We start from the raw sequence: 56,814 nt of genomic DNA, 5'->3' as shown, positions 1-56,814 counted from the left end.
CGACGTCGACGCCCTTACCGATCAGAGCCGCCACGATCTTCGGCACCAACGCGACCCGACGCTCACCGTCACTCGACTCCCGAGGGACGCCGACCGACGGACGCACTTGTGCGCTCTTCGATGTTTCCATTTGTTCCATTACCTTCTGCGGTTGGTGGTTCGCCTGCTGCGATGAGCGGCGGCCAACGTGGGGTGAGCGGAAGATGACCCGCTTTTGGGTGAATGGTGACTGATACTAGCCAGACTTCTCCGCGGAAAGTGAACACGAATAACCACTTTCTTCATCTGAATCGAGTCCGAACAGTATCTTTGGCGATATGCGACTCATTATAATGTGACCCCGATCACAGCTCGGGGTCGACTCATTCCACGATGTGAACAACAATCGAGGCATGAGGTCTCGATCGTGAAGCGTCGAAAGATCGCCGTAGAACGGGTCTACGAAAAGCCTGAAACTGATAACGCAGTGCGCCTGTTGGTGGATCGACTCTGGCCGCGCGGAGTACGACGCGACGAGTTGCCGTTCGACGACTGGGCGAAGGAACTGGCGCCGTCCACCGAACTACGAAAGTGGTACGGCCACGACACGACTCGCTTCGACGCGTTTGCCGCGCAGTATCGCGCAGAACTCGACGCCGTTCCAGTTCGCGAGTACATCGAGCGCGTCACACCCACAGCGGACACTCGCCCCATCGTGCTGCTGACTGCGAGCAAGGACCTCGCTCACAGCCACGCGTCGGTGCTGGCCGATTATCTCCGCGCAATCGTGTAACGATTCCTCAACTATTCACATACTGGGATCGCAACTTGTGCTTGACGAGTTTTCCCGTGGCAGTTCGAGGTAATTCGTCGGCGAAGTCGATAGACCGCGGTGCCTTGAAATGTGAAACGCGATCGCGCACGTACTTCAGCAATTCTTCGGCGACATCCGGCGAAGGTTCGATTCCGTCTACTAACTGAACGACGGCCTTGACCTGTTCACCCATCTCTTCGTCGGGGACTCCGATTACCGCGACGTCGAAAACCTTCGGATGCAGAGTCAGAACATTCTCCGACTCCTGCGGGTAGATATTGACGCCACCCGAGATAATGGTGAAGGCGGCGCGATCGGTGAGATAGAGGAACCGCTCGTGGTCGATGTACCCGATGTCGCCGCTCGTGGTCCAGGTCGGATGATCGGGGTGCTGCGCGGACGCAGTTTTCTCCGGGTCGTTGTGATAGCGGAACGGCAGCGTCTCACGTTCCCAGAAGACTGTGCCGATCTCACCGACGGGAAGGTCCGCGCCGGAATCGTCACAGATATGGACAGTCCCCATTACTCCGTCACGACCGACCGAACCCGGGTGCGACAGCGACTGCTCACTGTTGATGAATGTTGCGCCCGCGCCTTCCGTCGACGCGTAGTACTCGTTGATCACCGGACCCCACCAGTCGATCATCGACGCCTTGACCTCCGGCGGGCACGGTGCCGCGGCATGAATTGCTACCTTCATACTCGACACGTCGTATCCGAGTCGTGTCTCCTCGGGAAGTTTGAGCATCCGCACGAACATTGTCGGCACCCACTGACTGTGCGTGACGCCGTACTCGCTGATCAGCGACAGCGCCGTCTCGGCATCGAAGCTGTCCATCAAGATCACCGTGCCGCCCACCGAGTTGATGACTCCGCAAAACCGCAGCGGCGCAGCATGATAGATCGGCGCCGGGCACAAATAGACTGTGCTGGAATCGAATCCGTACATCGGCGCGAACACGGCGGTGAACGGGTCCATCGTGGCGTCGACTTCGCCTTCCGGGAGATCTCCCTTGATCCCTTTGGGGCGACCGGTTGTTCCCGAGGAGTACAGCATGTCCGTGCCGCGAGGTTGCGAATCCAGCGGCGCGGTCGATTGCGCCGCAAGGGCTGCGTCGTAATCCCCGAATCCCGCGAGCTCACCCCCGTACGCCAATTTGTGGAGAACTCCGGGAGTCAGCGCCGGATCCGTCGGTACAGCGTGTGCCACCGAAGCGGAGGCAATCAGCACTTTCGCCTCACAGTCATCGACGATGTACGCCGACTCCGGCGCCGTCAGATGGCAGTTCACTGCGGTGATGTAGAGACCGGATCGCAGTGCGGCCCAATACACTTCGAAAGCACGCAAGTCGTTGTTCGATATGAGCGCAACGTGATCGCCAGGGCTCAACCCCAGCCCACGTAGATGCCGGGCGAGTGCGATCGACCGCTCGTCGAGTTCCTGGTACGTGATCGACTCGCCGGTCGACGGCCGGATGATCGCGGGCTTGTTCGGCGTGGAAGCAACAAAATTTCCAGGAAACACGTGCACTCCTCAATCAGCTTCTCGTCCGTCCACCCCGGTTTATCACAAGGCGGCGCGGTCCGATTCGATTTCGACGGAACGGCTTCATTGCCTCGGCGACCGAACTTTCTCGCCCTACAGTGGAAGGACAGTGCCCCTGCGAACCAACGGAGACAAGTCACATGAGCGACTGGCCCCAGCAATCCGTCACCGATTTGTTGATCGAGCAATGGCAGGTCATCGACGCGCTTCTCTCCACCCTCGACGGCGACGGCTGGTTCTCCCCCACCAACCTGCCCGGGTGGACCGTGCACGACGTCACCGCGCACCTGATCGGCACCGAATCACTGCTTTCGGGAATCGAGCCGCCTACCACCGACGTCAATGTTCACGGGCTCCCCCACGTTCACAACGAGATCGGCGCTTTCAACGAGCAGTGGGTCGAGGGACTTCGACGGGTCCCGTCGCCGCAACTACTCGAGCGGTACCGCGAGATCACGTCTGCACGCACCGCCGCCCTTCAGAACTTGAGCGAATCCGATTGGAATGCAGAGTCTTCCACTCCCGTCGGTCCGGCACCGTACGGCCGCTTCATGCGCATCCGATTGTTCGACTGCTGGCTGCACGAGCTCGACATCCGTGACGCCGTCGGTGCTCCCGGCGACGAAGGTGGTCCACGCGCCGAGATGGCGTTCAAGGAAATTTCGAGTTCCCTCGGATTTGTTGTCGGCAAGCGCGGCAAGGCGCCGGACGGCTCTCGCATCACCTTTGATCTGAGCGGCCCGCTGGCCCGCGAACTGCACATCGCCGTCGACGGTCGTGCGGCTCTGGTTCCCACCCTGGAGGGGCCGCCCACCGTGACCGCCCGGATGAGCTCCCCACTCTTCACGCGCCTTGCGTGCGGACGGGTCCACGCGGCTGATCATCTTGACGAGATCACGATCGAGGGCGACCACGCGCTCGGTAAGCGGATCCTCGACAACCTTGCGTTCACGATCTGAGCCGCGCCGTCCGATGAAGCTGTTCCTGGCGTCGTACCGGTTCGGCGACCACCACACCCGGTTCGCGGAACTGGTCGGCCCTGGCGCTCGGATCGCCGTCATCGCCGCGGCCGCCGACGCGTGGCCTGCCGCCTCCCGAGCCTCCGCAGTCACCAGTGAACTGGCTCCACTGCGCCGAGCGGGATATGACGCCGAGGAACTCGACGTCCGCGACTACACGCACTCGCCCGGCCCACTGGAGCAGGCACTGCGGACGTTCGACGGCGTCTGGGTCCGCGGCGGCAACACGTTTGTCCTGCGCGCGCAGCTAGCGCGGACAGGAGCAGACGACGTCCTCGAACGCCTTGTGCGCGATGAGGAACTTGTCTATGCGGGATACAGCGCCGGCGCCGCAGTGGCCACCCCGACCCTGATCGGGTTGGACGTCACCGATGATCCGTCGGATGTACTGCCTACGTGCGGAATCGAGCCGGTGTGGACCGGCCTGGGACTCGTCGATTTCGCGATTGTTCCGCATGGCGGCGGTTCGGTTCTCGAGGATCCTGCGGCCACGGCACAGTCAATCGCAATACTGACGGCGGAGAAGATACCGTTTCGGGTTCTGAGCGATCAGCAGGTTGTTGTTGTCGACGGCGGCGGCGAACCGTCCGTCATCTGACCACCTCGGTCGTCAGATGCCCTTCAACCGTGCTCGGCAACAGGTGCCGGGTGAACGCTGTGCGACTGGCGATCGAGTCGCGCCCAGGCGATTTCCCAACGCTTGACGGACACTTCGTCCGCATCTTCGAGTAGCGCGTCGAGAAGCAGTCGCGGGTTCTTGTGCCACGCGAGTTCTGCTGCGCGCACCTCGGCTGCGGAAAAGAGTCCGGACGCGGCAAGGTCCCGGATCCAATCGTCGATTTCGCCGCGGTGAATGCGGGCAATCGTCTCGTATCCGATGTGCTCATCGAGGAAGTCGTACGAAAATATTGCAGCCAGGTAACTGTTCGACTCACGCTGTCCGAAAATCATGTGCGTTCCTTCCTCGAAGTGTCCGACGACGATGTGACGACTATTCGTTGCCTAGGTACACCCGAGAAGGTTTTCCGGTGAACCTGTAACGCTTCGTTTATCCCCGACGATGCACACGCTAACCCCCCAAGGCTTCGTTTGGGTTGCGCTCAGGAAAACGATGCCGCGTCGGTGCCTATTCGAGACCTAGTGCCATCGCAGCGAAGACATTGGTCCGCATCTCGGGCAACTCGGCCTGACCAGCGATTTGCCCGATTATTCAGGCCTCCCAGAAGCAACAAATCCCCTGGCGAAAAAATCTTTTTCAACTATCCCAACAGGTGGGATAGTTACGGTAGCAAATCATGTGTATCGCTGTTTTCGAACACATCTTCACACGGAGAATGCCTAGTACACAGTAGGTTTTGGACCCTCCATCGCCGTACACGATCAGCTTTGAACAGCCGTCCAATTCCCCGAGCAGCAATCACCGGGAGACGGCACCTCATGATCCTGAAGCCACCTATCGCCCCGGTACCGTCGAGGGAACATCCCCTCACCGATACGGAGCCCACCCACAATGGCCGACACAGTCGTACACAACGTCGACGAGAACCGCTTCGAGATCTACTCGGATGACGAACTGGCAGGTTTTGCGGAGTATTCCGAATCAAACGGAGTGCGTGACTTCCACCACACCGTCACCTACCCGCAGTTCCGTGGCCGCGGACTCGCTGCCGTCGTCGTGCGCGAAGCGCTTGTACAGACGCAGTCCGACGGTAAGAAGATTGTCCCGTCCTGCTCGTACGTCGAAAAGTTCGTCGCGCAGAATCCGGAGTTTCAGGTCCTGGTGTAACTCGCTTGTTGCCTCGGGGATAACTAACCCCGAGGCCTAGTGAGCCGTCAAAAATCAGTCGCGGACTTCACGCGTGTCGGGCAGTGTTGGTGGAAACACCAGTTCGTTGCCCGTCGCCCGGAAGGAACGTCCGTGACGCTCACACCCCGACTGCGACGCGCGGGCACGTCCAACCAGATCCACTACCTTCCGTTGGTTCTGATCAACCTCGCAACGCTGTTCTCCGCAATCGGAAACGGCATCGCCATTGTGGTCATCCCCTGGCTCGTTCTCGAGCGCACCGGGCGCGCCACCGACGCAGCAATTGTTGCCGGCGCAGCTGCCGTGCCGCTACTGATCGCGAGTTTGTTTTCCGGCACCCTCGTTGATCGATTCGGCCGTCGACGCACCTCGATGGTGTCCGACGCGTTGTCCGCCGTGTCAGCCTCGGCAATTCCGATTTTCGCGGTCACCTCAGGTCTGAGCATTCCGGTGATCGCCGCTCTGGCTGCACTCGGTGCAACATTCGATCCGGCCGGTATGGCGGCGCGGGAATCGATGCTCCCTGCGGCTACGCGGGCAGCGGGATGGAAACTCGATCGAACCAACAGCCTGTACGAGGCAAACTACAACGTCGCGTATTTGATCGGCCCCGGGGTCGGCGGCGTCCTGATCGCCACGATCGGCGCGGTCAACACCCTCTGGGTGACTGCGGCGGGATTTATGCTTTCGATAGTCGTCGTTGCCTTCATCCGCCTGGCCGATGCCGGAACACCCGACCCCGAACGGCGTCCGGCATCCATCTGGCACGGCACTCTCGAGGGCCTGAAGTTCGTGTGGAACAACAAACTCCTGCGGACTCTGGCGCTGGTCGACATGGCCGTCGTCGCCCTGTACATGCCGGTGGAAAGTGTTGTTTTTCCTGTGTATTTCACCGAACTCGATCAACCCGCCCAGCTCGGGTCGGTGTTGATGGCGTTGGCAATCGGAGGAATTGTGGGCGCCTTGGCTTACGCCCCGCTCGCTCCGCTGATGTCCCGGCGACTGATCATGATCTGTGCAGTCGGCGTGCTCGGCGTTGCCATGCTGGCGATGGCCCTACTACCACCCTTGTGGGTGATTCTGGTTCTGGCGGGCCTGCAAGGTCTCGTGTACGGCCCGGTGGGCCCGATAGCCAACTACGCGATGCAGACCCGTAGCCCCGAGCACATGCGTGGCCGCGTGGTCGGCGTGATGACGTCGACGGCTTACGCCGCCGGTCCACTCGGATACCTTGTTGTCGGTCCGCTTCTCGATCAGCTCGGTATCGCATCCACCTTTGTGGCACTGTCGATTCCGATTGTGGTCATCGCGATCGTGTGCGCGGCGCTTCCGGTACTGCGCGAACTCGATCACCCCTGACGCTATTTGAACCCCATCACCTCGTTGCCCCAGGCGATACGCAGTACCTCGTCGGCGTCGTGAACCAACGAGTCCGGTGAATCGATCAGCAGAGTCGATCGAGCCTCTTCGTCGTACGGCGGCCAGTGTTTGGACCCGTCGAGCGCCGCCGGCACAGCATGTCGGGCAAACGCTAGCCACCGCCGTTGCATCCGACCCGCCACCTCCATCGCAGCCTTGCGTCCACCCAACCAGAAGGTCGGGTCAACGTTCAGTGTTCCGAAATTACCGAAGACATAGGGCAATTCGGTTGCGTGGCCAGCTCCGATACGCGCCGCCTTGAGCATGGGGGTGGCATGGTCGAATCGATAAAGCCAGGTCGGTGAGTGCCGCGCATGCGCGTCGGCAATCCACAGCGTCGGCATCCGAAACGCGGCGTCACGCGAGAGCGCCAGCGCACCACTGGGTTTGGCATGATCAGGATAAGCCGACATGATCTCGGCCAGCCTCGTCGGCGAGATATCTGGGTGGTCATCGGCCAATGCCTGCAGCATCGCCTCCACCGACTGCGCACTCACCGGCATCAATGGTGATTTCATGAACTTGAAAATCGACGCCTCGTCCTTGTTCGAGCCGATGATCAGTGGAATCCTGTGGGCATACCCCTTCTGGAAAGCTGCAACCGGATAGTGCGGCACCAGTTCTCGATCCACCACCGGCGCCATGGCGAGGGTTCCCGGAATCCGGGTCGGGATTTCGTTGACCAGTTCGTCACCGGCCTTGATGATCAGCTCGAGCTCGGTACCGATCAATTCGCCGGCGTCGTCCGGAGCAATCGAAATGAGCTCGAGGAAGCGGCTTGCCACCGAGCGAGCGCGGTCGCGTCCGTATACCGATGTGGCCGGTGGACTTTGAGCGATCGCGCGATGAAAGAGACCCTCCGCCGCGGGGCACGTCATCAGCGTCGTGATGGACCCGGCACCCGACGACTCCCCGAAGACCGTCACCTCGTCCGGGTCACCGCCAAACGCAGCAATGCTGTCACGTACCCACTCGAGCGCCGCAATCTGGTCACGCAAGCCACAATTCGACTCGAACACGACGTCGGGCGTCGAAAACGAAGACAAGTCCAGGAACCCCATCGCGCCGACGCGATAGTTGAACGACACCAGGACGACGTCACCGGTCTCCGCGAGGTGTCGACCATCGTAAATGGATTGGGCAGCCGAACCCAGGCAATAGGCGCCGCCGTGAATCCACACCATGACCGGTCGCGGTGTGCCGTCCGGTCGTGGGGCCCACACATTGACGGACAGACAATCCTCATCGACCACAAAGGCCCGGTCTATCGGGACGGCCGGGCTTTGCCCCTGCGGTGCGATGGGACCGAAGGTGCGGCAATTTCGCACGCCGTCCCATGGTTCCCGCGGCAACGGTGCCCGGAACCTGCGCTCGCCGGTCGGGGCGGCAGCGTATGGAATACCCTTCCAGCTGAAAACTGAACCATCGGCATATCCCCGGACCTTGCCGGCTGGCGTGCGGACGACAAGAGTGCTCTCGCCTGTCTCTTCCGGTCGAATTTCGGTGTCCATGCCTGAATCTCCTCACGACCTCGACTTTGAGAGAATCTTTTCCAAACCTACCAATTTCCGGCAGGTGGGGACGAGCAACGGAAAGCGGCGGTGTTAAGGTCGCCTTGTTCTGACACGGGGTGCTCCGCATGGGCGGGGCTGAGATCAAACCCGGGAACCTGATCAGGTAATGCTGACGAAGGGATGTCATGGCTACCACACAGCCTGCATACAGTTCTGCCGTAAACACGTCTGCCGAAAACACGGCGGTGTCCGGAAGCTCGGTGCTCACCGAACCGAGCTCCGACCGCTTCACCGACCGACTCTGGGCCGAGACACAAGCACTGCGTGAGTCGATCGACTCACTCGAATTCCTGCGCCGCCTGGGCGACGGCACCTTGCCGCTCGACGCGTTCCGCACCTACATCGAACAGGACAAGCTCTATCTCGAGGGGTACTCCCAAGCGCTGTCGCTCGTTGCCGCTCATGCACCGAATCCGCAGGCAGCGGGATTCTGGTCCAACTCTGCGTCCACCGCGGCAACGGTTGAGTCGGCTCTGCACGACGGCCTTCTCACCGGCGGGATCCTGCCGGCCGAGACCAGCCGGCTCGAGCATTCGCAAGCGTGCTTGGGATACGTGTCCTACCTGATCGCGACGGCTGCTACGGCGCCGTACGCCGTCTCGGCGGCTGCTGTACTACCCTGCTTCTGGATTTACGCCGAAGTCGGCCGTGACCTGGCCGCATCAGCGCGGGAAGTCCTGGACGCAGATCCGACGCATCCCTACGCACAGTGGGTCAGCACCTACGACGCTCCGGAATTCCACGAGTCAGTCGCGAAGGCTCGGGTGCTCGTCGACGCCGCAGCCGACGCCGCTACCGAAGCAGATCGAGAAGCGATGAGCGAGGCGTTCCGGATCGCAAGTCGATTCGAGCTGATGTTCTGGGATTCGGCATTGCACCCGCAGCCCTGGCCCGCGTCATGATCTCAGTACGTCGGATTCTCGCCACGACTGCAGCTCTCGCGGCAACCCTGACCGTGATCAGCGGATGCTCCAGTGGCACAGAATCTTCGGATTCCATCCGGTTTGCACTCGACTGGACTCCCAACACCAACCACACCGGACTCTACGTCGCGATGCAGGAGGGCTACTTCGACGACGCCGGACTGGACGTGTCGATCCTGCCCTACAACAACACCTCCCCCGACACTCTGGTGGATGCCGGCAACGCAGAGTTCGGGATCAGCACCCAGAGTCAGGCGACGTTCGCCCACGCTGCGGGTGCGGACACCGTCTCCGTCATCGCGCCACTTCAGCACCGCGCCACGGGAATCGGCGTCAAGGCCGACCGATCGGACATCACTCGTCCGCGTGATCTCGACGGCAAGGTCTACGCCGGCTTCGGCGATCCCGGCGAGGTCGAAACCCTGCAGCAGGTGATTCGTAACGACGGGGGCACCGGTGACTTCACCACCGTCACGCTGGGGACGTCGGCCTACGAAGCCGTGTACTCGGGCCAAGCTGATTTCACGGTGTCGTACTTTGCCTGGGAAGGCCTCGAGGCGGAGCGCAACGGAACCCCGATGCGGTACTTCCAGTACACCGACTACGGATTTCCCGACGCGTATTCCATTGTGATCAACGGCAATCAGAAGTGGCTGAAAGATCACCCCGAGGAAGCCGCCAAGTTCGTCAAGGCCGTGCAACGCGGATACCAGACGGCCGCCGAAGATCCCGACCGCGCCGCCCAGGATCTCATCGACGCCAACCCGGGCGCTTTCACCGACGAAGACCTCGTTCGGGACAGTCAGCGCATGCTTGCCGCCGACTTCATGAAGGACGCAAACGGTGTTGTCGGAACTCAGAATCTCGAAACATGGTCCGGTTACTCGGGTTTCCTCTTCGACAACGGCTTGCTGGCCGGCCCGGACGGCAAGACGCTGACCCAGCAACCGAATTGGTCGGAATACTTCACCAATGAGTACCTCGCCGCGCCCTGAAGTGGTAACTCGCTGGGGATCCGTCACCCGGCGAGCGCTGCCTGCGCTCGCCGTGGTGATCCTGCTCGTAGTGGCCTGGCAGATCTACGTCGACGTCAGCGACATTCGTCCACAAGTTCTGCCGTCACCCGGGCGAGTACTGACGCAGGGCTGGGACAACCGCGAGGTAATCGCCGGTCATGCGTTGTCGACGCTTCAGGTGACACTGATCGGGTTCACCGTCTCACTGGCACTCGCGTGGATTCTTGCTGTGGTCGTGGACTTTTCACCGTGGCTGTCGCGCGCGTTGGTGCCACTTTTTGTCGTCTCGCAGACGTTGCCGATCATTGCGATCGCCCCACTCATGATCATCTGGTTCGGATTCGGGCTGTTGCCCAAAGTTCTGGTGATCGCATTGGCAACGTTCTTCCCGATGACCATCGGTTTGATCGAAGGGTTTGCCGCAGCCGATCGTGAAGCCGGTGCACTCCTGCGCAGCATGGGCGCATCCCGCTGGCAGGAGTTCCGGTACGTCAGGCTCCCGTCGGCCATTCCACGGTTCTTCACCGCTCTCCGTATCGGCATCACCTACGCCGTCGTGGGCGCGGTGTTCTCCGAATACGTCGGCGCGACCTCCGGTTTGGGCATCTACATGAGCACCCAGAAGAACTCCTTCCGCACCGACCTCGTGCTTGCCGCAGTTCTCGTGACCGCCCTGATCAGCGTCACCCTGTACCTCCTGACCTTTGCCATGGAACGCGTCGTTGCGCCGTGGGCGCTGCGCGAAAGGACACCGCGATGAGCACCGACCGCATTGTCGACGTGGCCTCGCTCAGCAAGGAGTTCGGCGCACGCGCGGACACACGACGGGTTCTCGATGACGTGTCGTTCCACGCTGCGCCAGGCGAATTCGTCTCGCTGATCGGCCCGAGCGGGTGCGGCAAGAGCACCATCTTCAACGTCCTCGCCGGACTCGAATCCCCGACGACGGGAAGCGTCACCGTTGGTCTGCCGAACTCGGGACGCGACATCCCGACCGCCTACATGCCCCAGAAAGATCTCCTGTTTCCCTGGCGTTCGGTACTCGACAACACTGCGTTGGGACTCGAAGTACAAGGCGTGCCCCGGAAAATCGCACGCAACAAGGCCCGTGAGTTGTTTGACGCCTTCGGACTGTCGGGTTTCGAGAATGCCACTCCGTCGCAGCTTTCGGGCGGCATGCGCCAACGGGCGGCATTGCTGCGCACTGTAGTTCAGGGCAAGCCCGTGCTGCTGCTCGACGAACCGTTCGGCGCCCTCGACTCGTTGACCCGCACCGAAATGCAGTCCTGGCTCCAGGATGTGTGGCAGCAGTATCGGTGGACAGTTCTGATGATCACCCACGACATTCGTGAGGCCATCTACCTGTCCGATCGCGTTGTAGTTCTCTCGGCGAGACCCGCCACGGTCAAACGCGTCGTCGACGTGCCGCTTCCTCGCCCTCGCGAGCTGGACATGATCACCTCGCCGGAATTTGCCGCGGTGGAGCGCGAACTGCTCCAGGTGCTGCACAGCGAGACTCTGGCCGCTTTGTCCGACTAGTCCCCACCTGCCGATTACTGAAAATAAGCTGAGAGTCACGCGCAGTTCACCGACAGTTCAGAAGGCGCTGATCAACCAAGGCCCAGGTCGACGCTCCGCAAAGTCCCATTGCGACCAAATCTACTCACTACCAGAGTGATAACGCTTAACGAAATTTAAGTATGTGTGTCGGGCGTTCCACAAAACTCTCCAGTAACGTAGTGTGGACCGCCTACGCAGCCACTCACCGCGAGGTAACTGGCGAGTGATGTTTGCGTGACAAGACCCCATCGCAACAGATTTGGAAAGGGACAGTGTGAGCACACTGCAGTCAGGCCAGAGTCTCGCAATCGGCCAGGAACTCAAGTCCGACAACGGTTCCTACGCCCTCACCCTGCAGGCCGACGGCAACCTGGTTCTCTCCGAGGACGGCCGCGCAGTTTGGGCAGCCGGCACCAACGGATCGGGCGCCAATCGTGCGGACCTGCAGGCCGACGGCAACTTCGTCCTCTACAAGGACGGGGACGCAGTCTGGGCATCGCAGACCTCCGGCAACGAGGGCGTCTCGCTTTCGGTTCAAGACGATCGCAATGTCGTTCTGTACGCGGGCGAGCGCGCCCTGTGGTCCACTGACACCGCCGTCGCAGCTCCCGCGCCGGAACCCACCCCGGAGCCGGCCCCGGCAGCACCAGAGCCCGAACCGGCTCCCGCTGCTCCGGCAGCTCAGACCTACACGGTCGCGGGCGGCGACACCCTCTGGGCGATCGCCGAGCGCTTCTACGGGGACGGCAACCAGTACCAGCGCATCGCCGATGCCAACGGTATCGCCAACCCGGATCTCATCAACGCGGGCCAGGTTCTGACCATCCCGGCGTAGCCTCTTTTTGCCGCGAAACCCCAGGCGTCCATGCCTGGGGTTTTGTGCATTAGACGGCTTTTGTGTTCTATAACACACTTATTCGCGTCCCACCCAATAGCTTTCGATGTGCCACTACTGTTCGATTTCGCCTACAGTGCTTTGCGTACTGCTCCCGGAGAACAGGTTGTGCATGAGAGACAGAACTGTCATGGTCGGCGCGCTCACAGTTGCCGGCATTTCTGTCGCTTCGGGCTTCCTCTTCGGCGGAGCGGCCGGAGCATTCGGCGGCGGCGGACCGATCGTCACCCCACCCGCCTTGGTTTCCACGATCACCGTTGATTCACTCGCGGATATCGAGCCTGCCTCGTTCTACACCTCGATCGTCGTACCTACCGTCGTGATTCCGCCGACGCCGACGTGGAAGGTTGCACCCGAGCTCACGGCCCCGCGCAACGTACCGCTGACCTCGGTGGAGGCATCGACGACAACGTCCACCACCACCGAATCAAGCTCGAGTTCCACCACTCCCGTGTCATCGACGCCCGCTTCGTCCACACCTGCGTCGGCAACACCGTCGAGTACTCGCCCGTCCGGAACGGCGACGTCAACGGCAGTCCCGACCAGCACGGGAATCCCGGTCGTCACCATCGATTCCGAACGCCCGTCCAGCGGAGACTGACCGGTTTGGCGTCAGCGACCACGTGACCGCCGTTACATCCTCTGCCTGCAAACAGCTGCTTTGTCGGCACCTCGCGTTACCGTATAGGTCTCAGCGTTGCGTTAGGAGGTGACTGATGGCCGTGCACGGATTCGACCTCGATATCAGTGTCGACCGAGCGTGGGCGGAATTTCAGGCACGCCTGGCCGACCACATTTCGATCATGGTGGACGGCGACGTCCTTGCTGTCGAGGCTGCGACCTCCGATATCGACACCGCGGAAGGCGGCGCTCCCTGTGTCCAGTTCCTGATCTGGGACACCGACATGGTGCGATGCGAGGTTCCCTCCAACAATTTCCTGCACCCGCGGTTTGCCCTCGACGATTCCGGTCTCGAGACGCTCGTCGCGCTCGGCTGGGCTCCCCCGTCGGACGGTCCCGATACCGACAACAGCTCCCCCGCTTTCTGCGTGGACAAGCGGCAGAACTGGTCGGACCAACTGGCATCGATGACCGTTGCGGCATTTCGCACCGTTTTCGGCGTCCACCACCCGGCCTTTCTGTCCAGTGATCTCACCGGCAACCAGCTGACACCGGACTTCGATCCGTCCATCACCACCGTCGACGAGTTACCGCTCCTCGATCCATCTGCGGCGTACATGCCCAACGACGTCGACCATCTCAAAGAACTTGTCACCCTTGCCCTCGTCCCCATGCTCGGCAGCCTCCCCGAACGCGACAGCGACGGAGACATCCCCATTCGTGTCGGCTCCACCGTCATGTTCGTCGGACCGCTCTCGGATTCGCTTGACGTTCAACTGTTCTCACCGCTCGTGCAGGACATCAGCGATCGCACACGCGCCAGTGAGGTCATCGCTGACCTCAACCGCAAATGGTCCCGGATCAAGTTCGTTCTGATCGACGACAGGTTGTCCGTCTTCCTCGAAGTCGCAGGCTCACCGTTTGTGCCCAAACATCTCACCGATACATGCGCCTCGTTGACGTCGTTCCTACGTACCGTCGACGACGAATTCGCGTCACGGTTGGGCGGCGATCTCTTCTTCGCGAACAAAGGCGGCGAGGCGGGCACATCGCAACCCGAGCTCACCATGGAGGATTTGCCGCCGGAACTCGAGACACTGCTTCATCTCGACCTCGACGTGGCCGATGACCTCGAGGCCGTCGCCGACGTGTGTGGCCGCGATCGCGACCTGATCCTGCAGTTGCTCCACATCAGCAACGAGTGGCAGATCCAGTTGCGGAGCCAGGCCGTCGACGCACACAGCCGTGACGACGCCGACGAAGCTGCCGGATTCAACGATCAGGTCGGGACGTGGGAGCGCATGGTCGATCGACTGCGCGGAGCACTTCGTCTGGTCGTGCTGCCCGATGCCAAGACTGACCCGCCGGCAAAACCGCAGCCGGAGCAGATGGGGTTGTTTGCCGATCCCACTCAGGAAACGCTGTTCGACGACCCGTCCTGACCTAGGAAAATTCAGCGTCGACGAAGCCGCCACAACGAGGTGGTTTCACGCGCACGCGCGGCATGCAGAGCGTCCGTTCGGTCACTTACCTTGGCGTGTGTCGGTTTGACGTCGATGCGATCTATTACGGTCAATCCGCCGGCCGCGATCATCGCGTGCAGTTCCGAGCGCGTGCGCAAGCCCAGGTGCTCTGCGATATCGGAAAGAATCAACCAGGCCTCGCCGTCCTCGGCGAGATGGGCGCCAACTCCCGTCAAGAAGCCATTCAGCATAGCTCCGGCCGGGTCGTAGATCGCGTACTCGATCGGCGAGGTTGCATTGGCGGGAATCCACGGCGGGTTGCAAACCACCAGTGGCGCAACACCTTCGGGGAACAGATCGGCCTCGATTACCGTCACCTGATCGCTGTAACCCAACCTGTCGAGGTTGGACCGCGCGCACTGCAGGGCCCGAGGATCTTGATCCGTCGCCGTCACTTGTGCGACACCGCGCTGAGCGAGAACGGCGGCCAGCACCCCGGTGCCGGTACCGATGTCGAAAGCGCTGTCGGTCGACGGCAATGGCGCTGCGGCCACCAGATCGATGTACTCGCCGCGCACGGGTGAGAACACTCCGAACGCCGGATGGATCCGAGCGTTCAACGCGGGAATCAACACTCCTTTGCGATTCCACTCGTGTGCGCCGATTGCACCCAACAAATCACGCAGCGAACGAACCGAAGGCTGATCCGTGACGCCGAATGCCTCGGTGAATGCCGTGTGCGCGTCGGGAGCTCGACGCAATGGAATCGAGAGATCCGCATCGAGAGGAATCAGGAGCATCCCGAGAATCTGTGCGCGTCGACCCTGCGTTTGGCGGTGAAGATGGAAGGCCTGGGCCGGATCATCCGAGTCTCGGCGCGGTTTGCGGTCCATCCGCGCTGCCACGGCCCTGGACAGCTGACGCGCATTCTGGAAGTCACCGCGCCACAGAAGGGCTGTTCCCTCGCACGCCAATCGGTAGGCTTCGTCAGCCTTCATCGTGTCGTCCGCGACCAGTATTCGTTTAGGGGCCGGTGCCCCACTCGTGGAACCCCAGAGCGCGCGGCGCTCGGTATCGTTCTCGGTCCACACAACGTACTGTTCGGTCATCAAAGGCCCTTCCGGCGTCGGACATGGAGCGGATAGGGCGTTCGACGCACTGCGGCCGGTCCCGGCTCGCGTGTTCCAGTTCTGCACATCTGCTTGTCTGGTTCCACACTAGCCGGGACCGGCCGGATTACTGACCTTGCGCGGGGCGCCTCAGCTCGCCGTGCGCGAACGAACCGCCTGTGCAATACGAGCCTCTGCGACGGCGTCCGCTGCCTCACCCGCGAGGATTGCTTCTGCCTTCGACTTCGCAAGAATCTCGGTGACGGTGTCGAAAATCTTCTCCACCTGAGCCTTGACCTGCTCAGCCGTATGCTCTTTCAGCTCACCCGCAACCTGGATGAGACCACCACCGTTTGCGACATAGTCGGGTACCCACGTGATGCCGCGCTCGCTCAGAACGGACTCGACCTCGGGTTCGGTCAGCTGATTGTTGGCTGCGCCGCAAATCACCGCGGCACTGATTGCCGCTGCCGAGTCGTGCGAGAGTGTTGCCCCCATTGCGCAAGGTGCATAAACATCGAGGTCGGCGTCGATGACACCGTCCACGATCTGCACCTGCGGGAAATCCGCCTTCACACGGTCGAGTGCTGCCGCGTTGACATCGGTTGCCAGCACGGTCGCGCCGTCGGCCAGGAGCAGCTTGATGAGTTCGTACCCGACCTTGCCGGTGCCCTCGACTCCCACCGTCTTCCCGGTCAGATCGCGCGAGCCCCAGTGCGCCTGGGCCGCAGCCAACAGCGACTGGAAAACGCCGAGAGCCGTCATCGGCGCACTGTCACCCGAGCCGCCCGCTTTCGCATTGCGCCCCACCACGAAGTCGGTTCCCAGCCCGATCACGTCGAGATCGTCCGAGTTGGTTCCCACGTCTCCGGCCGTGATGTAGCGGCCGCCAAGTGTCTGAACGAATTTTGCGTAGGCTCCGAGCAATTCGGCGGACTTTGCCGTTGCCGGGTCCCCGATGATGACGGCCTTTCCGCCGCCCAGATCAACACCTGCGATTGCGGCCTTGTAGGTCATTCCGCGAGAGAGCCGCAAAACGTCTGTGACAGCGGAAGATTCGTCTGCATACGGGTAGAAGCGGGTTCCGCCGAGCGCCGGCCCGAGCGTCGTGGAGTGGATTGCAACAATCGCCTTGAGTCCGCTCGCCGGATCCTGGAAGAAGCTCACCTGCTCGTGCGGGTAATCGCGAAGATAGTCTGCGCGATCGAATACGCCGGCAGTGTCGTCGGAGATGTGGGTGGAGTTCACAGGCTCGGCGGTGAGAGTCATTGTGAGATAGACCTTTCCAAAGGACTTGTACGACACAGGCGTGAGATCGAGACGAACCGTCAATGGGTACAGTGATCTACGCAAACTGTCCCGCTGAGCAATTCGTAGAACCAATGCTCTTCCTGAGCTACGATTTGGTCAATGCAAATCTATTGAACTAAGCAATACGATCATCCAGTGACCTCGATCACTGAAGAAAGGTTCACAAAATGCTCAGCATCGACAAGCTCGACGTCCAGCTACTCGGATTGCTCAGCAAGGATTCGCGCATGAGTGTCGCCGAACTCGCCAACTCGTTGGGGGTCGCCCGCAACACTGTTCAGGCCCGAATGAAGCGGATGGAATCGGGCGGAATTCTGACCGGCTTCCGCCCCAATCTCGATCTCCCCGAAGTCGGTATTCCCATTCAGGCATTTGTGGGACTCGAATTGGAGCAGGGAAAGATCAGTGCCATCGCGAGGAGCCTGGCCGAGTTGCCCGAGGTGATCGAAATTCACGCCACCACGGGACGCGAGGATCTACTGGTGCGCGTGGCCACCTCCACCCACGCGGCGCTGCAGAAGCTGGCCGAGCAGATCGTCAGCCTTCCGGGTGTCACGCATTCCACCACCACGATCGCGTTGACCAATCCACTTCCCTATCGAATCCAGCCACTGCTCGAGCACCTCACCAACGATGCAGGCTGGGGGCGCTCCACAGCGTTCCCACGGCAGCAGGATTGAGACGCGCATTCGCGACGACGCTTCCTGGTGCAGTAGTTTTGTCGTTATGAGTGACATCCAGGGACAGCGCATCGCGTTCATTCAGGCGACGTGGCATCGCAACATCGTGGACCGTGCACGTGACGGATTCACAGACGAAATCGTCGGCTTGGGGTACGCCCGCGACTCAGTCGATTTCTTCGAGGTGCCGGGCGCTTTCGAGATCCCGCTGCACGCTCGCCGTTTGGCGCAGACGGGCCGTTACCAGGCAATTGTTGCTGCTGGTCTCGTCGTCGACGGCGGCATCTACCGCCACGATTTTGTGGCGACAGCCGTCATCGACGGTTTGATGCGAGTGCAGCTTGATACCGATGTGCCGGTCTTCTCCGTCGTTCTGACGCCGCACAACTTCCATGAGCATGCTGAGCATGTCGACTACTTCAGCACCCATTTCGTGAAGAAGGGTGCCGAAGCCGCTCGCGCTGTCGACGCCACAGTCACCTCGCTGAAGGCTCTGCCGACCGCCTAGTCATTCCACAGTCTCGCTGAGTCGGATGCCCTCCGGCTCAGCGAGATTTTTTGTGCCTATCCAGGGATCTCGAACTTCGCGTGGATGGCTGCGTTCTCCCCGTCCACGGATTCATAGCGGTCGATGCAGGCTTGAAAGTAGGCTCGCATCTCCTTCACCACGGCGATATGGCTGTCGAGTGACTTCTCCAACGAGTCCTCGCCGGCGCGCGCTTTAAGCGAGAATTTTGCGGCCAGATCGAGACCTGACTGTAGGGTGCCCATGCCCTTGACGTCGCTGAGCCGCTCGCAGAGCACGACCATCAGCCCCAGTTCATCTATCCACGCGTTACAGGCTGCAACCATTGGTTTAGCCACGTCTGGATCGACGAACAGTTTGCCGGTGTCCTGATTCGACATTTGACCTACCTCTCGGAGATTTATCGGGGCAAGGACGAAGCAAGTTGCAATGCAAAACTTTCGACAAGCTCACAGGTTGAGCCTTCGTGTGGTGTCCCCGCTTTTGCTTCGATGTTGAGCCACACCGAACCTCGAGATTCCGCAAACGCCAGATAGCATCCGTCGATCGTTTCGTCAGATTCCCGCCGAAACCAAAGCCCGACTCGATCACCAATTATCGACTCATCGAATTTTATGTAATCCGGCCTGTTCCGTACATCATCAAGCGTGTAATTTGTCGACATGATCGTGAAGAAGTACCACGACGATTTCCACATACACATCTTCCATCCGGGTTGCTCGACACCGTCAATATCGATGAGCTCCGTCGACGGGTCGAGACCCACTTCCTCGATCACCGAGTCCGGAATGTCCGTACAGGCGTTGAACAAACCCTCCTGACCAGATGCACGCTCAGGCTCGCCTACAACGGTTGAACCACAACTCACTGTAAGCAACCCAATGATCAGCGCCGCCACCATAACTCGAAGCAGCGCCATTCTAAGATCCCGATACTTCATGCCGTGCCAGCCGGCCCGCACTATCCACGTCTACGGATTCATAACGGTCGACGCAGGCTTGAAAGTAGGCTCGCATCTCCTTCACCACAGCGATGTGGCTGAGAAGCGACTTCTCCAACGAGTCCTCGCCACCAACTGCTTTCTTTGAGAACTTTTCTGCCAGTGCACGTCCCGATTCCAGGCTTCCCATCCCAGAGGCATCGGTCAAATCACTCAATCTCAATTTCATGTCTTTGAATTCGCCCAGCAACGTCTTGCATGCTGCAGCCAATTGTCGAGCGACGTTCGGATCAACTGCCAACTGCGGATCTCCCACGTTCTCCGCCCACTCTGACCAAGTCATTGCGCCCCCTTTGGCCTAGCCCTCGAACTGCTGGATTGTTCACTCGATTTCCGACTTGAGATCAAAGCGGTAAGTAGGTCACGAGATCCTTTGCTAGGGCCATCGCCATGTCGCAACTCGGCATATCTTGTGGCTCTAATCCAGTGCTTTGAACGCGAATCCAAACTGATCCCTGATCCGCCGGGAACACGACGTAGCAGCCTTCCCCCACCGCGTCGGTTTCCTTCCGGTACCTGATCGCCGTCCTTCCGTCGATTTCTACGTCAACGATGTCGACGTAGTCAGGATTCTTGCGAATGTCGCCAGTCGTGTAGCGAGTCGACAGAATGCTTAATCCATACCAAGATCCGTCCCACGCACAAATCTTCCACCCAGGCTGTTCGACGCCAAAAATATCGACGCTTTCAGTCGCCGGATCAAGACCCACTCCCCCAATCACCGAGTCCGGAATGTCCGTACACGGATCAAATAGTCCCTCTTGACCGGATAGCGGCTCAGCCTCCCCCTCCACGGCTGAGCCGCATCCAGCCAAAGCCCATACCAACATCCCTGCCATGAGAAGCCGACCCCCCATCGACATTCTCATCGGCCCCCTTCGGTATGAACTCACACTGTTTGATGCGCCAGAAGCCGGATCGGTTCCCGTTACCGACTAATTCCCAGTTCACATCGACCTGTTCGCTTCCAGCGCATCTGTAGCGATTGACGCTGCTCGCGACGGTCGCATACTGGAGGGGTTGACTACAACGCCGGGAGGGCACCGAGTGAGCACGCCGAAAGCACCTGCCAAACCAGCAATCCTTAGCGTCGACGACGACCCCGGTGTTTCCCGGGCCGTCGTCCGTGACCTTCGTAAACGCTACGGCGAGAAATATCGGATCATCCGCGCCGAATCGGGCGATCAGGCGCTCGAAACTCTGCGCGAAATGAAGCTTCGTGGAGACGCTGTCGCCGTTATCGTCGCCGACTACCGCATGCCCGGTTTGAGCGGAATCGAATTTCTCGAACAGGCAATGGATCTCTACCCCATAGCTCGACGCGTCCTTCTGACTGCGTATGCAGATACTGATGCCGCGATCGACGCCATCAACGTCGTCGACCTCGATCACTACCTGCTCAAACCTTGGGATCCTCCGGAAGAAAAGCTCTACCCGGTCATCGACGCCCTCCTTGACGCCTGGGCCGGCTCCAGCCACCACCCCACGGAGGAGACCAAAGTCGTCGGCCATCGTTGGTCTGGTCGATCCTCGGATGTTCGAGAGTTCCTGGCGCGCAATCAACTTGCCTACCGCTGGTACATGTCGGATGAACCTGAGGGACAACGACTCCTTGCGGCCGCGGGAGCCGACGAATTGAACCTTCCCGTCGTCATTGCTCCCAATGGTGACGTACTGGTCGAGCCGACGGATACCGAACTCGCGGACAAGCTCGGCCTCAGCACAACCCTATCGGAGGACTTCTACGATTTGGTTGTCGTCGGCGGTGGGCCCGCAGGGTTGGGTGCGGCGCTCTATGGAGCCTCCGAAGGCTTGCGGACAGTCCTCATCGAACGACGCGCCACCGGTGGGCAGGCGGGTCAAAGTTCTCGTATCGAAAACTATCTCGGCTTCCCCGACGGCGTTTCCGGATCACAGTTGGCCGATCGCGCACGAAGGCAGGCATCAAAGTTCGGCGCCGAGGTCATCACAGCCCGCGATGTGACGGGTCTCGAGATCAACGGGTCTGCTCGCACAGTTCGTTTCGACGACGGCACGTCCGTCGACGCGCACTCGGTTATCTTGGCTACCGGTGTTTCGTACCGCCAGCTTTCGGCTCCCGGTCTCGACACCTTCACCGGCCGAGGCGTGTACTACGGGTCTGCCGTCACCGAAGCCGCCCGCTGTAGCGAGCAGGACGTCTACATCGTGGGCGGGGCGAACTCCGCAGGCCAAGCAGCTGTTTATCTTTCACGCGGAGCGCGATCCGTAACAATACTCATCCGTGGCGCTTCACTCGAAGCGTCCATGTCCTACTACCTGATTCAGCAGATCGAGAAGAACCCGAAGATTTCGGTCCGCGCGTGCACCGAAGTAATCGCGGCTGACGGCGACGATCATCTCGAGCGAATCACGCTGTTGAACAGAGCAACCGGCACCGAAGAGACCGTCGACGCGCAGTGGCTGTTCATCTTCATCGGCGCAGCACCGCTGACGGATTGGCTCAAGGATGTCGTCGTGCGGGACAGCCACGGGTTTGTCCTGGCCGGCCCTGACCTTGCTTCCGATGGCATCACACCGCAAGGGTGGCCCCTCGATCGAGCACCCCACCACCTCGAAACCAGCGTTCCCGGAGTCTTTGTCGCCGGCGACGTGCATGCCGAATCAGCCAAGCGGGTCGCGTCGGCTGTCGGCGAAGGAGCGATGGCCGTGATGTTCGTCCACCGCTATCTCGCTCAACAATAGGGAGATTTGATGCCTGTTCCAGAATGCAGTCCAGAACTCCTTCGCACACTATTTCTGTTCGAGAAGCTCAGCGACGATCAACTCGAAACACTCTGCCAGAGTGGTCATATCACTGAGATCGACCGCGGCCAGGTCTATCTCGAAGGCGACCCGGCGTCGTGCTTCTACGTCCTGATCGAGGGCGAGTTGATCATGTCGAAACTCTCGGGCGGCGAAGATATCGAGATGGTGCGCACCTCCCAGCGAGGCGTCTACTCCGGCGGCTGGACGTCGTACTTGGGCGACCGCGTGCCGCAAATCTATTCGGCGTCGCTGCGGGTAACCAAGCCGTCGACGTTCTTTGTTCTCGATGCCGACAAGTTCGGTGAGGTAGTGCGCGAATGGTTCCCGATGGCGGTTCATCTTCTCGAAGGAGTGTTTTTCGGTAACCAGAACACCCGGCAGATCATGGATCAGCGTGAGCGTCTCCTCGCCCTCGGATCCCTCTCTGCCGGATTGACCCACGAACTGAACAATCCTGCCGCTGCTGCAGTGCGAGCCACTGCGTCGTTGCGCGAGCGAGTTGCCGGAATGCGCCACAAATTGGGGATGATTGCTACAGGCTTCTACGATCGCGACGCGCTTGTCGCCCTCATGCGTATGCAAGAAGAAGTTGCCGAAGTTGTTGCCAAGGCTCCGACGCTCACTCCACTTGAAGCATCTGATCGGGAGGACTCGCTGGGCGAATGGTTCGAGGAACATTCCATCCGCGAAGGTTGGGACCTAGCACCAACCTTCGTACAGGCAGGCCTCGATACCGACTGGCTCGAGAATGTTGCCGCAGCCGTGGACGAGTCTGTACTCGAGGGTGCAATTCGGTGGTTGAACTACACCATCGAGTCCGAGTTGCTGATGAACGAGATCGCAGAATCCACCACACGAATCTCCACGCTTGTCGGTGCGGCCAAACAGTATTCGCAAATGGACCGCGCTCCTTTTCAGACTGTCGACGTTCACGAATTGCTCGACAGCACTCTGATCATGTTGGGACAGAAGATCGGTGACATCACCGTCGTCAAGGAATACGACCGGACTCTGCCTCCCATCGATGCTTACGCCGGCGAACTCAATCAAGTGTGGACCAACCTGATCGACAACGCCGTCGCCGCCATGGACGGCACTGGAACCTTGACTGTTCGCACCAGCCGGGATGGTGATCGAGTCTGCATCGAGATCTGCGACACCGGATCAGGAATCCCCGACGACGTCATCGACAGAATCTTCCAGCCCTTCTTCACCACCAAACCTGTCGGAGAAGGAACGGGCTTGGGCCTGGATATTTCGTGGCGCATCGTTGTCGGTAAACACCATGGTGAACTCCGGGTCACATCCGAGCCTGGAGACACCCGCTTCCGCGTCCTTCTGCCCATATCCGGACCAGAACGCAACCACGTCGACGACGCCGAGTAGCGCACACCCCACTCGGCGCGCACGATGAATGAAGCAGAGCCACTTCAACGAAGGGACTGACCATGACTGACGGACTTCCAGCTGGAATTGATCCGAGCGTGCCGCCGAGTGGTGCCGGGTGCGTGGAATGCGACGCAACTGGCGGTTGGTGGGTGCATTTGCGTCGATGTGCTCAGTGCGGTCACATCGGATGCTGCGACTCATCCCCGTCACAACACGCCAGCGCTCACGCAGCTGCCACCAAGCATCCCTTCATGCAGAGTTTCGAGCCTGGCGAGGATTGGTTCTGGAGCTTCGAAACCCAGGAAGCCTACGACGGACCTGAATTAGCCCCGCCCACTTCTCATCCCACCAGCCAGCCCACTCCAGGTCCGGAGGGCCGAGTGCCAGCCGACTGGCAACAACACATCCACTGACTCCGAGACGACGTCCGTCATTTCACCGGAATGTCGAAGGTGAGCCGAGAAGGCTGAACATAGTCTGCCGGGTCGGTAAGTAGTCGCAGTTCGGGGGACGTCGGCAAGCCTGCAAGTGCCAGGCGCAATCTCTCTTCGTAGGCGACGGCCGGTGCGGAGAGCGGTGCGAGCCAATTGTCGTGGTGCGCCGGCACGAAAAGAGACGGCCGCAGCGCCCGGATGTAGTCGAGCGGATCACTGAGCCCGTTCGTGTACTGGTTGTAGCCCTGGATAGACCCGATCTGAACCGTGGAGGCCGGCAAGGCACGCAAGGCGTCCAGGATCTCCGGTGCGTCGGTGAACAGCGGACCCGTGCTGTCGTGCCAGGTCAGCACGAAGTCACCGACCACAAACTGGTACAGCAACGATCCGCCCTCGGCGTCGCTGAAATGCGACGCCAGGTGCGCGGTGTCGTGAGGTGTCGGCGGGTGTTCGATGGCCGGACTGAAATCCGGCACAAGAACGAGTGGCGGTTGCTCTCCTCGCGGGGCCCGTAGCGCGGAGTGCAGGTGCCGAACGGTATGTACTGCAACACCGTTAGACAACAGGAAGTCAGTTCGATCAGAACCCAGCGGGTACGTGCGGAGTTCTGTTGTGGCCTGCCCGGCGATCTGGCTGCAGTGCTCGTCGGTGCCGACGATGGTTGCTCCACAGAGCGATGCAATTTCGGCAGCGTCTGCCGCGTGGTCGAAATGCCCGTGCCCAATCAGAATGTGACTCGGCTCCAGCGCGGCCAACTCTTCGGGGCTGGTGGGAACGTAGTTCGAGAACTCGCCTCGTGGAACCCACGCGTCCAGCAGAAGAACGTTGCCGGCGATGGCCATTGCAAAATTCGTGACACCAAACCAGGAGAGAATCGTCTTGGACGGGTCCACTTCGCCAGTCGACGGATCAACATTCTCGGAGCCGAAGAAACGTTGGCGCGCAGCGATAGTCGGACTCACCGACACGGGAACGGAGGCCGACGCCTGGGTCACCACAAGGGTTGAGGCAGCCGCAGCGGCAGCTCCCACGACAAAGGTCCGCCGGCTAACTTCGTTCGAAAACATGACTGCAGTCTATGTTGTGCGTACGCTCCTCAAATTTCATTCCGCATTCTCAGGTCCGCGGCGACATCGTTGAACGCACGGGAGGCTCTCCCGGCTTTCACACATTGCAATCCATTGCAATCCATTGCAACCCTTCACACCCCATCACTGGAGTCCTAACGTTGATCTACCAGCGGATTCACAACGAAGTGAGGTGCGGATCTATGAAGGCAGCACGGTTCCACGGTCAGAAAGACATCCGAATCGAAGACATTCCCGAGCCCGAAGTACGGCCCGGGACCGTCAAATTGAAGGTCGCGTGGTGCGGAATTTGTGGTACAGACCTCCATGAGTACCTCGAAGGCCCCATCTTCATCTCGGCGCCGGGTCACCCTCACCCCCTCTCTCATGAGAACGCGCCTGTCACGATGGGGCACGAATTTTCGGGCACAGTTGAGGAAGTCGGCGAAGGCGTGACCGACGTCGAGGTAGGCGAAAACGTCGTCGTCGAGCCGTATTTCGTCTGCAACGAATGTGCGCCGTGTAAGGCCGGGAACTACCACCTCTGTACTCAGATGGGATTCATCGGATTGGCCGGCGGCGGTGGCGGGCTCAGCGAAAAGGTTGTGGTCGACCGTCGTTGGATTCACAAAATCGGAAACATCCCATTGGACGAAGCTGCGCTGATCGAACCGTTGAGCGTTGCCCACCATGCCGTAGTTCGTAGCGGCGCCCAAAGTGGCGACATCGCGATTGTCGGAGGCGCCGGACCTATCGGGCTGCTTGTAGCCGCAGTACTCAAGGGCCTTGGCGTAACCACGATCGTCACGGAACTCAGCGGTGCCCGCAAGGAAAAAGCACTGTCCAGCGGTGTCGCCGACTATGTCATCGATCCGAGCTCCGAAGATGTGAAGGCGCGCGTTCTCGAGATCAGCGACGGCATCGGTGCGGATCTCGGATTCGAGTGTGCCGGGGTCAACGCGGTGCTCGACACTATGCTCGACACCGTTCGACCCGCGGGAGTGGTTGTCAACGTGTCAATTTGGGGCAAGCCGGCGACAATCGACATGCAGAAACTGGTCCTCAAAGAGATCGATCTACGCGGAACAATCGCGTACGTGCGTGATCATGAAGCCGTCATCAAGATGGTTCAGGACGGAGTTGTCGATCTGGCGCCGTTCATCACCGGACGCATTCAGCTCGAAGAGTTGATTACCGAAGGCTTCACAACCTTGATCGAACACAACGACACAGCGGTCAAGATTCTAGTTCGTTCATAATTCAACAACTGGGAAATGCGGTGGGGACGTCACGTCTCCACCGCTCCTTGGTTTAGGAGGCTTCCCGCTCCTGCTCAACACACATCGCCGAGTATCGCGCGAAGGCATCGTTCAAGGTCAGAGACTTGCGCTTGTCGCCGATATCGCGCGGCGGCGCCTGCCGGACACATCGCTTTGCGTGCTCGATGACTGCCTCGCGCACAACGCTGGATATGTCCGCGCCCGTAAGCTCCCGGAGAGCCTCGAGAGCCTCCAGTTCCTCTGAATCAAATCTCACTGTTACCGATCGTCTAGCCACACACAGGATGCTACGTCGAGTCACACCAATATTGGGAGTTAGGTTCGAGCGACACTCGAAAACGCTTCTCTCCAAACGAATTGAATTCCGATCAGGCTGCTCTGAAAGCCGGCGATGAAACTACTTGCATAACGAGCATTTGAGATTGCTCTGCGACGCCACCCGGACTTATGCTTGCAAAATAAGGCATAGGAGCGGCAATGAGTCAGCCACGTCGAAGTTCACCGACGCGCAGCAGTCCTATGCCTGAAATTGCACGCATCGGTGAGCTGTTTGCCGAACGTAGGGTCCAACTCCGACTCACCCAGCAAACACTCGCCGACCTAGCCGGGGTGTCCCGATCCAGCATTCAATCGCTCGAATATGGCACTGGATCCGTGAAGCTGGCATCTATCATCGAAATTGCTGACGCCCTCGGACTTCGCCTGCAGCCAATCCCGATTGCCGAAGTTGAGATGCCTCGATGAGCGGCCCTCGCAGCACGACGTTGACGGAAATCGGAAATGCAGACGTCTACATCAGCACTTCTCACCGGCTTACTTCGCCGCCTGACAACACTGATGTGACAACAACTTCGATCGGAGCTCGACATGAGCATTGACCACGTAATTTCAGCAGTCGGTAGCACCGACGCGGAAAAGATCAAGACCGCGCTGTCCGCGCTCGCTCAAACCTCAACCAGCACGACGACGCTCGCGATCGACGGCGTGACAATTGACATCCCACCTTCAGTGGGCGATGCCGTCGTAGCGCTGCTGACTTACCTCGCCAACGGTGACAGCGTCGCGCTCGGCGCCGTGGCCGAGCTGCTCACAACGTCACAGGCCGCGGAAATTCTCGGCGTCTCCGACACGTATGTCCGCAAGCTTGCCGATGCCGGCAAGCTCCCGATCGAGCTACGCGGAACCCACCGCCGATTCCGGCTCGACGATGTCATGGCCTACCGCGAGCAGTTCCCCAAGCGCGCCTAGCTCTTGGTGTACATGCCTTCGATCTCCTTGGAGAAACGGTCGACGACTACGTTTCGCTTGATCTTGAGCGTCGCCGTCATTTCGCCGTCTTCCTCGGTGAGATCCCGATCGAGAATGACGAACTTCTTGATCGACTCGGCATGTGAGACAGCCGAATTAGCGTCATCGATCGCCTTCTGCACCTCTGCTCGAAGATCCTTGTCGTCACGCAATTCAGCGACAGTTGCCTCGGCGGGCTTGCCGTTGTCTGCCTTCCACTTCTCGAACACCTCGGGATCAACTGTCAGAAGCGCCGTGACGTAAGACTTTCCGTCGCCAACGACCACCGCCTGCGAGATGATGGAATGAGAGCGGATCCGGTCTTCCATCGGGCCGGGTGAAACGTTCTTGCCGCCAGCCGTCACCAGGAGGTCCTTCTTACGGCCCGTAATGGAAAGGTAACCGTCACTGTCGAGTTCACCAAGATCGCCGGTGCGCAGCCAGCCGTTGTCGAAGGACTCTTCGGTGGCTTTCTCGTTCTTCCAGTAACCCTTGAAGACCACTCCCCCGTTGAGTTCGATCTCGCCGTCTTCGGCGATACGAACGCCGTTGCCGCCCATCGGCTGTCCGACGGTTCCGATCTTCTGAGCACCGGGAATGTTGACGCAGTGAGCTGCAGTGGTTTCGGTGAGTCCGTAGCCTTCGTAGATCGGAACGCCGAGCCCACGGAAGAAGTGGCCGAGTTCCGGTGTGAGTGCGCCGCCGCCGGAAATGGCGAACCAGCATTCTCCGCCAAGCGCTGCGCGCAGCTTCGAGAAGACAAGCTTGTCGGCGACGGCATGCTTCGCCTTGAGCACCAGGGACGGGCCGCCCTGGTCGAGAGACTGGCTGTACTCCTTGGCCGTTGCTTCCGCGAAGGCAAAGATGGCACCGGGAATCTTGCCGCCGGACTCCGCCTTCCGCGCGGCTCCGTCGCGAACCTTCTCGAAGACACGCGGGACGCCGAGGATCGTATTGGGCTTGTAGCGCTCGAATTGAGTTGTGATGTTTGAAAAATCAGACCAATGCGCCTGCGCAGCACCAGCTTCGAACGTCGCCAAAGACACTGCACGAGCAAGCACATGGGCGAGGGGAAGGAAGGTCAGAACCCGGTTTCCCGGAACCGCGACCTTACCGATCGACGCAGTGAGAATGCCCCGAACCTCGGACAGGAAATTCCGATGAGTGAGGATGCAGCCCTTCGGCCGTCCCGTCGTACCGGATGTGTAGACGAGGGAGGCAAGGTCGTCGGCGCGAATACCGTCGAGCCGCTTCTTCAGCTCGGTTTCGTCGACGTCGATGCCCTGCTTTGTCAGCTCCGCAACTGCGCCGGCGTCAATCTGCATGACAGCGCGGAGGCTAGGAGGCGCATCCTGGAACAGCTGCTCGTGCGTCCCAGTCTCCACGATGGCCATGACAGACTCGGAATCCTCGAGGATCCAGGCAACCTGGCCCTTCGATGACGAGTCGTAGATCGGAACCGTGGCAGCGCCGGCCGCCCAGATGGCGAAGTCGAACAGCGTCCACTCGTAGCGGGTGGCAGACAGAAGTGCGACGCGGTCGCCTGGCTGGACACCGGCGGCAATCAACCCGTTTGCCACGCCCATGACCTGCTCGGCAAATTCCTTCGCCGATACGTCGACCCACCCGTCGCCTATCGGCCTCGAGAACACCGTGAGGTTCGGGGTGCGCTCGGCGTGAGTGAAGACGGTATGCACCACCGACTCGTTGTCGGAGATGGTGAACTGGGCTTTGGCGCTGTACTCACTCACAGGGTGTCATCTCCGTCGGTCTGCGATTCTGTGCTGATTCTGAAGCGGTGAAGTGCACGGGCGAATTCCTCGATCTCGGACTCACTCCAATCGTGCAGCCTGCTGACAACTTGGTCGAGTCGACGCGCGTCGGCGGCGTCGAGGTATTTGCGACCCTCGTCAGTGAGGTGGAGCGGATTACCCAGGCGAACGGGTCCGGGATCGGCATACACCCAGCCTGCGTCGATGCAACCGCGCACTTGGCGCGAGATAGTCGAGCGGTTGACGCCGAAGACGTCGGAGATCTCCGTGGCCCGGCAGCCGTCGTGGCGGCCGATAAAGGAGAGGAAAGAATGCTGCGCGATGGACGGCTGATCGTCGGATTGTCGATCGCCTGTCATCAGCTGCCGCGTCAGGTGCACCAGCTCGTCATGGACGGCTGGTGGACCGGTGAGCGACATTGCCCCGTTGTGTTGCACTGAGCAACTATAACGCCGACCCCTGTGTCCGACGCAATATGACCGCCGCCACCGGCAACAAGAGCGTCGGTGGCGGCGGTCAACAGTTACACCAGATCTTCACCGCTCCGGCGAGCCTCCGCCCAATCCTTGAAGAATCCCTTGCTGATGACTCCCAGGACGACCAGGACCAACGCCGGCCAGATCAGAACGTAAATGGTCAGTAGAGCTGTGCTCATTCGAGCCCCTTCCAATTGTCTCGACGATTACTTTCCGGACGCGCCCAGGGCAGAAGCGTCGTCGTGCGGCAACTCGTCGTCGTCGAAGTCCCCTGTCCGTTGTTTGATCAGTTCGAAGTCGAACGTCTCGCGCTGATTGACAGACATCGCAAAGCACACGACGGTACTCACGGCATAAGCCACCAAAGATCCACTGAGCGTTGGGTAGTCGTGCAAGAACCCGATCGCAAACGGCGCGGACAGCACGATCGCCAGGCCGCCGACAATCTGCGCAACCTTGAGCCCGAAGAATCCAAAGGCCATGAGCCCCAGGACCACTCCGATACCGATCACGGAAACGATGTCGGAGAGAATCCCGAACATCCCATCCATCGGCACCCAACTGAATCGGACAGGCAGGAACGCGGCAAGAGCAACGAGCACCGACACGGTGAACGCCTTGTTGGTGACCTTCCCCCAATAGAAGCTCGCGATAACCGGGAACACCAAAGCGCCCCACAGCGCGCCGACGAACACCAGCAGATCCAAAATGCTCAATTGCAGACTTGCCAGGGAGATAGCCGCGGCTGTCGCAACGATCATCGTCACGCGGCCGATGAGCAGCATCCGCCGTGGGTTGGCATTAGCCTTGCCGGCGACCGCCTGACCGTAAACATCGGTCATCACGATCGATGAGAGTGCCGCGAGATCAGAGTCCGCGGTGGATGACAATGCACCCACGATCATGACGAAGAAGACAGCCAGCAAGATCCCGGGCAGGTACGACGCGGCCATCTGCGGAATCAGGTTGTTGACGTCACCATCCATCGGCTCGATTCCGAGGTACAGCGCGAGAACGCCCAGCATCCCGACACCGATGACCGTTGCTCCATACCCCACGGTGGCAGTGATGAAGGTGGGCTTGATCAGGTCTTCGCGAACCGCGAACAGACGTTGAGCGATGGTCTGGTTGCCAATCGCGTAAGCGAGAACTGCCGCGATGTACGGCGCACCCTGTTCGAAGAAGGCGACGCTCGAGAAGAAGTTGCCCTGCTCAGCAGTGAGGTTGCCTGCGCCGGATTCGAAGGCCGCGGGGAACCCTGCGGCAAAGAAGATGAACGGCACCAAAACTGCTACCGCACCAAGCATTCCGATCAACTGCACGAAGTCGGTCAGCACCGAAGCGCGGAAACCCGACCACAGCGTGTACAGCAAAACGCCCAGCGCAACGATGAAGACACCCTGAATGAAGTTGAACGGGGAAAGCAGCGCGATCAGCAGACCACCAGCGAGGAAGTTCGACATCAAGCTGATGAGGCTGCCGACGATATTGGAGCCTGCGAGCATCAACTGACTCGAGCGTCCGTGCCGGGCGTACATGACCTCGGCCAGCGTGTGGGCTTTCGGCGCCACTTTGCGAATTCGCTGGCCAAACGGATAAATAAAGAGAATCATCAACGCGCCCCACAAACCGTAGTGGATAGGGCCGGAGATTCCGTAGGTGTAGCCGGAAGTGGCGGATGCATACATCGACGACGCCCAAATCCAGGTGGCCGTCATACTTGCAGCCGAAACACCAAATCCTAATTTATTTCCGGCAGTCATAAAACCGTCGGCATTTTCCTGCTTCTTACCGATACGAAGAGAAATCAGAAAAGTTCCACCATAAAAAGCAACAAGCAGTGAAACAATTACCAATGTACTGAACTGGACCATGTCGGACCCCGTCACACGCCACATCCTTCGCACATAATCGGCAGAACAAACGCGCAAAAACCCCTGTTCAGGAGCTTTGCGCTTCGATTCTGCACGCCCTAGGAGCGACCGTCATACCCACACCGGTCACATATTCAATTGACTAGCAACATGCACTTCGTCTTTTTCGAAACCCAACCTCCACAAAATAAATCTTCTGCGCAAGCTTTTGGCTCGACCACGCAATTCAACAACTGAGAATCGACCCTAGCATGACGGCAATTTCGAACAAAAACTCAGACATTTTCCCGCCTGAAAAGATTCAGGAGACGGACACCGAAAAATCACGCGCTTCCAGCGCATATAACAACTCGGCATCAATTGAAATCAGCGCTCGATCTGATCTGCCCACTACTTCGACAGGACCATTCGCGATCATTCGCAGGTACCGGAGGGTGTCGCGCACAATCCAGGTCCAATCGTCGTCGTCGAGTCGTACTCCGGCTGTCGCTGACCAACTTGAGCGTCTTTGCGACGTCAATGAGCACTGCTGTTCGCGAATCACTCCCGGCAGTGGTGTCGATCCATGCACTGTTCCAACCAAGTTCAGCTCGGGCGGACGCAACACCTCGAAGTAGTTGTCATATCCACTAGGTAGCTCCGCTTTGTCAACTGCGGCAAATAGTTTCGGTGCGAAAATGAACCGACATCGAGCGCTACTGCCGTTGCGACTGCCGCGTCGGCCTCTATGAGAACAAAGCGCTCTAGCCGCTGAGACAGGACGGCGCCTCAATCGGCTGGTTTTCGACAATCTCATCGAGGACCAACGTGTGGCTCCACCGGGCACGGACGTTGTACTCGTATCGGATGCACTCCCCAACCTTTATAGCTGCCCCGTCGATTGCGGAGACTAGATCTTCCTACCGATAGGCCGAGATACTCACTGCCACAATGCTGTCGGATTTTCCGGGATTCGAGCTACATCGTTCTGCGGCTGTTTGGTTCCGGTCAGCACGAGCCGACGCGAACATTCTTGATCATCCACTAAGCGGACAATTGCTATCGCCGACTACCGTAGACCTGACACCCACCGCACGAAAACAGTGCCAAGCGCCTGCTCGGACTGGCACAGAACACGAGGATCCATGAGCGACCACGACACGACCGCCGACCAGCCCCTCCACATCAACGGCGCCATTGCCCTGGTGACGGACGAGCGCGACGAATTGGTTCGCCTGTGCACTCAGACTCTTGCTGAACTGCTGGGCAGCGAGCCTGACACCGATGACGACGGCGACATTGTCGTCCCGGTTCACGGGTTTGTGGTCTACGTGACGGTCGCGGATGACGGCCCGCAGATCAACGTCTGGTCCTCGGTTCTCACCGGCCTCGGCAATCCTGCCCATGCTGCAACGCAGCTGATCGAACTCGCACAGGAATGGCCGCGCCTGCGCTTCGCCTTCAGCGGCGACCACCTGCTGGTCTCGACAATGCTTGATGCGGATCCCTTCGCTCCGCAGCATCTACTCAACCTGGTCGACGAGGTGCACGCCTTCACTCACGAACTCGACGACGATTTTGCAGAGTCCTTCGGCGGCACTCTCGACTGCGACGAAGATGACGACAGCTACGCCGGCGAATGCAACACCGGTGGCTGCGGCGACGATTGTGACTGTGATTGCGGCGATGACGCAGCCGAGAGCGAGATCGATATCAAGGAAGTCGCGTCGACGCCCAACAAGTAGGCATACGTCCATGCTGGTCGTCCTCGATGGAGATAGGCACGGAACGCATTTTGAGTTGCATCCGTGTGCTGGAGCTGATGCCTGACACAGACCTGCAAATGCACCCGATGCCAGGACGTTTGAAACCTCATACAATGCCGATCAGCGCCGTGCACAGATTACGCATTCGGCGCTAATCTGAAGTATGAAAGAGAGCTGGGCGTCTAGCGATGCGGTTCGCGCGAATATGCGGGCGAACCGGTCGCGAGATACCAAGCCCGAGTTGCGAGTACGACAGATTGTCCACTCCCTTGGGTTGCGGTATCGGGTAGCTGCCCGACCGCTCAGCGACTGTAAGTTCACCGCTGACCTTGTTTTCACGCGCGCACGAGTTGCTGTCTTTGTTGACGGCTGCTTCTGGCATGCTTGTCCCGAGCACTATCGGCTGCCCAAAACCCATCGAGATTACTGGGCAAAGAAGGCAGAAGGAAACCAAGCGCGCGATCGCCATGTTGTCGCGTCGCTCGTCGATGCAGGCTGGATTGCGATGCGTTTCTGGGAACACGAAAACCCGACTGCGGTGGCCCAAGCAATCCAACGTCAAGTTGTTTCGCGTTCTCAGACTCGCTGGAGCAAGCGGATCATCCCCTGACTGCTCGGCGCCTACGTTCGGAGTGAACTAACTACGTTGCACGCGGGCGACCCCCACCTCTAGATGCTGAAGAAGTGCCCGTATGTCGGCAACATCCATGCCGGCACCCGCAGCGGGTTCTTCTTCGAGGTCTGCAAGCTGTTGGACTCCAGGATCATCGAGAATACGACCCATGAACTCAAGCTTCTGTTCTAGTCGCGAACGGACAACCTCGTCAATCGTGCCCCGAGCCGCCAAGATCGTCACCCGAGTTTCCGCATCGGGAGCCAAACCGAGACGATGAATCCTGTCCAGGCTTTGCAGAAATCGTCCAGCCATAAAGTCACGGTCCACGTACACCGCATCATGGCAATCATGGTGGAGACTGATCCCCTCACCGAGCGTAGCCGGGTTGGAGATAAGCACATGACAATCCGAGTCCTCACGAAAACGACGCAACTGATCCTCGCGATCAGCAGTGCCGCCATACACCACAGCCGGGTTGTAGCCTCCGAGCAGTTTCTCCAGGGTAGTGAGACTACGCACGAACGTCGTCCAGACGAGCGTCTTTCTGCCATTGGCGGCGTTGTCAGACACGATCTTCAGCGTCTCCTGATATTTTGGCGAAAGCTCAAGGCTTGGAAGCTTCTGCAGAAGCTCGAAAAGCGAATCACCCGGCAAAGGGTCCAGCGGCGGCAACTGATATTCCAGCGGTTCGTACTGGCTTGCGCCTTCCATTAGCAGCGCTGGGCTGATTGCAGCCATCAACAACCGCAACATCGCCCGGCCTAGCGATTCGATGTTGCCACGCGACCCCTCTGCTCGGCTAGAGAAGTTGCCCTTCAATGCCTCATAGATCTCAGCATGGATCGGTGGCAGATCCAGATAGCGGATCTTAGGTTCAAACGGAGGAAGGCCCAGTTCTTGCTTTGTGGTGCGGGTGAACAACGGACGCAGTACTGAGCTGGCATATGCCAAGTCCCCCCCACCGACCGCCTCCGATACAACTCGCTTGCCGTGTCCTGGCCACACGAAGGACAGCAGGTTCTCCAAGTCTTTTGCACCATTGGGGGCCGGCGTTCCGGTGAGTATTAGTCGCCTGTCTGCGAGCGGCCCAAGGGCCAGACACGCGGCACCGTAGGTGCCACTGGCTCCAAGCTTCATCCGGTGAGCCTCATCCAACACGACCATCGACGGCCCCGCCCGCAACCAATCGGCCAGACTTCCCAGTGCGCGATCCAGACGCTCGTAATTTACGATTAGCAATTCTGCGAGCGGATCGTCCGAGCGCCCGGTCACCGAAGTCCGTAGAGGTTCTTTGAAACAGAACGAACTCTCGAACTCCCATGACTCATAGGCCGACTTTGGGCTAACAATCAAAAGCCGCAGCGCGTCTCCTCGCTCGCGTATCGCCGCATAGACAGCGAGGGCGACACGGGTTTTGCCAGCACCCGGGACGCTAAAGTTGGCTCCATGACGCAGTGAAAGTAACCGGGCGATATCCCGCTGCTGGAACTCTGTGAGATCAGCAGTCCACTCCGGACCTAACAAACCGATGACTTCATTCGAGCGAACTATGCCGACAGTACTGTTGGAAAAGCTCCCATCGAGGCTACGTTCCACAGTCTCGGCGTCATCGAGAACGCCGTTGACGAGCATCAGCAGGTCGTCATCCCAGTCGACATCAGGATGGGTCCAGTCGGCGAGTTCGTTCAAGTTGACCAAGAAATCATCGATGTCGACCTGAGCAGACAGCGGTCCTCGTTGCCCCCGCGTTGAGATTCGAGCCGCAAGCTGGGCGAAATCCCATTGATATGCGGACTGGGTGCGCAGTTCGACACGCGTACGTGTCACGTCAAATCCCAGATGTAGCGAGGGCGTACATTCTGGTCCGCTCATGGCTGCGATTGCTTCACATCGACTGCGTCGATCAGCCAACCCAGGCCGCGCCCAGGTAGGTTAATGCTGCGCTGCGCCTCGACCGACAGTTTGCGCAATACTGCGTGCAATTGGTCGATAGCGTCATCGAATGCACCTTCGTCGAGACTGGAATTACCCCTGGAAATCACCACGTCCGTAATTGACTGTTCCAGATCTTTGCAGGCGTCGATGATCCGATCTGGCGCCGCCTGACGCTTCTTACGAAGCCTGAACTCCCGGCCGGCGTCCTCGATAGCATCATCGAATGCACTCTTGTAAGACGCAATAACGTCCGACGCGGACGTAGGAGTAACCCCGTCGCCAGCCGCCTCCATGGCCTTTGCCTGAAGAAGCTTGTTGGTGACTGCGCGTGCTGCACTGACGTCTGCGCCAGCCGCCTTGACCGTGCGATTCAAGCCAGGGATCATAACGGATTGCGTAACCGCAGTCTCAGCTGCTTTGAGATCCTTCGGCAGATTCTTGTCCAGGTAGCGGCTCTGAAAATCAGCATCCACATACCGGACGTCAGTCTTTGAGAAGCCAAGCATGATCGCCGCGAGCCTGGCCTCTTTAAGTAGGTCGGCCCGTTCCTTACTTTTTTCGTGCGCCTTGTCATAAGCACGGAAAAGCTCAGCAAGCTTTTCTTGTGACCCCTCGAAGTCCATTAGACGCAGCGACGCGCCATCCTCAGTGACACTTCGTGCGATCAGGTCGCGGAGCTGCGCAAGGACCCACTGATCGCGCTCGCAAGACTGCATAGTGGTGTGGAATGCACTGGCGATCACCGAAAGATCTCGATTTAGCTGGACCCGCTGCTCATCGATGGCGAGCAGTCGGTTGATGTACGAGTAATCGCGCCGCGTATCTGGGCGCAGCTGAAGTGACAACTCAACATCATTGATGTCCTCCCATGTACAAGATGCCGGCAGTACCCCTACGCGAAAGTGGGACTTGGTATTTAGTTCTCGCAGCGCCGCGCAACGGGTGTTGCCGTTGACCAAAATCCCATCACGTGTGATTAGACCTGGCTCGATTTGCTTGTGCTCTTCAAGGCTATTCTTCAGGTCATCGAAAGCAGGATCACGGCGTTCTGTCTCTGAGGGACGAATCGTCAGCAAATGCTTCAGATAGTCCTGGCTTTCCGAACTCCATGGATCCCTCGTCAATTCCGAATCCCTGCGGGGATTGAGGCTTCGTTGCGCACGGATTCGATGAGTGCCCGGGTTGTAAAATAGCGAGTTTAACTGCACGTCAATGACTTCGACATGCAGAGGCAATCCTCGCCACTCCACGGTCATGGTCTCTGAAACGCCAGGATTGTCGCGTTGATCCTTCAGCCGCTCCTCAACGACCGCTCGGAATGCAGCAGCATTCGGGGGAACCCCGAAGTCGGTAAACATATCTTGACTACTCCTCAAGGTGGCGGAGAACAAATTAACAAGGTGACTGACGAGGCCGGTCCTCAGCCCGACTGCGGTTCAAAGCTAATTCAGTGCCGCGCGGACTTCGTCTCTGCAATCTGCAGGGAGCGTCCGATATGCCGCCCAAATCGCCTCAGCTTCACTGAAGCTGCGAGCATCGCGGTCAACCCAGGTTGCGAGCATCTTCCGCTCATAGACTGGAAGACGACCAACGCGCGTCAGAACGTCGCCTAAATCTGCAACAAGCTCCCGCCCACCAACTCGGCAGCGGTTGCACTCGATGATCAACTGCACACTGCTCTTACCGCTTGGCATCCGGACCGCGCGCCGAGCGACATCTAGCTGCGAAACTACGTAGGTGCCGGCATAATGCTCACCAGGTCCGATTCCGCAGGAGCGGCACTTGTGACCGTCGCGCATAAGCAGCGCGTGACGCTCCGCGGCGGTCACCGTGACGCCCCGCTTCCTCGTAGCCTTGCCTGGCTCCCACACCGCGGCACCCTGACTCACGAATCTCTGCTCGTGTGAACCCAATGAGGGGTCCTCGCGATTGGTGTCGATTCTCCAATCAAAGTCACGCAAGTCACGCATTCGGCGATCAATCTGCGATGTGTCGGGGAAGGCCTCACGTAGCTGAGTCTTCGTGAACATCTCACCAACACCGACCTCCTGCACGAGCCAAAGCGCGACACGCTTCATAGTGCCCAAATTCGAGTCTTTCCAGGACGGCGTTGACACGGCAATCCACCTTTACTCATTCAAATAGCCAGCCCATGCCACGGCAAGGGAAAGGGACCGGCATGCGGTTTCGGTCATCCCCACTCAACAGCAACTGGCGCCCAACTGGAAGCTAATTCGTGTCCCAGGTCTGGCCGTCTATAAATTGGGACAGCGACGACAAGCGCAAATAGCGATAGGAGACTGACAATGGCATTGTTCATTGCAACTGACTTCCATCTACTAAAGGAAAATATTTGCCGAAGCGCGGCGAGTTCTCTGAGCTCCATCCTGATTTGCCGTCTGCCCAATTCGAGCTCGCCGTGGCGGTTCGACGCTTAGTCCGCCAGATCGACCTACCATGCCGTGACATCGCACTAAGGCTGGCAGAAAGCGCACGAACCGGCGAATACCTGAACACGGCTGGATTCCTGACCAAATCTGCACTGTCAGACCTCATCAACGGCCGACGCAAACGCGCACTGCGAGACCCCGAACGGCTCAAAGGACTCTGGGAACTCGCAGCGAGCGATATGGAATCCGGGGAGACGGTCATCCCCTGGGAAACGCTAGACAAACTCCGCTTGGCCCTCCAGGCCCCACTGGAATCTGTTGAGCTTCGACCAACTCCATGCCCGATCTGTGGTGTCCTCTGCCAAATATGCAGTGACGTTGAGGTGTCCGCCGACGCCTTAGCGATGACGCCGGCCGATAGCTCAAACCCGATTGCCTCAGCTTGTGTGCCGGTCCCCCGATATCAGGGGGACCGGCACACCGGAATATTCATGGACGTAGCATGGCCGGCCGCGTCAGAAGTATCCAGATATCTCGCCGTCGGCGCGCTCGAGAGCGCAAACGGCCTCATCCGCCATGTCGGCTCTGAAGCGTCGCCCATTGAAACTGCACATGCCATCGCCTCGTGTCGAGATCTCGGCCTCGTCGACGCAGCAGACACGATCATTGCCTATGCCGGCGGTCGAGCCAGGCGCGAAGTCCTGCAGATCCTCCAGTCGCTCAATCAACAAGGCCGACGAGCTGACGCTGACACGCTGCTAACCCGAGCGCTCTCGACGCCTAGGTAGCGCCGCCCCCGGCTCTATACGTCAGAGTGAAGCGGCAGGGGCCTGCACTTCAGGCCACTGCCCATTCTAGCCAATTGTACGGCCTGCTAGACACTTTCCACCTCTAACAAAGAACGAGAGGAATCAGACGACGCCATACGTATTCATACGGAGGAAGTTCCGCCAATTCGCGGCACCGGCGCCGTCGCGCGAATTGGCGGGATGTCGGAAATATCGGCCCCCTGATCGCCTGGCGTGGCGAGCAGCTGCCTGCAGGGACAACATTTGCAACAATAACGTTGCCCTTCAACCCGAGTACCGCAATTCGAGATAGGCGACCGCCTTCTTTCGCGAATTGGGCCGCTAAGGATGGCATTGTGTCCTCCAGAATTGGCCCCGACCGAACGCCACCGTTCGCCTGCACTCACCTTGGTGTCAACTGGAATGCGGAGGTCTGTGGTGCGCTTCGACAGTCCAGCCGACCTTCAACTACTAGGACAGCTCAGGGACCCAGGTGTCCACCTTCACAGCTCGAACATAGTCAAACGTATGTTCGAAATTTGCGGTAGCATCAGTCGACTCGCACACAGGGGGCGCTGCAAGCCATGCCAGGACCGCTTTGGGAAGATGTAACTATGCCTGCCAAGAAGAACACGAAGTCTCCAACGACGCGATACCGCGTTGTCGAGATCTGCGCCGGTGCCGGCGGGCAGGCCCTCGGCCTCGAGAAAGCCGGCTTCGACCACGAATTGGCGATTGAGCTTGACAGAAATGCCCTGGACACGCTTGAGCACAATCGTCCATCATGGAAGACCGCCTGGGGAGATGTCGCAAATGTCGATACCTGGAACCCGAACTTATACGCAGGCATAGATCTGCTTGCGGGTGGCGTACCCTGCCCACCATTCTCAATCGCCGGCAAGCAACTGGGAGCATCGGACGAGCGAGACCTATTCGCCTGGGCCGTCGAGACAGCTGGCCAGATCAAACCCCGCGCTCTAATGCTTGAGAATGTGCGTGGACTCTCCGCACCACGGTTCGCCGCCTACCGTCAGCGAATTCTGGACCGGCTGACCGAATTCGGCTACGTCGCCGACTGGCGACTACTACATACATCAAGCTTCGGGGTGCCGCAACTTCGCCCCAGATTTGTACTCGTAGCACTTCAACCTGAGGACGCCGAATACTTCCATTGGCCCGATGCGACCCCAACAGAGCAGACGGTCGGCACACTTCTTGAAGACCTTATGGGCATCAATGGCTGGCGCCATCTCAGAGACTGGGTCAAGATGGCCAACGATATTGCCCCGACCCTCGTCGGAGGAAGCAAGAAACACGGCGGTGCGGATCTCGGACCAACTCGCGCCAAACGAGCGTGGCTAAATCTCGGAGTGAGCGGCATGGGCATTGCCAACGAAGCGCCGGCTATGGATTCACCCCATCCCAGGGACGTACCTCCAAAGCTGACCATTGAAATGGTTGCACGCCTTCAAGGTTGGGAGGACGGCGAGTGGGTGTTCCCTGGCCGAAAGACCACAACTTACCGGCAGATCGGAAATGCCTTTCCGCCGCCAGTAGCAAAAGCCCTCGGATCCTCGATAGTTGCGGCATTTAACAAGTCCACCAGCCGTATGGACATTCCCGAGCTTTCCGCGACGACTACGCACGATGCAATTTATCGAGCGCTAAAATCGACCGAAGGCTTTGTGTCGGCATCTCGGCTCCTCAAGTTAACCGACGGTGTTGTCAACGAGCACCAGCTCGAGCGGCGAATCGCCGACTTGTCCCGTGATTTCCAGGTCGAGATCAAACAAGCGAAGTCTGGAGTCTCGTACAGGCTCGGTGATTTCAAAGGCTTTGTCGGACAAGATGATCACGAGCGGCACGAGTACATCGCCACCTTCCGTTCCCGGGTCAGTTAATCGTTGACGTTCAGTGTGACAACAATGCCAAATATGCTATTGGATACTCGCTCGTTCGCCTCGCCCGCTTGCCCTGGCCGACTTCTTTGTCTGCAGAAAGACGTCGACGCGGAGCTTCCCGTCGCCGACACAAATGACTAGTTAAAAGCAGGCGAAACCGATATCCCGAGCGACGAGCCCAATTGTGGTTCTGTGGTCGATTCTGGGACGGGCGAGGTTGCGTTCCCCCGACTGGAGCACTGCTGACCAGGCAACCGTTTCGCTTTTGGCTCAGCAAAACCTGCGACCAAAAACAGGGTCCGACGACGCTAGCGAGTGTTTCGTCCGCATCGCACCGCGGAACGATCTGATCCAATCGGGGAATCGGACCAGTGCGCGCAGACTGAGCGCCTAGCTGCCGTCGGCGACCGTCTTTGTGTGAAGACCCGCAATTTCTGTACCGTGCACTTTTCAATCATCTGCCAGCAACGGCTGAGCGTCGCGAAGGTTCGAATGTTTGAGAGGTACGAGCGACGGAATGGAAAATCCTGCTGCGTTACGGTTCCGACTGTTGCCGCACACTCTGGGCGTCAAGATGTCTCCCCTATGAGTCTATTGCGTCGTTGTACGCAATAACGGCAGGTAGTCATCATGAGGCGACCGATTTCTCGCTCACAAGCCAGATATCCGGCGACTGTTGGTTGACCTATCGTCGCCGGATATCCAGTTGTATAGCTAGCCGATACCAGACAAAATCACGCAGTTGTTAGACCAACGGCTATCCGCGCAAGCCACCTCATTTCAAGTTCTCCCAGATCGAGATTGGGTTACGTCGGTAGCTCCGAATATCCGCGGTAGCGACGTGCTGAAACTGTTCCTGCGCAGCGTTCACAGCTAGCGCCTGCTCCGTACTGAAATACACGTCTTCATCCCGCCAAAGGGGATGCGTGAGCAGGACACACTTGTCATTTCTTACAACTGCAGGAACTCCTTCGATCGACGTGGCAGCCGACCCATTGAGTGCGGACGCGGACGCCTCAATCCATTTGCCAGCGCTGGGCATCGAACGTGACAACGTAAGTGACCGTCCCGTCGTCAGCTCGAGCATGTCGAGTGCAAGCCGCCAGTCAAGCAACGCATGGCGCCGAGCGTTGTTGTACGAACGCAAGCAATCCGGGCATGACATATCGCAGATCTCACTGTGATTGGGATCTTCCCAAACTTCCTGGAGTTCGGCCAACGCATCAGTCAGCAGCGTCAAGAAATTTCCTTGTTCGCCCAGCTCAACTGCATACCCCGCGCCATTCTCCGCTGTGTCGGCAAGAAACACGCCTGCACCGACTTGGTCGTCCGCGAGCCTCCCCCGGCCAACGATCGGGAGCTTGGCAGGGACAATGCCGGCAGAAAGTTCAACCGGATCTAGGTCGAGGAGGACTTGCGCTGCCCTCCGAAGAACCTCAGCAAACGACGTATAGATTGACCGGCCGGAAGGCAGGTCGTAGAGCGCGATAGTTCCGGTACCAATTGCGAGTGGCCCGGGAGTAACGAGAAGCGCGTCAGTCACCCGAACTTCCCCAATCGTCTTCTTCAAGCCGATCGGACCAGTAGGTGTATCGGCGATCACGCTCTTGTCGACTTGCGTGTGAAACTCGTATCCCCTGCCGAAATTGTCGTTGATCGTGACAAGTTGACTATTCGCAAAGAGGTCTAACTTCAGATGTGGGAGTTGAGCAGTGGTCGTTGGCACGGTTCCCGGAGTCAGAGCTGGCGTTGAAGTCGAACTCAACACCTCTTGGTCGTCGTCAAATGAACGCGCATGGTAATCGGTGCGGAAGCCGCGGGGTTCAAAGAGCTCAACCTGCTCCACACGTTGGCCGCACGCAGTGCACATCGGCGCAGTGGTCAGTGCGGTCTGCCCGCAGGTTCCGCAAATACCAACAAGGCGGGGTGTCCCTAGTGGATCCACCGCAACAGCGTTGCTTCCCTTGACAACATACGCGGCAAACCCATTTACCGTATGCACCAATCCGTCCTTAACTACCTCCGCTCCAGGCGCGAAACTCCGTACCGCTAGTTCTAGTGCACGATCGCTGACGGTAAAGCGATCCATCGCTGACTTGTTAGTGGCTCGGTCTCTCCATAGATTCCGTACACGAGTCGGGAATCCGAACATTGGTACGACGCCGTAGCGGGCGAGCGCGGCGCTGAGCTCAGTATCCGAAGAACCTGCCTCCTTCCCTACTACGCGGTCGATCTCCGAGACGATTCCTCCTCGCATGAACTGCTTGATTGAGTCGATGTCATCATCATTGAGTGGCGTGTGTGAAGTCAGGCGATCAACGATCGAATCGACCTTGGGCGACTTGCTTAGCCATGCATGAATCCCGTCACGGTGGTCACGCCATACGTCTATCTGACCGAAAGTGCCATGATTACTGTTCGGCGTCCACGCTGGAGGTGGCACGAGGGACGCGAACGCCTCGAAAAGACACTCGCTTGATGCAACTCGCTGAACTATTCGAGTTCTGGCTAGATCGAGAAAGGGTTGTGGAGGGACATCGCCCGTAATCCGATCGGGACGGTTGAAGTAATATTCATCGTGAGTGCGGTCGCGACATATTGTCACGGCGTAGCTTAGGGTCTGCCCTGACCGACCGGCCCGACCAACTCTCTGTTGATAATTGAACCGCTGCGGGGGCATGTTAGCCATCAGTGTGGACCGCAACGAACCAATGTCGACTCCCACCTCCATGGTCGTCGTAACGGACAGCACATCGAGCTCATCGGTCAGATGGTTCTCCCGCTGAGTGAATGCACCTTTGAACCATCTCTGCCGATCGCGCTGGACTGAGAGCGGTTTGGTCTGCCCTGTGAGCTCGGCAATCGCTAACCGTCGGGGTTCTTCGTGCGCCAACCACGCGTAATAGTCGTCCTCCGTCGACTGCGTTACCTCCCGAAGGTCGGTGCCGAAACACTGACGATTGGCACATACGCCCAAATTTGGCTGAAGGTGCGCGAAATTGCAACGGGCACAACGCCAGAAACGTCCGTCCGCAGGCTGAAAGACGAGCGTTGAATCCGCTGTCGTCGTCTTCAGCAGCCAACCGCTAACCGATCGCTCGACCGCAGCGTCACTCATGAGTACGACCAGCTGCTCCTTCAGCTCGGCCTCCTCGATCCCGAGTGATCCCGCCACTGCCTCGAGGTACTTCCGCACAGGTGCTGGAGCGAGCGCGACTGCATCGATGCCTCCGCGTCGACTTCCCTCGGTTCGCCCCATGAGACCAAGGATGCGGAGAACTGCGCCAAGGAGCTCGTCTTGAGCATCTGCGTCCAGCGGACCAGGTACCGACTTCCATCCATCGACGTGGACGCGAGCGATACTTACCGACTCGAGATCACGCCTCGCTCGGTCGAATGTTGCATCGACGACAGCCGAACGCAAAGCTGACTTCAGCTTATTCTGTCCCTGCGTCAAGGGAGGTTCCTCCCACAGACCCGGGGTCGGCGGCCGAAATGCTCTGTACCAAGGGGTAGTTCCGTCCAGGGAGTCCTCCAGCTGCTGGTTCCACGGGTCTGAGCCACCGGGATTTGCCCCAAGGGAAACGAGAACATTGGTGATTCGGTCACACATCTCCGGAAAACCGACAGCGGTAACCGAATTTAGACTTGCCAACGCCAATTCAATCGCAGTCTCGTCTGCTTCGCTCAGTGGCAGACCCATGCGCTGCCGCATCCGCGACATTGCGCCATCTGCGAGTTGGGGATCCAGCCCCTCAGGATTGAGAATAGCAGCATCCAAAGCTGCCAAAGCGTCTGTACCGACAGCAAGTTCACGTCGCAGCACCTGACGAACGAGGTCGCGGTGGTGGTTTCGTGCTACGCCCGCAGCCGTGCGCGCTGCATCGTCTCGGCTGTCAGTAAAGACGATCGTCTTGGCATCAGCGGCGAGCGCCGATTCCGGTGCGCCATAGGCAAGTGACCGAATCAATTGCGACAGGTACAACTGTGTCGCAGCAGCCGCGCCAGACGTGTGAGCTCGGATCGCGGACGAAACTTGCCCTGCGCGGAAGGCCCCTTTCTTGATGCGGCCTCCCGGAGCATAATTGCAAGCAGGGCAACGATCAGGCAATGCCGGTATCCGATCATCTGCCCCCGCTCCAGCGGATCTCAGACTCACGCCAGTTGCAGATACGCCGCCACGCGCGACGATACCTAACTTCGGATTCCAAGCGACGGGCGAAAACGTCAGCTTCACTTTATCTTTCGTCCAGAAAGGCGGAAGATCATCGGGAATTCCGGGGCGGTACCAAAGGAACTCCTTCTCTGATCGCAAGAACACTGGCTTGGCGCTTTGACCTTCAGTCACCGGGTTCGGCGAGAGCAATGCTTCAGAACCCTTGTCATCGACCAGATAGCCGCCAAGGCTAACATCACCGCACTCATAGCAGTAAAGAAGTTCGAGAACTCTTGCCCCACAATCGATACATGCGCCGGTTGGCGTTGTGTACAGGCGACCGATCAGTCGCTCCGGAGGAGAGTCGGGTACACCCGAACACTCGGGGTCGCTGCATGCCCACATCCCCCGAGGTACACGTACAAAGACGTGAGCACGCAGCGGAATTGGCGTAACTTGAGTGTCATCGATGCCTGAAACAGCAAGCTGCTCAAGAACCTCCACCATCAAATCGTGCGCGTCATCACGGTCGCCAAATAGCCGGTTTGCGATGTCCTCAAGCGACGTAGCGCGCAGGCCTTCGTCAACCTTTCCAGTCCGACACGCAGCGGCGATCGCATGCGTCAAGCCCGCAACGTCGATGCTTCGACTTCGAACTAGCGCCGGATCGAGCGAGACAGGCGGCGAAATAGGGATTTGCTCGCCTGGCTGGATGGTGAAACTCTCAGGGTTCAGCCCAAAGAACTGCTGCAGATACTGCAATCCGTCCTCAGAGTCTGTGAGAGAGGCCGAAGTGGCAATAATTCGAAGCTGTGGACTATCTGCAGGCAGGCCAAGCCGACGAAAAAGCGCGCGCAGAATCATCGCAACTTCACTGCCCTGAGTGCCGCGATAGAGGTGCAGCTCGTCAACGACGAGAGTGAAGACATTATCTTCACTACTCGCGAGCCAGCTCGCAGTCTGTGCGAAGATCGACTCTTCAACATGCCGCATCATCATCGTATTGAGCATCGAATAGTTGGTAACCATGACATCAGGAGCCGCGCTTATCATGTCCCAGCGCGTAAGCATCTCGCCGGCACGCGGGTCCGGAAACTGACTCAGATCGACATCCGACCTGCCACTCGTACGAGCTTCGACGAGCGCGTCGTATTCGTGCACGTATTCCCGAAGGTCTTCGGCTGTTTCTGCTACTCGCGCCTTCGAAGTCACCCCAGAGCCGATAGTGTTGCCAGTGTACCGGCCAAACCAAATGGGATGCATTGGATCGTTGTCGCGAAGCACGCGGACTGCCCGGCGCAGTCGCGTCATCTGGTCTTCCACGAGCGCATTTGTCGGGTAGAGAATCAGACAGCGCACACCCGCCGAGCGAGTTTCACCGACTCTTGGGGCACTCCACTGCGGATTCGCAGACTTCCACCAAGGCACAGTCGGAACCTGCTCAGTCCAAGTCGACGATTCCTGGGCTAACCGTAATAACACCGGCAGAAGGAAAGACTCAGTTTTCCCTGACCCCGTACCGGAAGTCACAACGACGTTTCGCCCCCGAGAAGTACCGCTCCGGAAATGATGAATGACCGATTGAGCCTGATGTTCGCGTAGCGATAGTTCGCTGACATCTACTCCCGGAAAAAGAGCGGATGCAACCCGGTTAGCGATTGAAGCCGGAATTCCCGACTGCGCGGCAACCGTTGAAATCGGCGTCGTATTGGCATACGGAACGACAGGTTCAATCATCACCTTGCCAACAAGCGCTCCTGGCTTCTCCAATAACGCACGGCGTTCCGCCATAATAGATTCGTCGTTCAACCAAAACGCGGTATCGAAATAGCGGAGGTAGGCATCTCTCAGACCTTGGGCAAGTGTCGACGGGGTGATTGCAGTCAAGATGACTCCTAGGTGGTCAGTAATGTAATGAAGAGATCAGCACTCGCCTGACTTATGGCGTTGTACGACAGGCAGTTTCGTGCATTGCCGGCAATCATAAGTTTCTTGGGCGCCGGCAGTTCACCTGAAAAGGACACAGCTGCGCGGTCATAGAGACCCGGTAACTCACATCCGCGCGGCGTTAAGAGCTCTCCACGCGTGGAAAAATAGGTCGCGAATGTCTTACCAATTGCGTTGGCCGCGAGATGTTTTGCAAGGTGGACACTCGTGATCGATGCGTGGCCGGACACGAGGTCCTCGCTCGAGCGGAAGAGATACACGACTTCAAACCCGCGGCGAATCCTGTATGCACCGACTTCAGAGGGGTCTCCCGAAGGTAACCAACTCGCCGACTTCAAGTCGAAGCGTTCCGCAGCATCAAACCCCAGCATCGGTATGCGGGGTAATGCTGCTGCGACTTCGGACAGACGTGGCAACGTCTCAAGTATGCCATTACCAGGGTTTCGGACAACAGTTGCAGACTCTGCATCAGCGATCCTGAGCGCTTCGCGCTCACCGATACCATTCAGGAAGGAGGTACTTGGGCAATTGCTTTGAACCACAGCATGAACGGATGCTGCATCACCCTCGGCAATCAACTCTTCAATTTTGTTCGGCGGCCAAAACCCGGTAAGCCGATGATGTGTTCCGTCTTCAAGAGCCAGGCAGGAAGGCGATATCTCCCATCGTATCGGTTGCCAACGCTCATTTCGCTCGATTGATATGTGCCCCAAAGCCTCCAACCGTCGGGTAAACGTGTCCACGAAAAGTGCAGAACCTTCAAGCTGGGTGGCTACAGACTGGAGCGAGGAATACGGGCCTCCACCGAGGTGCATTAGTGCGTCAAGTGCACCATCCCAATTGACCGGTTCCTTCACCACAGCCGGCAGATCAGCAACCGTTACAACGGTCATCGAATCCTGGTCCTCATACAGCTGCGATCCACTCAAGCGGCTTCGCCGAAACCAGCTCGGATAGCGTTTGACTAGACCGCAGTACTTACACTCGCCTTCGACTATTTTTTGCGATTTGTCACCCATTGCGGGCGGGAGCTTCATGTAGTGCGCTCCAGTAACTACACACGAATTGGGGTCTGGTGTTCCTATTCGGATTGGAGAGGTCTTCTCGTTCTTACGTGACCCGATCCAAAACACTCGGCTCGATGCAGTTTCACTCGAAACCACACCCGACTTGCCCTCCGCCAGCAGCCCGCTGACAAAGGCATATTCGGCTTCTTCCTGTGATGCAGTTAACGCACCAAGCGGGGTATCCAACGAGTACACAAGCCTGACCGCTCGATCCCACATCGAGTCGACTTCGTTACTTGACCTTAAGCGCAAGCTAACCTGTTGAGTCGGAATGGTTTTCGATCCGGTAAAAAGCGCCACTTGGTAGTCGCCGTCACCCAGCTCATAACTCTTCAAGTCAACGACAACTGTGCCCGAGTCCCCAGTCCATTCGGCGATCTGAGCATTGTCGAACGATGTGCTGAGAGTGACGCGAAGCTGGGCCTCACTCTGTGAAGTAGCCCGAATCTCCGGTGGCCCAAGCGTGGACCACTTGCGGATGCGCGACGGTATTCGTAGGCCTCCCGAGACTGTGAGCTGGTTTCGCGCGAGCGGCACCAACTCATTGAACTTCGTCTCCCCCGTTGGAGCACCGAAGAGTTGGATATCAGCAAACAGTGTCCACCCTTGTGGTAGCCCTTCCAGAGTGGAGTACTTTGAGAAGCCTGGACGAGCACACTCGCCGAGAATCCTCTCAACTTCTTCGACGGCGCCAGCCGCCGCTTTAGATGTTCCTTCCGTTCGAACCAGCAAGAGTGAATTAGCACCGAGCTGCAAACGCTCCGATTGCACATAGGCAGACTGCAATTCGTCATAAATGAGAGGAACAACTTTCCGTGGAAAGCGCTTGTACTCCAGCCCGTTCTCATCGCCGCTGTGACGTATCCTCACCAGACCATCGAGCATCGACCCGAAGTCGATCGTGGACGTGTACGTAGTCCGCCATAGACCGGCGGTTCCGATGTTGAAACCAAGAGCTGTCCACTTGCCCGCAGTCTCAAGGACCTCCATGCGGCCGTCCATCTCACTGACGAGCGAACGAAGTCCAAGTGATAGGTCCAATGACGAGCTCATGAATCCAGTCCGGAGATTTGCTACCAGCATCGCGCGCCCGACGATATTGGTGCTCACCGTTTCCTGCAGAACACCATCCCAGTTTGCCAGTTCAACGGCAGCGATAGCCGCGATCCTGTCATGAGAATCAGCGCGCTGCCACAACTTACGCAAGTTGGTAGCACCGACAGATACCTCAGAAGTCAGCCACATACCCAAGTAGGTGGAGACATCTTCAGGTGCAAGACGCATTCCTGGGCTAAGCCCAAAATGGGCGAACATCGAAGGCAACTTCCGCCGATCCCCTTCCCTGACGAGAGCTTGAGACATCGGAAGTCCAACGTATCTGTGTGTCAACGCATATGCAGTAGGCAGACCTCGCTCACCTTCGAGGTTTTCTAGCCATGTGTTGACACAATTCCAAAGAAATTCTGAATGGCGCTGATAGTGACGACGAAGCGCGGCATCGTTGTCCGGAAGGGCGAGCATACGCGCCAGCCGTGCATAATAAGCATGTTGTGCGAGCCCGTCGACTGAGTTCCCCATCTCCTCGGCTGCTAATACAGTAAGAGCGAGAAACGCTAAACACGGAGGTGGGTCAATTGATCTCCGCCTCCATCGCCGGGTCTCGGACGACACCCGCTCCAGCGAAAAAGCCCCGTCCTGTGCAATGGTGACAGCACGTACTGCCTCCGACAGCCCCACTCTCGCGTCAGGTCCAGCGTACTGAGCAGCCTCACCGATTCGGTGAAGATCATCCGCTTCCAGGTCCATATATGCCGGAACCGCCTCGTCGGTAACCGGGTAAATAACCTCAGCGACGGCCTTGTTCCAGAGACGATAGCTGTCCCAAATTTGCGACCGTTGACGGGTGATGCTCACCGTTCCAGCCCCTTTCCTTTACCGTCGGCCGCCACTTCGCTTCCCTTCCATCGATTTCTATTTATCGCGACACTAGCGCAGACATACGACAAAACTGGCTCTATGCTCGAGAATCGAAAACTACGGATCAGACTTGGTCTTTGCCCAACTCTCGGGATTCTTCGATTCCAGGGTGAGCACAATCGAGACTCCAAGAAGTATGTGTCGCCAGAATTTCCAAAACTACCGACCCTCAAATAGGCAGATAGCGCGACAAATTGACCCCGGATTCCTCATCGACATGATGGTGCCACGAAACTGGGCGACCTACTTACGGTCTGCTGCCCAATCAGGCAGACACAATGGCATGGAACAACCAGGCGGCGTCAGCCACACCAGACATGACACTCGAACCGTGCCGGAAACATGCCCCGCCCGGCAAATGCCGCATTTCGTACATCGAGCCGGCTATGAAATCCCTGTGAAAACAATTGTGGCGGCGTCCCCGGGTGAAATGTGCAATCCCGATCCCCGCAAGGCAGGTGCACGGTCCCCCCATGTCATCATTTCGCCCGACTCAGACACAGACCTCCAGGCCGTTCACGCATGGCTTCTCTCCCAGCCGATCGTCGACCAACTGCGTGCCGCTGTAGATGACGCGATCCGCTACGTACTCGATGGTGCAAGAACGTGGCGATTCGACCTCACCAGCGCAAAGGTTGACTCTGACGAACGATCATCGGTGGGGACCAAACTTCAATACCACGTGATCGAGCAGCTTGGGCTTGTGAAGCAACCGCCGCTCGATACTGCAATCTTGGGCGTCGCCGTAGAGATCAAAGGAACCGTCCGAAAAACCTGGATGATCCCGCGCGAAGGCCAATGCGAAATCACCCTGATGATTCAGATTGATGCTCCGTCACACCGATTCCGCGCCCTATTGATGCGCACGCACCGTGCCTGGCTGACCGGAAAGAAAGGCAATCGCGACCTCAAACGCTCACCGCAAGCACAGGCAGTAAGAGACTATGCTCTGGAAGTCACGCCTTGGATCGACCTCCCACTCGAACCCCTCCGATTGCTGACTTTTGACCAGTTAGCAGTAGTTTTTGGCCCAGAGGGCCAAACAAAGCGACTCACCGCGTTATTCGGATACCTTCCTGAAATAGTTATTCCAAGATCAAGCATCGAAACGGTCGGAGCGACAAACAAGGACCCAATGCGGCGTGCTCGACAGGCAAAACCGAACGTACTCAACGAACACGGGCTCGTTGTCCTCGTTGGAAAGTGGCAGCCCGAACGAGCGATCGCAGCGGAACTCGGACACGACCTCAGCAATGCCGCGTGGGTTGCAGTGCCGGCAGCAAAAATGGTCGCGTTGGGATATGACCCCACAGCGTTTCTCAACACTAACGAAGCGTAGAACCCAGCCGTCGCGATGTCAGTGGTGGTGGGAGATCGCGAGGAGCTCAAACCACGGTTGCGACGCTCGAGGAATACTCGAAGGTGGCGAGACCCGGCCGCGGACCCGCCTCGCCGTGCGTCAGCGAATTGCAGTGTGACAGATTGTCGACGAATACCGCCGTCAGAATCGGATCGCGGGAGCGTCAGCTTTCCTGAGTTCCTTTGCTCACGGCAGAATCACTCCGACCATCCCGCGCGTCGGGCAAACCGCGACTCGCCCAGCACCTCATCGTCGATGAGACGCAGGACCTCCATGCCACGCACTGGGCACTTCTGCACGCACTGGTGGACGAAGGGGCCGACGAACTCTTCATCGCCGAAGATTCCCACCAACAAATCTATAGAGGCCCAGTTGTCCTGTCACGACTCGGCATCACGATTGTCGGTCGCTCACACAGACGCACACTTCAACTATCGAATAACCGCTCAGAACCTCAACTTTGCCGTTGGCATTTGGCTGGCGCAGCGTACAAGGACCTCAAAGCCGGGACCGAATCCAACGCAGGGTATCGATCGGTACGCAGTGGACCACTACCGAAGATGGTCGAATGCACTGATCAGACAGACGAACTCGACCAAATCGCGCACCACGTCTATGAGTAAATCGAGCACCGACTTGATGCCGTAACAATTGCAGTTCTCACTCGCACTCAGGACGACAGAGTTCGATTCGTCGACGCATTGCAAGAGCGAAGCGTAGCGGCGCGCGCTGGACAATTATCCCCCGACTCCTGGATACGTTAGGTCCTGAATATGCACCGCTCAAAGGTGATGGAGCTCTCGAGGTGATACTCGCCAGCGTCGGCGATGCCAATTCCGATTGAGCCCTTGGTGCGCAGTCGCACCGGAGGGTCGTCAGGAAGCCATGCTCCGGGAACGCTCGTTGCTCTACGTTGCATCAAGCCGTGCCCGAGACGAACCGGTTGTCCCGTGGAGCGGAACTCGCTCCATGCTCTCCACGATGTCGACTAGCAAACCATCCACCGCAGTCGACGAACACGGTGCGGGCGGCAGAGATTAACACTCTGCAGTAATCTGACAGCTATCAATCGGTGTTGTTATCGAAGTGAAAGCAGCAGTACCTAAATCATGTCTCTAATCGCTTGGCTCGACACTTCCGATGAAGAAGAACGTCGCATGCGGGAACTGGTGGCACTGTTCAGTGAACCTGGAACCCTCGACAACCTCGGAATCGGACAGATTCGCGACGGACTTGCTGACCTTCTTTTTCCAGGAATCTCCACCGTCCAGACGCGGGCACGCTACCTCGTTCTGATTCCATGGACGTTTCAACGCGCAGCGCTGCGCAAGTCTGGTGCAGCACTGGTGAAAGCTGCCGATCGGGAACAACGAGAGATTCTCCTCGCCCTTCGAAAGTCCGGCCACACCCAAGGTATGATTGGACGCGTTGCTGGCGCGGCAGTACGGGTGCTTCCCTCCTCGATCTATTGGAATGCACTGCAGACCTACAAGATCCTGCGCCAGGACACTCGCCCCCAGCACTTGCTACAGACTCGTAAGTCTGTGGCCATCGACGATGAGATGCTCGACGCTTCACCGTGGTCAACGCTCCCCCTTCCCGAGTCCTTTCCCGATGACGTGGCCGATCAGGGATTCGAACTCTCTGCGCCGGAGGCAAATTGGCTCCGCGAGCGAATGCTCGTGACCTGTGAGGGTTCACTACTCGCCTACTTGCTGAGCCAGCCTAGGATGCCAGACCTCGAAGTTGACTACCTCTGGGATCTCGATCTCGATGATGCACCGCAGGCGCTCCGCGACTTGGTGCAGGACACCGAGATATTTTCGTTGGCGCTGCACGGCGCCTCGCTGCTTTACAACTTGATGGTGGGCGAAAAATACGAAAACCACGACCTGACCACGGTAGAGGCGCCCGCCCAGTACTACCGAGACGAACTCGAACAGTGGAACAGTGACTACTGGAACCACCCGATCGCCCCGACCTGGCGCCGATCTCGGCTGTGGAGCAGGTTCCCAGCAATTCCATCTCGAACCCGTCAGTTCGTCGAGGCTTGGATCGACGGAGTGAACAGTCTTGGATCTGGAGTACCAACTGATTCCGCCGAACTTCGAAAGCTGATCAACGACCGCGAGTTTCAGAACAAAGGTGCACAGTCGCGTCTGACGAATGAGAAACAGCTGAGGCTGTGGCAAGGTGCGTCGGGCGCAAGTCGCCTTCAATTCCGTTGGCCGCAAGCATCACAAATACTTAGCGACATCTCTGAAGGACTGAACAATGCTGGCGCCTGACGTACGAGCAACACTGGTGGATCAACTGCGGCCGCCGACTGGCTCACGGCTCGATCATCTTGTGGGAACCACATTCACCCTCGATCTACAGTCTGCACTCGTACCGGCACTGGCATTTGCGCCGCCATCCATGGCGACAGACCCCCTGGCCTTGCTCGCATCAATTCGCAGTTGCGCCGGAATCATAGACATCTTTCACCAGGCCGGCCACATTCGCGTTCCCGAGCGAACCAACGCTCTCCTATCATTCCTCGAACCCGCAGTACACGCGGTCCGCAGCCGGCCGGGCACTCTCTTTCACCCGAAAATCTGGCTAGCCAAGTACGTGGACGAAGACAACGTCGTAACTTTTCGTCTCCTCGTCCAGAGCCGAAACCTCACCCGTGACAATTCCTGGGACATGGTTGTTTCGCTCGACGCCACAATGGGAACTTCCAGAAAAACAACCAACAAGCCCCTTCGGGAATTGCTCCGCTACTTGGCTGACGACGCTACTGTCTCGCCATTAAATAGGTTACGGTCCGAACGCATACATGAACTGGCCGACGAGATCCGGTATGCCGAATGGACCGCACCGGAGGGACTCTCCGACATTGCGTTTCACGTATACGGCGTTCCAGGACACAGACCGTCACCGAACTTCGAAGGCACTCGTCACCTTGCAATTTCACCGTTTCTCGGCGACGACGGCTTCGACACCGTAATTCCCGGAGAGAGGGTCCTCGCCACTGTCATCAGCCGCGCAGAGTCTTTGGAACAGCTCCACCCAGATACTTTGGCTTGGTTTGACACTTCCTACGTGTTGAATCCTGATGCTGGAATCCCTGATCCCGATTCGGACTCGGCAAACGTCCTGGGCGGCTTGCACGCCAAGGCATACGTTGTCGAATATAACCACCACGCAAGGTTGTTCATCGGTTCTGCAAACGCAACCGCTGCGGCATTTCGAAAGAACGTCGAGATCCTGGTCGAAATGACCGGAGCCAAAAAGAAATTCGGAATCGACGCCATGCTCGGGAGCAGCGGTCTGGGATCCATCCTCAGCCCCTATCAGGCCAACGGTGGCGCGGAGCCAGATGAAGCCGACGCTGTTCGCCGCGAACTCGACAAGGTATTGCAAGCGATTGCGTCAACCCCGTTCTCGGCGACGGTACGGCCAGTAGGTGAAGCCTTTGACCTCCTCATAGAAACCTCCGTAGCCATCGCACTTCCGGACGGTTTCACGGCCACAATCGAACTCGCCACACGTCCCGGTTCTGCTGTGAACATAGTCGCTGGCACGCCGATCGACTTCATCAGCCCAGCGCTACCTTTGGTCGATATCACGGCATTTCTCACCGTTCATGTGACCGAACCGGGTGGAGTGAGCAGAAGGACGGTTGTAGTCGCCAATTTGATCAACGACCCCGCCGAGAGGCTGGACGAAATCCTCGCGACACAGCTGAAAAAGCCCGAAGACGTTCTACGATTTATTGGTCTGATGTTGACCATCTCTAGTGGTGGAGGAGGTTCCGGCGAAGCCATCGATCGGTTCGTACCCGGGCAAGGGTCAAGTGATGGTCCGCTGCCTGGGATTCTCGAATCCTTACTACTTGCATTGGCTACTGCACCAAGAGTTCTCGGCGACATGGATGGTTTCATTCGCCGACTCCATCGCGATGACGAACGACGTGACCTACTGCCTCCTGGCTTCTCCACGCTCTGGGCAGATATTCACGCAGCCGCAACCATTCTGAACCGGAGAAGTGAATGAGTCAGGAGTTTCGCGCCGAGGCAATCCTTGCCGGTCTACGTGACTTCCAGCGAGATACCGTTGACCACGTATTCGAGCAGTTCTACAAACCGGATCCGAGCCGGCACTTTCTCGTCGCAGACGAGACTGGGCTCGGCAAGTCGATGGTGGCTCGTGGAATCATCGCGCGCACAATCGAACACCTCCAGCAAGGCCCACCTGGCACCGAGATCAACATCGTCTACATCTGCTCAAACATCGATCTCGCGCGCCAAAACCTCGAACGCCTCAATGTCACCGACAACAAAGACATCACTCATACAAGTCGTTTGACATTGCTGGCAACCCACAACAGACGACTGGATTCCGCTGAAGATAACCTTCAGGTACCCGTCAATCTTGTTTCGCTGACTCCGGATACGTCGTTCAAGACAGGTCAGCGCATGGGGCGTTCCGACGAGCGCCAGCTGCTTTTTCTATTGCTTGATCGTGAGTTCCAATTCTCGCCCACGCAGCGCACGGCAGCGCTGTCGATTCTGCAGGGCTCCGTCGCCTCCATGTCCACGTTCGACCGAGACGTCACGCTTTTCGAGGAGAAGTTCGGAGATTCGATTGATCCGGCGATTTCGGAGGCGTTTGCCGCAACAATCAATGCTAGCGAACCGTCTATCACCGACCGACTGTTCGAGCTGATGAAGAGCCCGCTCACGACTCCTGATCGAGACTCTCAGGTCACGACGCTCATTGCAGATTTGCGATACGAACTAGCTCACGCCAGCGTGAATTCACTCGCGCCTGATCTTGTGATAATGGACGAATTCCAGCGGTTCACTGAGCTTTTGGACGAGGGGACACCGTCAGGCGAACTTGCGCGTCACCTGTTCGGTCAACCCGGAACTCGAGTACTTCTTTTGTCGGCAACGCCCTACAAACCATTTACCGAGGCCGACGATAACAGTTCCGACCACTATTCGGATTTCACCAAAACTGTCAACTTCCTTGCCGAAGGTTCAGCGTCCGCGAAATCTGGTGAAATCACCGAATTGCTCAAACAGTTCCGAGATGCCGTCATCGAAGATCGTGAAGCCACTCAGACAATGACGGACCTACGAAACCTACTCTTGTCCTTGATGTGTCGCGTGGAACGACCTGTCAATGCAGATCGCACCATGGTCTTGGATCGTCGGTCCACGATCAACGGAATCGCACCGCAAGAACTACTTGGATATGCAGCCTTGCGACGCCTCGCCATGGAGCTCGACGCCCAGTTCAGCGTGGACTACT

49 protein-coding genes, 1 pseudogene and 1 riboswitch (1 of these 51 cut by a window edge) are annotated in these 56,814 nt (G+C 58.6%); of the genes and pseudogenes, 29 read left to right on the top strand and 21 right to left on the bottom strand.

Translation table 11 applies throughout. From position 1 onward, the window contains the following. A pseudogene (locus tag ACFRFQ_RS29110) lies at positions 1-130 on the bottom strand (NAD(P)(+) transhydrogenase (Re/Si-specific) subunit alpha); the annotation flags it as partial. 276 nt (positions 131-406) lie between these two features. On the opposite strand from ACFRFQ_RS29110, the gene ACFRFQ_RS29105 reads away from it, so the two are divergent. Then, entirely contained in the window at positions 407-772 is a 366-nt protein-coding gene (locus tag ACFRFQ_RS29105) for a DUF488 domain-containing protein (RefSeq protein ID WP_378665074.1), read from the top strand. Positions 773-779: 7 nt separating this feature from the next. On the opposite strand, the gene ACFRFQ_RS29100 is transcribed toward ACFRFQ_RS29105, so the two are convergent. Continuing rightward, positions 780-2,318, bottom strand: coding sequence for an AMP-binding protein (locus ACFRFQ_RS29100; RefSeq protein ID WP_378665073.1), 1,539 nt, complete (start codon positions 2,316-2,318; stop codon positions 780-782). 161 nt (positions 2,319-2,479) lie between these two features. On the opposite strand from ACFRFQ_RS29100, the gene ACFRFQ_RS29095 reads away from it, so the two are divergent. Together ACFRFQ_RS29095 and ACFRFQ_RS29090 are read left to right on the top strand one after the other, a co-directional pair. Next, complete coding sequence (locus ACFRFQ_RS29095; protein WP_378665072.1) at positions 2,480-3,298, top strand: maleylpyruvate isomerase family mycothiol-dependent enzyme; 819 nt, start codon at positions 2,480-2,482, stop codon at positions 3,296-3,298. Between the two features lie 13 nt (positions 3,299-3,311). Continuing rightward, positions 3,312-3,956 (top strand): Type 1 glutamine amidotransferase-like domain-containing protein, encoded by a 645-nt coding sequence (locus ACFRFQ_RS29090; RefSeq protein ID WP_378665078.1) that lies wholly within the window; start codon positions 3,312-3,314, stop codon positions 3,954-3,956. Positions 3,957-3,979: 23 nt separating this feature from the next. Here the strand turns inward: ACFRFQ_RS29090 and ACFRFQ_RS29085 are convergent, their stop codons facing one another. Next, positions 3,980-4,309, bottom strand: a complete 330-nt coding sequence (locus ACFRFQ_RS29085) for a hypothetical protein (protein WP_033236037.1) — start codon at positions 4,307-4,309, stop codon at positions 3,980-3,982. A gap of 559 nt (positions 4,310-4,868) precedes the next feature. Here ACFRFQ_RS29085 and ACFRFQ_RS29080 point away from each other — a divergent pair. Both ACFRFQ_RS29080 and ACFRFQ_RS29075 read left to right on the top strand, forming a co-directional pair. Beyond that, complete coding sequence (locus ACFRFQ_RS29080; protein ID WP_378665071.1) at positions 4,869-5,144, top strand: GNAT family N-acetyltransferase; 276 nt, start codon at positions 4,869-4,871, stop codon at positions 5,142-5,144. 132 nt (positions 5,145-5,276) lie between these two features. Continuing rightward, a complete protein-coding gene (locus ACFRFQ_RS29075) occupies positions 5,277-6,524 on the top strand; it encodes an MFS transporter (protein WP_378665070.1) in 1,248 nt (415 codons plus the stop codon). A gap of 2 nt (positions 6,525-6,526) precedes the next feature. On the opposite strand, the gene ACFRFQ_RS29070 is transcribed toward ACFRFQ_RS29075, so the two are convergent. Beyond that, the gene (locus ACFRFQ_RS29070; RefSeq protein WP_378665069.1) at positions 6,527-8,095 is read right to left on the bottom strand and encodes a carboxylesterase/lipase family protein; all 1,569 of its coding nucleotides are present in this window, start codon (positions 8,093-8,095) and stop codon (positions 6,527-6,529) included. A gap of 105 nt (positions 8,096-8,200) precedes the next feature. Further along, positions 8,201-8,296, top strand: a riboswitch (TPP riboswitch). On the opposite strand from ACFRFQ_RS29070, the gene ACFRFQ_RS29065 reads away from it, so the two are divergent. The 7 genes from ACFRFQ_RS29065 (at position 8,284) to ACFRFQ_RS29035 (ending at position 14,615) form a co-directional block, all read left to right on the top strand. Further along, entirely contained in the window at positions 8,284-9,060 is a 777-nt protein-coding gene (locus tag ACFRFQ_RS29065) for a TenA family protein (protein WP_378665068.1), read from the top strand. (Overlaps the previous riboswitch by 13 nt.) After that, positions 9,057-10,076, top strand: a complete 1,020-nt coding sequence (locus tag ACFRFQ_RS29060) for an ABC transporter substrate-binding protein (protein WP_378665067.1) — start codon at positions 9,057-9,059, stop codon at positions 10,074-10,076. Before ACFRFQ_RS29065 ends, ACFRFQ_RS29060 begins: the two co-directional genes overlap by 4 nt. Next, the gene (locus ACFRFQ_RS29055; protein WP_378665066.1) at positions 10,054-10,857 is read left to right on the top strand and encodes an ABC transporter permease; all 804 of its coding nucleotides are present in this window, start codon (positions 10,054-10,056) and stop codon (positions 10,855-10,857) included. Before ACFRFQ_RS29060 ends, ACFRFQ_RS29055 begins: the two co-directional genes overlap by 23 nt. Further along, positions 10,854-11,636 carry an ABC transporter ATP-binding protein gene (locus ACFRFQ_RS29050; RefSeq protein ID WP_378665065.1) on the top strand — a complete coding sequence of 261 codons (783 nt, stop codon included), beginning with the start codon at positions 10,854-10,856 and terminating at the stop codon, positions 11,634-11,636. Before ACFRFQ_RS29055 ends, ACFRFQ_RS29050 begins: the two co-directional genes overlap by 4 nt. Positions 11,637-11,931: 295 nt before the next feature. Beyond that, the gene (locus ACFRFQ_RS29045) at positions 11,932-12,492 is read left to right on the top strand and encodes a LysM peptidoglycan-binding domain-containing protein (protein WP_378665064.1); all 561 of its coding nucleotides are present in this window, start codon (positions 11,932-11,934) and stop codon (positions 12,490-12,492) included. Between the two features lie 172 nt (positions 12,493-12,664). Continuing rightward, positions 12,665-13,153: a hypothetical protein gene (locus ACFRFQ_RS29040; RefSeq protein WP_378665063.1), complete on the top strand. Its 489-nt coding sequence runs from the start codon at positions 12,665-12,667 to the stop codon at positions 13,151-13,153. 115 nt (positions 13,154-13,268) lie between these two features. Further along, a complete protein-coding gene (locus ACFRFQ_RS29035; RefSeq protein ID WP_378665062.1) occupies positions 13,269-14,615 on the top strand; it encodes a hypothetical protein in 1,347 nt (448 codons plus the stop codon). 11 nt (positions 14,616-14,626) lie between these two features. Here the strand turns inward: ACFRFQ_RS29035 and ACFRFQ_RS29030 are convergent, their stop codons facing one another. Both ACFRFQ_RS29030 and ACFRFQ_RS29025 read right to left on the bottom strand, forming a co-directional pair. Further along, positions 14,627-15,745: a methyltransferase gene (locus ACFRFQ_RS29030; RefSeq protein ID WP_378665061.1), complete on the bottom strand. Its 1,119-nt coding sequence runs from the start codon at positions 15,743-15,745 to the stop codon at positions 14,627-14,629. Positions 15,746-15,895: 150 nt separating this feature from the next. Further along, entirely contained in the window at positions 15,896-17,014 is a 1,119-nt protein-coding gene (locus tag ACFRFQ_RS29025) for a Glu/Leu/Phe/Val dehydrogenase (protein WP_378665060.1), read from the bottom strand. 209 nt (positions 17,015-17,223) lie between these two features. Here ACFRFQ_RS29025 and ACFRFQ_RS29020 point away from each other — a divergent pair, with 209 nt between their 5' ends. Together ACFRFQ_RS29020 and ACFRFQ_RS29015 are read left to right on the top strand one after the other, a co-directional pair. Continuing rightward, positions 17,224-17,736 (top strand): Lrp/AsnC family transcriptional regulator, encoded by a 513-nt coding sequence (locus ACFRFQ_RS29020; RefSeq protein WP_033236034.1) that lies wholly within the window; start codon positions 17,224-17,226, stop codon positions 17,734-17,736. 46 nt (positions 17,737-17,782) lie between these two features. Further along, the gene (locus ACFRFQ_RS29015) at positions 17,783-18,244 is read left to right on the top strand and encodes a 6,7-dimethyl-8-ribityllumazine synthase (RefSeq protein ID WP_138872674.1); all 462 of its coding nucleotides are present in this window, start codon (positions 17,783-17,785) and stop codon (positions 18,242-18,244) included. A 56-nt stretch (positions 18,245-18,300) separates the two neighbouring features. Here ACFRFQ_RS29015 and ACFRFQ_RS29010 read toward each other — a convergent pair whose 3' ends face one another. The 4 genes from ACFRFQ_RS29010 to ACFRFQ_RS28995 form a co-directional block, all read right to left on the bottom strand. Next, complete coding sequence (locus ACFRFQ_RS29010; RefSeq protein WP_378665059.1) at positions 18,301-18,642, bottom strand: hypothetical protein; 342 nt, start codon at positions 18,640-18,642, stop codon at positions 18,301-18,303. 20 nt (positions 18,643-18,662) lie between these two features. Continuing rightward, on the bottom strand, positions 18,663-19,181 hold the full coding sequence (locus ACFRFQ_RS29005; protein ID WP_378665058.1) for a DUF3558 domain-containing protein: 519 nt from the start codon (positions 19,179-19,181) through the stop codon (positions 18,663-18,665). 1 nt (position 19,182) lies between these two features. Further along, complete coding sequence (locus ACFRFQ_RS29000) at positions 19,183-19,545, bottom strand: hypothetical protein (RefSeq protein WP_378665057.1); 363 nt, start codon at positions 19,543-19,545, stop codon at positions 19,183-19,185. Between the two features lie 61 nt (positions 19,546-19,606). Next, positions 19,607-20,101 (bottom strand): DUF3558 domain-containing protein, encoded by a 495-nt coding sequence (locus ACFRFQ_RS28995; RefSeq protein WP_378665056.1) that lies wholly within the window; start codon positions 20,099-20,101, stop codon positions 19,607-19,609. A 208-nt stretch (positions 20,102-20,309) separates the two neighbouring features. Here ACFRFQ_RS28995 and ACFRFQ_RS28990 point away from each other — a divergent pair, with 208 nt between their 5' ends. The 3 genes from ACFRFQ_RS28990 to ACFRFQ_RS28980 all read left to right on the top strand — a co-directional run bounded on the left by ACFRFQ_RS28990 (position 20,310) and on the right by ACFRFQ_RS28980 (position 23,851). Continuing rightward, positions 20,310-21,986 (top strand): FAD-dependent oxidoreductase, encoded by a 1,677-nt coding sequence (locus tag ACFRFQ_RS28990; RefSeq protein WP_378665055.1) that lies wholly within the window; start codon positions 20,310-20,312, stop codon positions 21,984-21,986. 9 nt (positions 21,987-21,995) lie between these two features. Further along, complete coding sequence (locus ACFRFQ_RS28985) at positions 21,996-23,435, top strand: ATP-binding protein (protein WP_378665054.1); 1,440 nt, start codon at positions 21,996-21,998, stop codon at positions 23,433-23,435. 62 nt (positions 23,436-23,497) lie between these two features. Beyond that, a complete protein-coding gene (locus ACFRFQ_RS28980; protein WP_378665053.1) occupies positions 23,498-23,851 on the top strand; it encodes a UBP-type zinc finger domain-containing protein in 354 nt (117 codons plus the stop codon). Between the two features lie 17 nt (positions 23,852-23,868). Here the strand turns inward: ACFRFQ_RS28980 and ACFRFQ_RS28975 are convergent, their stop codons facing one another. Beyond that, positions 23,869-24,939 (bottom strand): MBL fold metallo-hydrolase, encoded by a 1,071-nt coding sequence (locus ACFRFQ_RS28975; RefSeq protein WP_378665052.1) that lies wholly within the window; start codon positions 24,937-24,939, stop codon positions 23,869-23,871. Between the two features lie 203 nt (positions 24,940-25,142). On the opposite strand from ACFRFQ_RS28975, the gene ACFRFQ_RS28970 reads away from it, so the two are divergent. Then, positions 25,143-26,198 carry a 2,3-butanediol dehydrogenase gene (locus ACFRFQ_RS28970; RefSeq protein ID WP_378665051.1) on the top strand — a complete coding sequence of 352 codons (1,056 nt, stop codon included), beginning with the start codon at positions 25,143-25,145 and terminating at the stop codon, positions 26,196-26,198. A gap of 52 nt (positions 26,199-26,250) precedes the next feature. On the opposite strand, the gene ACFRFQ_RS28965 is transcribed toward ACFRFQ_RS28970, so the two are convergent. Next, positions 26,251-26,475, bottom strand: coding sequence for a hypothetical protein (locus ACFRFQ_RS28965; RefSeq protein ID WP_138872666.1), 225 nt, complete (start codon positions 26,473-26,475; stop codon positions 26,251-26,253). A 221-nt stretch (positions 26,476-26,696) separates the two neighbouring features. Between ACFRFQ_RS28965 and ACFRFQ_RS28960 the strand changes: the two genes are divergently transcribed. Both ACFRFQ_RS28960 and ACFRFQ_RS28955 read left to right on the top strand, forming a co-directional pair. Continuing rightward, a complete protein-coding gene (locus tag ACFRFQ_RS28960; protein ID WP_378665050.1) occupies positions 26,697-26,963 on the top strand; it encodes a helix-turn-helix domain-containing protein in 267 nt (88 codons plus the stop codon). A 123-nt stretch (positions 26,964-27,086) separates the two neighbouring features. Beyond that, positions 27,087-27,467 carry a helix-turn-helix domain-containing protein gene (locus tag ACFRFQ_RS28955; RefSeq protein ID WP_378665049.1) on the top strand — a complete coding sequence of 127 codons (381 nt, stop codon included), beginning with the start codon at positions 27,087-27,089 and terminating at the stop codon, positions 27,465-27,467. Here the strand turns inward: ACFRFQ_RS28955 and ACFRFQ_RS28950 are convergent. The 4 genes from ACFRFQ_RS28950 to ACFRFQ_RS28935 form a co-directional block, all read right to left on the bottom strand. Beyond that, positions 27,464-29,257 carry an AMP-dependent synthetase/ligase gene (locus ACFRFQ_RS28950; RefSeq protein ID WP_378665048.1) on the bottom strand — a complete coding sequence of 598 codons (1,794 nt, stop codon included), beginning with the start codon at positions 29,255-29,257 and terminating at the stop codon, positions 27,464-27,466. The two genes, ACFRFQ_RS28955 and ACFRFQ_RS28950, sit on opposite strands and share 4 nt — an antisense overlap. Further along, the gene (locus ACFRFQ_RS28945; RefSeq protein WP_172936855.1) at positions 29,254-29,697 is read right to left on the bottom strand and encodes a MarR family winged helix-turn-helix transcriptional regulator; all 444 of its coding nucleotides are present in this window, start codon (positions 29,695-29,697) and stop codon (positions 29,254-29,256) included. Before ACFRFQ_RS28945 ends, ACFRFQ_RS28950 begins: the two co-directional genes overlap by 4 nt. Before the next feature lie 104 nt (positions 29,698-29,801). Continuing rightward, positions 29,802-29,933, bottom strand: coding sequence for a putative transporter small subunit (locus ACFRFQ_RS28940; protein WP_221937744.1), 132 nt, complete (start codon positions 29,931-29,933; stop codon positions 29,802-29,804). A gap of 27 nt (positions 29,934-29,960) precedes the next feature. Further along, positions 29,961-31,628, bottom strand: a complete 1,668-nt coding sequence (locus ACFRFQ_RS28935; protein ID WP_378665077.1) for a sodium:solute symporter family protein — start codon at positions 31,626-31,628, stop codon at positions 29,961-29,963. A 1,124-nt stretch (positions 31,629-32,752) separates the two neighbouring features. Here ACFRFQ_RS28935 and ACFRFQ_RS28930 point away from each other — a divergent pair. Both ACFRFQ_RS28930 and ACFRFQ_RS28925 read left to right on the top strand, forming a co-directional pair. After that, positions 32,753-33,352, top strand: a complete 600-nt coding sequence (locus ACFRFQ_RS28930) for a hypothetical protein (protein WP_378665047.1) — start codon at positions 32,753-32,755, stop codon at positions 33,350-33,352. Positions 33,353-33,536: 184 nt separating this feature from the next. After that, on the top strand, positions 33,537-33,983 hold the full coding sequence (locus ACFRFQ_RS28925) for a very short patch repair endonuclease (protein ID WP_378665046.1): 447 nt from the start codon (positions 33,537-33,539) through the stop codon (positions 33,981-33,983). A gap of 27 nt (positions 33,984-34,010) precedes the next feature. Here ACFRFQ_RS28925 and ACFRFQ_RS28920 read toward each other — a convergent pair whose 3' ends face one another. Next, a complete protein-coding gene (locus tag ACFRFQ_RS28920; RefSeq protein ID WP_378665045.1) occupies positions 34,011-35,816 on the bottom strand; it encodes a DEAD/DEAH box helicase in 1,806 nt (601 codons plus the stop codon). 41 nt (positions 35,817-35,857) lie between these two features. Beyond that, complete coding sequence (locus ACFRFQ_RS28915) at positions 35,858-37,282, bottom strand: transcriptional regulator (protein ID WP_378665044.1); 1,425 nt, start codon at positions 37,280-37,282, stop codon at positions 35,858-35,860. Between the two features lie 426 nt (positions 37,283-37,708). Here ACFRFQ_RS28915 and ACFRFQ_RS28910 point away from each other — a divergent pair, with 426 nt between their 5' ends. The 3 genes from ACFRFQ_RS28910 (at position 37,709) to ACFRFQ_RS28900 (ending at position 41,003) form a co-directional block, all read left to right on the top strand. Next, entirely contained in the window at positions 37,709-37,831 is a 123-nt protein-coding gene (locus ACFRFQ_RS28910) for a hypothetical protein (protein WP_378665043.1), read from the top strand. Between the two features lie 974 nt (positions 37,832-38,805). Further along, positions 38,806-39,102, top strand: a complete 297-nt coding sequence (locus ACFRFQ_RS28905) for a hypothetical protein (RefSeq protein WP_378665042.1) — start codon at positions 38,806-38,808, stop codon at positions 39,100-39,102. A 614-nt stretch (positions 39,103-39,716) separates the two neighbouring features. Beyond that, the gene (locus tag ACFRFQ_RS28900) at positions 39,717-41,003 is read left to right on the top strand and encodes a DNA cytosine methyltransferase (RefSeq protein WP_378665041.1); all 1,287 of its coding nucleotides are present in this window, start codon (positions 39,717-39,719) and stop codon (positions 41,001-41,003) included. Between the two features lie 775 nt (positions 41,004-41,778). Here ACFRFQ_RS28900 and ACFRFQ_RS28895 read toward each other — a convergent pair. After that, the gene (locus tag ACFRFQ_RS28895) at positions 41,779-47,046 is read right to left on the bottom strand and encodes a DEAD/DEAH box helicase (RefSeq protein ID WP_378665040.1); all 5,268 of its coding nucleotides are present in this window, start codon (positions 47,044-47,046) and stop codon (positions 41,779-41,781) included. Between the two features lie 8 nt (positions 47,047-47,054). After that, positions 47,055-50,087 (bottom strand): hypothetical protein, encoded by a 3,033-nt coding sequence (locus ACFRFQ_RS28890; protein WP_378665039.1) that lies wholly within the window; start codon positions 50,085-50,087, stop codon positions 47,055-47,057. 460 nt (positions 50,088-50,547) lie between these two features. Here ACFRFQ_RS28890 and ACFRFQ_RS28885 point away from each other — a divergent pair, with 460 nt between their 5' ends. Beyond that, the gene (locus ACFRFQ_RS28885) at positions 50,548-51,489 is read left to right on the top strand and encodes a NaeI family type II restriction endonuclease (protein ID WP_378665038.1); all 942 of its coding nucleotides are present in this window, start codon (positions 50,548-50,550) and stop codon (positions 51,487-51,489) included. 218 nt (positions 51,490-51,707) lie between these two features. Here ACFRFQ_RS28885 and ACFRFQ_RS28880 read toward each other — a convergent pair whose 3' ends face one another. Further along, on the bottom strand, positions 51,708-51,860 hold the full coding sequence (locus tag ACFRFQ_RS28880; RefSeq protein WP_378665037.1) for a hypothetical protein: 153 nt from the start codon (positions 51,858-51,860) through the stop codon (positions 51,708-51,710). A 759-nt stretch (positions 51,861-52,619) separates the two neighbouring features. Here ACFRFQ_RS28880 and ACFRFQ_RS28875 point away from each other — a divergent pair. The 3 genes in view from ACFRFQ_RS28875 to ACFRFQ_RS28865 are tightly spaced (each overlapping or abutting the next) and all read left to right on the top strand, a layout consistent with a single transcriptional unit that may run on beyond the window. Continuing rightward, the gene (locus tag ACFRFQ_RS28875; RefSeq protein ID WP_378665036.1) at positions 52,620-53,798 is read left to right on the top strand and encodes a DUF6361 family protein; all 1,179 of its coding nucleotides are present in this window, start codon (positions 52,620-52,622) and stop codon (positions 53,796-53,798) included. Beyond that, the gene (locus ACFRFQ_RS28870; protein ID WP_378665035.1) at positions 53,785-55,551 is read left to right on the top strand and encodes a phospholipase D family protein; all 1,767 of its coding nucleotides are present in this window, start codon (positions 53,785-53,787) and stop codon (positions 55,549-55,551) included. Before ACFRFQ_RS28875 ends, ACFRFQ_RS28870 begins: the two co-directional genes overlap by 14 nt. Then, positions 55,548-56,814, top strand: the start of a protein-coding gene (locus tag ACFRFQ_RS28865; RefSeq protein ID WP_378665034.1) for a helicase-related protein. Its footprint extends 1,847 nt past the window's final position; the window shows 1,267 of its 3,114 coding nt (coding positions 1-1,267); the start codon lies at positions 55,548-55,550; its stop codon lies beyond the right edge, outside the window. The genes ACFRFQ_RS28870 and ACFRFQ_RS28865 overlap by 4 nt, the downstream gene beginning before the upstream one ends.

The sequence above is a fragment of the Rhodococcus sp. NPDC056743 genome (genome assembly GCF_042790355.1).
In the GTDB taxonomy this organism is placed as follows: domain Bacteria; phylum Actinomycetota; class Actinomycetes; order Mycobacteriales; family Mycobacteriaceae; genus Rhodococcus_F.
The sequence above is the reverse complement of the archived record's forward strand: the minus strand, read 5'-3'. Positions and strand labels throughout refer to the sequence as shown.

Coding starts and splice junctions, on each gene's coding strand:
- ACFRFQ_RS29030 (WP_378665061.1), bottom strand. CDS start 15,745: ATGACCGAACAGTACGTTGTGTGGACCGAGAACGATACCGAGCGCCGC.
- ACFRFQ_RS29040 (WP_378665063.1), top strand. CDS start 12,665: ATGAGAGACAGAACTGTCATGGTCGGCGCGCTCACAGTTGCCGGCATT.
- ACFRFQ_RS29085 (WP_033236037.1), bottom strand. CDS start 4,309: ATGATTTTCGGACAGCGTGAGTCGAACAGTTACCTGGCTGCAATATTT.
- ACFRFQ_RS28945 (WP_172936855.1), bottom strand. CDS start 29,697: ATGTCGCTCACCGGTCCACCAGCCGTCCATGACGAGCTGGTGCACCTG.
- ACFRFQ_RS28870 (WP_378665035.1), top strand. CDS start 53,785: ATGCTGGCGCCTGACGTACGAGCAACACTGGTGGATCAACTGCGGCCG.
- ACFRFQ_RS28905 (WP_378665042.1), top strand. CDS start 38,806: ATGGACGTAGCATGGCCGGCCGCGTCAGAAGTATCCAGATATCTCGCC.
- ACFRFQ_RS28875 (WP_378665036.1), top strand. CDS start 52,620: ATGTCTCTAATCGCTTGGCTCGACACTTCCGATGAAGAAGAACGTCGC.
- ACFRFQ_RS28995 (WP_378665056.1), bottom strand. CDS start 20,101: ATGGCAGGGATGTTGGTATGGGCTTTGGCTGGATGCGGCTCAGCCGTG.
- ACFRFQ_RS29095 (WP_378665072.1), top strand. CDS start 2,480: ATGAGCGACTGGCCCCAGCAATCCGTCACCGATTTGTTGATCGAGCAA.
- ACFRFQ_RS29035 (WP_378665062.1), top strand. CDS start 13,269: ATGGCCGTGCACGGATTCGACCTCGATATCAGTGTCGACCGAGCGTGG.
- ACFRFQ_RS29090 (WP_378665078.1), top strand. CDS start 3,312: ATGAAGCTGTTCCTGGCGTCGTACCGGTTCGGCGACCACCACACCCGG.
- ACFRFQ_RS29070 (WP_378665069.1), bottom strand. CDS start 8,095: ATGGACACCGAAATTCGACCGGAAGAGACAGGCGAGAGCACTCTTGTC.
- ACFRFQ_RS28930 (WP_378665047.1), top strand. CDS start 32,753: ATGAGCGACCACGACACGACCGCCGACCAGCCCCTCCACATCAACGGC.
- ACFRFQ_RS29025 (WP_378665060.1), bottom strand. CDS start 17,014: ATGACTCTCACCGCCGAGCCTGTGAACTCCACCCACATCTCCGACGAC.
- ACFRFQ_RS29050 (WP_378665065.1), top strand. CDS start 10,854: ATGAGCACCGACCGCATTGTCGACGTGGCCTCGCTCAGCAAGGAGTTC.
- ACFRFQ_RS29010 (WP_378665059.1), bottom strand. CDS start 18,642: ATGTCGAATCAGGACACCGGCAAACTGTTCGTCGATCCAGACGTGGCT.
- ACFRFQ_RS28960 (WP_378665050.1), top strand. CDS start 26,697: ATGAGTCAGCCACGTCGAAGTTCACCGACGCGCAGCAGTCCTATGCCT.
- ACFRFQ_RS28970 (WP_378665051.1), top strand. CDS start 25,143: ATGAAGGCAGCACGGTTCCACGGTCAGAAAGACATCCGAATCGAAGAC.
- ACFRFQ_RS28940 (WP_221937744.1), bottom strand. CDS start 29,933: ATGAGCACAGCTCTACTGACCATTTACGTTCTGATCTGGCCGGCGTTG.
- ACFRFQ_RS28975 (WP_378665052.1), bottom strand. CDS start 24,939: ATGTTTTCGAACGAAGTTAGCCGGCGGACCTTTGTCGTGGGAGCTGCC.
- ACFRFQ_RS28900 (WP_378665041.1), top strand. CDS start 39,717: ATGCCTGCCAAGAAGAACACGAAGTCTCCAACGACGCGATACCGCGTT.
- ACFRFQ_RS28980 (WP_378665053.1), top strand. CDS start 23,498: ATGACTGACGGACTTCCAGCTGGAATTGATCCGAGCGTGCCGCCGAGT.
- ACFRFQ_RS29015 (WP_138872674.1), top strand. CDS start 17,783: ATGAGTGACATCCAGGGACAGCGCATCGCGTTCATTCAGGCGACGTGG.
- ACFRFQ_RS29000 (WP_378665057.1), bottom strand. CDS start 19,545: ATGACTTGGTCAGAGTGGGCGGAGAACGTGGGAGATCCGCAGTTGGCA.
- ACFRFQ_RS29005 (WP_378665058.1), bottom strand. CDS start 19,181: ATGGCGCTGCTTCGAGTTATGGTGGCGGCGCTGATCATTGGGTTGCTT.
- ACFRFQ_RS28935 (WP_378665077.1), bottom strand. CDS start 31,628: ATGGTCCAGTTCAGTACATTGGTAATTGTTTCACTGCTTGTTGCTTTT.
- ACFRFQ_RS29065 (WP_378665068.1), top strand. CDS start 8,284: ATGGCTACCACACAGCCTGCATACAGTTCTGCCGTAAACACGTCTGCC.
- ACFRFQ_RS29080 (WP_378665071.1), top strand. CDS start 4,869: ATGGCCGACACAGTCGTACACAACGTCGACGAGAACCGCTTCGAGATC.
- ACFRFQ_RS28955 (WP_378665049.1), top strand. CDS start 27,087: ATGAGCATTGACCACGTAATTTCAGCAGTCGGTAGCACCGACGCGGAA.
- ACFRFQ_RS28985 (WP_378665054.1), top strand. CDS start 21,996: ATGCCTGTTCCAGAATGCAGTCCAGAACTCCTTCGCACACTATTTCTG.
- ACFRFQ_RS29055 (WP_378665066.1), top strand. CDS start 10,054: ATGAGTACCTCGCCGCGCCCTGAAGTGGTAACTCGCTGGGGATCCGTC.
- ACFRFQ_RS28915 (WP_378665044.1), bottom strand. CDS start 37,282: ATGTTTACCGACTTCGGGGTTCCCCCGAATGCTGCTGCATTCCGAGCG.
- ACFRFQ_RS29060 (WP_378665067.1), top strand. CDS start 9,057: ATGATCTCAGTACGTCGGATTCTCGCCACGACTGCAGCTCTCGCGGCA.
- ACFRFQ_RS29020 (WP_033236034.1), top strand. CDS start 17,224: ATGCTCAGCATCGACAAGCTCGACGTCCAGCTACTCGGATTGCTCAGC.
- ACFRFQ_RS28925 (WP_378665046.1), top strand. CDS start 33,537: ATGAAAGAGAGCTGGGCGTCTAGCGATGCGGTTCGCGCGAATATGCGG.